This window comes from Aminobacter sp. J44 (genome assembly GCF_007829415.1).
In the GTDB taxonomy this organism is placed as follows: domain Bacteria; phylum Pseudomonadota; class Alphaproteobacteria; order Rhizobiales; family Rhizobiaceae; genus Aerobium.
This window is the reverse complement of record NZ_VLJG01000006.1, coordinates 1-57,671: the sequence shown is the minus strand read 5'-3', so window position 1 is coordinate 57,671 and position 57,671 is coordinate 1. Positions and strand designations below refer to the sequence as shown.

At 63.3% G+C, this 57,671-nt stretch carries 49 protein-coding genes (1 of these 49 running past the window's edge); 26 read left to right on the top strand and 23 right to left on the bottom strand.

Annotated elements, in window-relative coordinates:
• The 4 genes from L610_RS03410 to L610_RS03395 all read left to right on the top strand — a co-directional run.
• Window positions 1–300, top strand: the 3' end of a protein-coding gene (locus L610_RS03410; protein ID WP_024848086.1) for a Do family serine endopeptidase. It extends 1,233 nt beyond the left edge of the window; the window shows 300 of its 1,533 coding nt (coding positions 1,234–1,533); the start codon falls outside the window, past its left edge; its stop codon occupies window positions 298–300.
• A 68-nt stretch (window positions 301–368) separates the two neighbouring features.
• Window positions 369–1,043: a response regulator transcription factor gene (locus tag L610_RS03405; protein ID WP_024848085.1), complete on the top strand. Its 675-nt coding sequence runs from the start codon at window positions 369–371 to the stop codon at window positions 1,041–1,043.
• The gene (locus tag L610_RS03400; RefSeq protein ID WP_024848084.1) at window positions 1,040–2,479 is read left to right on the top strand and encodes a cell wall metabolism sensor histidine kinase WalK; all 1,440 of its coding nucleotides are present in this window, start codon (window positions 1,040–1,042) and stop codon (window positions 2,477–2,479) included. Before L610_RS03405 ends, L610_RS03400 begins: the two co-directional genes overlap by 4 nt.
• Complete coding sequence (locus tag L610_RS03395) at window positions 2,466–5,414, top strand: bifunctional [glutamine synthetase] adenylyltransferase/[glutamine synthetase]-adenylyl-L-tyrosine phosphorylase (RefSeq protein WP_144702479.1); 2,949 nt, start codon at window positions 2,466–2,468, stop codon at window positions 5,412–5,414. The genes L610_RS03400 and L610_RS03395 overlap by 14 nt, the downstream gene beginning before the upstream one ends.
• Before the next feature lie 16 nt (window positions 5,415–5,430).
• Here the strand turns inward: L610_RS03395 and L610_RS03390 are convergent, their stop codons facing one another.
• Together L610_RS03390 and pepN are read right to left on the bottom strand one after the other, a co-directional pair.
• A complete protein-coding gene (locus tag L610_RS03390) occupies window positions 5,431–7,770 on the bottom strand; it encodes a PAS domain-containing sensor histidine kinase (protein WP_144702476.1) in 2,340 nt (779 codons plus the stop codon).
• A 135-nt stretch (window positions 7,771–7,905) separates the two neighbouring features.
• A complete protein-coding gene (gene pepN / locus L610_RS03385; protein WP_024848081.1) occupies window positions 7,906–10,551 on the bottom strand; it encodes an aminopeptidase N in 2,646 nt (881 codons plus the stop codon).
• Window positions 10,552–10,699: 148 nt separating this feature from the next.
• Here pepN and L610_RS03380 point away from each other — a divergent pair, with 148 nt between their 5' ends.
• Both L610_RS03380 and L610_RS03375 read left to right on the top strand, forming a co-directional pair.
• Entirely contained in the window at window positions 10,700–12,973 is a 2,274-nt protein-coding gene (locus tag L610_RS03380; RefSeq protein ID WP_024848080.1) for a xanthine dehydrogenase family protein molybdopterin-binding subunit, read from the top strand.
• Between the two features lie 10 nt (window positions 12,974–12,983).
• Window positions 12,984–13,931 carry a DMT family transporter gene (locus tag L610_RS03375; protein WP_024848079.1) on the top strand — a complete coding sequence of 316 codons (948 nt, stop codon included), beginning with the start codon at window positions 12,984–12,986 and terminating at the stop codon, window positions 13,929–13,931.
• On the opposite strand, the gene L610_RS03370 is transcribed toward L610_RS03375, so the two are convergent.
• Window positions 13,932–14,720, bottom strand: a complete 789-nt coding sequence (locus L610_RS03370; protein WP_144702473.1) for a helix-turn-helix domain-containing protein — start codon at window positions 14,718–14,720, stop codon at window positions 13,932–13,934. It lies immediately after the preceding gene.
• A 133-nt stretch (window positions 14,721–14,853) separates the two neighbouring features.
• On the opposite strand from L610_RS03370, the gene L610_RS03365 reads away from it, so the two are divergent.
• The gene (locus L610_RS03365) at window positions 14,854–15,252 is read left to right on the top strand and encodes a hypothetical protein (protein ID WP_024848077.1); all 399 of its coding nucleotides are present in this window, start codon (window positions 14,854–14,856) and stop codon (window positions 15,250–15,252) included.
• Here the strand turns inward: L610_RS03365 and L610_RS03360 are convergent, their stop codons facing one another.
• A complete protein-coding gene (locus L610_RS03360) occupies window positions 15,253–16,098 on the bottom strand; it encodes a uracil-DNA glycosylase family protein (RefSeq protein WP_144702471.1) in 846 nt (281 codons plus the stop codon).
• A 210-nt stretch (window positions 16,099–16,308) separates the two neighbouring features.
• On the opposite strand from L610_RS03360, the gene L610_RS03355 reads away from it, so the two are divergent.
• Entirely contained in the window at window positions 16,309–17,988 is a 1,680-nt protein-coding gene (locus tag L610_RS03355) for an electron transfer flavoprotein-ubiquinone oxidoreductase (protein ID WP_144702468.1), read from the top strand.
• A gap of 98 nt (window positions 17,989–18,086) precedes the next feature.
• Here the strand turns inward: L610_RS03355 and L610_RS03350 are convergent, their stop codons facing one another.
• From L610_RS03350 to L610_RS20125, 6 genes are all read right to left on the bottom strand, one after another.
• Window positions 18,087–19,076 (bottom strand): endonuclease/exonuclease/phosphatase family protein, encoded by a 990-nt coding sequence (locus L610_RS03350; protein ID WP_144702465.1) that lies wholly within the window; start codon window positions 19,074–19,076, stop codon window positions 18,087–18,089.
• A gap of 14 nt (window positions 19,077–19,090) precedes the next feature.
• Window positions 19,091–20,593 carry an AMP nucleosidase gene (locus L610_RS03345; protein ID WP_144702462.1) on the bottom strand — a complete coding sequence of 501 codons (1,503 nt, stop codon included), beginning with the start codon at window positions 20,591–20,593 and terminating at the stop codon, window positions 19,091–19,093.
• Between the two features lie 107 nt (window positions 20,594–20,700).
• The gene (locus tag L610_RS03340) at window positions 20,701–21,183 is read right to left on the bottom strand and encodes a Kazal-type serine protease inhibitor domain-containing protein (RefSeq protein WP_144702459.1); all 483 of its coding nucleotides are present in this window, start codon (window positions 21,181–21,183) and stop codon (window positions 20,701–20,703) included.
• An 81-nt stretch (window positions 21,184–21,264) separates the two neighbouring features.
• Window positions 21,265–22,497 carry a lytic murein transglycosylase gene (locus L610_RS03335; RefSeq protein ID WP_144702456.1) on the bottom strand — a complete coding sequence of 411 codons (1,233 nt, stop codon included), beginning with the start codon at window positions 22,495–22,497 and terminating at the stop codon, window positions 21,265–21,267.
• Window positions 22,498–22,524: 27 nt separating this feature from the next.
• Entirely contained in the window at window positions 22,525–23,130 is a 606-nt protein-coding gene (recR, locus tag L610_RS03330) for a recombination mediator RecR (protein ID WP_144702453.1), read from the bottom strand.
• 88 nt (window positions 23,131–23,218) lie between these two features.
• Window positions 23,219–23,386 (bottom strand): hypothetical protein, encoded by a 168-nt coding sequence (locus L610_RS20125; protein ID WP_186441300.1) that lies wholly within the window; start codon window positions 23,384–23,386, stop codon window positions 23,219–23,221.
• A 169-nt stretch (window positions 23,387–23,555) separates the two neighbouring features.
• On the opposite strand from L610_RS20125, the gene L610_RS03325 reads away from it, so the two are divergent.
• Window positions 23,556–24,257: a glutathione S-transferase family protein gene (locus L610_RS03325; protein WP_024848069.1), complete on the top strand. Its 702-nt coding sequence runs from the start codon at window positions 23,556–23,558 to the stop codon at window positions 24,255–24,257.
• Between the two features lie 45 nt (window positions 24,258–24,302).
• On the opposite strand, the gene L610_RS03320 is transcribed toward L610_RS03325, so the two are convergent.
• Window positions 24,303–24,644 carry a DUF2147 domain-containing protein gene (locus L610_RS03320; protein ID WP_024848068.1) on the bottom strand — a complete coding sequence of 114 codons (342 nt, stop codon included), beginning with the start codon at window positions 24,642–24,644 and terminating at the stop codon, window positions 24,303–24,305.
• A 436-nt stretch (window positions 24,645–25,080) separates the two neighbouring features.
• On the opposite strand from L610_RS03320, the gene L610_RS03315 reads away from it, so the two are divergent.
• Complete coding sequence (locus L610_RS03315) at window positions 25,081–25,338, top strand: sel1 repeat family protein (RefSeq protein WP_024848067.1); 258 nt, start codon at window positions 25,081–25,083, stop codon at window positions 25,336–25,338.
• A 127-nt stretch (window positions 25,339–25,465) separates the two neighbouring features.
• Here L610_RS03315 and L610_RS03310 read toward each other — a convergent pair whose 3' ends face one another.
• Window positions 25,466–27,403, bottom strand: a complete 1,938-nt coding sequence (locus tag L610_RS03310; RefSeq protein ID WP_144702450.1) for an acetyl/propionyl/methylcrotonyl-CoA carboxylase subunit alpha — start codon at window positions 27,401–27,403, stop codon at window positions 25,466–25,468.
• A gap of 121 nt (window positions 27,404–27,524) precedes the next feature.
• Here L610_RS03310 and L610_RS03305 point away from each other — a divergent pair, with 121 nt between their 5' ends.
• Complete coding sequence (locus L610_RS03305; RefSeq protein WP_024848066.1) at window positions 27,525–28,127, top strand: DUF922 domain-containing Zn-dependent protease; 603 nt, start codon at window positions 27,525–27,527, stop codon at window positions 28,125–28,127.
• A 215-nt stretch (window positions 28,128–28,342) separates the two neighbouring features.
• Window positions 28,343–28,978 carry a type B chloramphenicol O-acetyltransferase gene (gene catB, locus L610_RS03300; RefSeq protein ID WP_024848065.1) on the top strand — a complete coding sequence of 212 codons (636 nt, stop codon included), beginning with the start codon at window positions 28,343–28,345 and terminating at the stop codon, window positions 28,976–28,978.
• Window positions 28,979–28,997: 19 nt separating this feature from the next.
• On the opposite strand, the gene L610_RS03295 is transcribed toward catB, so the two are convergent.
• Window positions 28,998–30,200 carry an NAD(P)/FAD-dependent oxidoreductase gene (locus tag L610_RS03295; RefSeq protein WP_144702606.1) on the bottom strand — a complete coding sequence of 401 codons (1,203 nt, stop codon included), beginning with the start codon at window positions 30,198–30,200 and terminating at the stop codon, window positions 28,998–29,000.
• Between the two features lie 349 nt (window positions 30,201–30,549).
• On the opposite strand from L610_RS03295, the gene minC reads away from it, so the two are divergent.
• From minC to L610_RS03275, 4 genes are read left to right on the top strand one after another with little or no spacing between them, the layout of a single operon-like run.
• The gene (gene minC, locus L610_RS03290; protein ID WP_024848063.1) at window positions 30,550–31,317 is read left to right on the top strand and encodes a septum site-determining protein MinC; all 768 of its coding nucleotides are present in this window, start codon (window positions 30,550–30,552) and stop codon (window positions 31,315–31,317) included.
• A 31-nt stretch (window positions 31,318–31,348) separates the two neighbouring features.
• Window positions 31,349–32,167, top strand: coding sequence for a septum site-determining protein MinD (gene minD / locus L610_RS03285; RefSeq protein WP_024848062.1), 819 nt, complete (start codon window positions 31,349–31,351; stop codon window positions 32,165–32,167).
• Window positions 32,164–32,433, top strand: a complete 270-nt coding sequence (minE, locus tag L610_RS03280; RefSeq protein WP_024848061.1) for a cell division topological specificity factor MinE — start codon at window positions 32,164–32,166, stop codon at window positions 32,431–32,433. The genes minD and minE overlap by 4 nt, the downstream gene beginning before the upstream one ends.
• A 47-nt stretch (window positions 32,434–32,480) precedes the next feature.
• Window positions 32,481–32,675, top strand: a complete 195-nt coding sequence (locus tag L610_RS03275) for a hypothetical protein (RefSeq protein WP_024848060.1) — start codon at window positions 32,481–32,483, stop codon at window positions 32,673–32,675.
• 60 nt (window positions 32,676–32,735) lie between these two features.
• Here L610_RS03275 and L610_RS03270 read toward each other — a convergent pair whose 3' ends face one another.
• From L610_RS03270 to L610_RS03245, 6 genes are all read right to left on the bottom strand, one after another.
• A complete protein-coding gene (locus tag L610_RS03270) occupies window positions 32,736–34,343 on the bottom strand; it encodes a carboxyl transferase domain-containing protein (RefSeq protein WP_144702447.1) in 1,608 nt (535 codons plus the stop codon).
• Window positions 34,344–34,400: 57 nt separating this feature from the next.
• On the bottom strand, window positions 34,401–35,564 hold the full coding sequence (locus L610_RS03265; RefSeq protein ID WP_144702444.1) for an isovaleryl-CoA dehydrogenase: 1,164 nt from the start codon (window positions 35,562–35,564) through the stop codon (window positions 34,401–34,403).
• Between the two features lie 4 nt (window positions 35,565–35,568).
• Window positions 35,569–36,174 carry a TetR/AcrR family transcriptional regulator gene (locus tag L610_RS03260; RefSeq protein WP_024848057.1) on the bottom strand — a complete coding sequence of 202 codons (606 nt, stop codon included), beginning with the start codon at window positions 36,172–36,174 and terminating at the stop codon, window positions 35,569–35,571.
• A gap of 81 nt (window positions 36,175–36,255) precedes the next feature.
• Window positions 36,256–37,368, bottom strand: coding sequence for a pyridoxal phosphate-dependent aminotransferase (locus L610_RS03255; RefSeq protein WP_024848056.1), 1,113 nt, complete (start codon window positions 37,366–37,368; stop codon window positions 36,256–36,258).
• Between the two features lie 11 nt (window positions 37,369–37,379).
• Entirely contained in the window at window positions 37,380–38,546 is a 1,167-nt protein-coding gene (locus tag L610_RS03250) for a serine hydrolase (protein WP_186441298.1), read from the bottom strand.
• Window positions 38,547–38,702: 156 nt separating this feature from the next.
• A complete protein-coding gene (locus L610_RS03245) occupies window positions 38,703–39,722 on the bottom strand; it encodes a porin (protein ID WP_144702438.1) in 1,020 nt (339 codons plus the stop codon).
• A 332-nt stretch (window positions 39,723–40,054) separates the two neighbouring features.
• Between L610_RS03245 and L610_RS03240 the strand changes: the two genes are divergently transcribed.
• Window positions 40,055–40,870 (top strand): Ku protein, encoded by an 816-nt coding sequence (locus tag L610_RS03240; protein WP_144702434.1) that lies wholly within the window; start codon window positions 40,055–40,057, stop codon window positions 40,868–40,870.
• A 2-nt stretch (window positions 40,871–40,872) separates the two neighbouring features.
• On the opposite strand, the gene ligD is transcribed toward L610_RS03240, so the two are convergent.
• Window positions 40,873–43,371, bottom strand: a complete 2,499-nt coding sequence (ligD, locus tag L610_RS03235) for a DNA ligase D (RefSeq protein WP_144702431.1) — start codon at window positions 43,369–43,371, stop codon at window positions 40,873–40,875.
• Between the two features lie 3 nt (window positions 43,372–43,374).
• Window positions 43,375–44,211 (bottom strand): Ku protein, encoded by an 837-nt coding sequence (locus tag L610_RS03230; RefSeq protein WP_144702428.1) that lies wholly within the window; start codon window positions 44,209–44,211, stop codon window positions 43,375–43,377.
• A gap of 184 nt (window positions 44,212–44,395) precedes the next feature.
• On the opposite strand from L610_RS03230, the gene glpD reads away from it, so the two are divergent.
• From glpD to L610_RS03195, 7 genes are all read left to right on the top strand, one after another.
• The gene (gene glpD, locus L610_RS03225; RefSeq protein ID WP_144702425.1) at window positions 44,396–45,919 is read left to right on the top strand and encodes a glycerol-3-phosphate dehydrogenase; all 1,524 of its coding nucleotides are present in this window, start codon (window positions 44,396–44,398) and stop codon (window positions 45,917–45,919) included.
• Between the two features lie 35 nt (window positions 45,920–45,954).
• Window positions 45,955–47,037, top strand: coding sequence for an ABC transporter ATP-binding protein (locus L610_RS03220; RefSeq protein WP_144702422.1), 1,083 nt, complete (start codon window positions 45,955–45,957; stop codon window positions 47,035–47,037).
• A 10-nt stretch (window positions 47,038–47,047) separates the two neighbouring features.
• Window positions 47,048–48,136 (top strand): ABC transporter ATP-binding protein, encoded by a 1,089-nt coding sequence (locus tag L610_RS03215; protein ID WP_144702420.1) that lies wholly within the window; start codon window positions 47,048–47,050, stop codon window positions 48,134–48,136.
• Window positions 48,133–48,999 carry a carbohydrate ABC transporter permease gene (locus L610_RS03210; protein ID WP_144702418.1) on the top strand — a complete coding sequence of 289 codons (867 nt, stop codon included), beginning with the start codon at window positions 48,133–48,135 and terminating at the stop codon, window positions 48,997–48,999. Before L610_RS03215 ends, L610_RS03210 begins: the two co-directional genes overlap by 4 nt.
• Window position 49,000: 1 nt before the next feature.
• The gene (locus tag L610_RS03205) at window positions 49,001–49,912 is read left to right on the top strand and encodes a carbohydrate ABC transporter permease (RefSeq protein ID WP_144702416.1); all 912 of its coding nucleotides are present in this window, start codon (window positions 49,001–49,003) and stop codon (window positions 49,910–49,912) included.
• 184 nt (window positions 49,913–50,096) lie between these two features.
• Window positions 50,097–50,378: a DUF2160 domain-containing protein gene (locus tag L610_RS03200; protein WP_144702414.1), complete on the top strand. Its 282-nt coding sequence runs from the start codon at window positions 50,097–50,099 to the stop codon at window positions 50,376–50,378.
• Between the two features lie 73 nt (window positions 50,379–50,451).
• On the top strand, window positions 50,452–52,179 hold the full coding sequence (locus tag L610_RS03195; protein WP_144702412.1) for an ABC transporter substrate-binding protein: 1,728 nt from the start codon (window positions 50,452–50,454) through the stop codon (window positions 52,177–52,179).
• 57 nt (window positions 52,180–52,236) lie between these two features.
• On the opposite strand, the gene L610_RS03190 is transcribed toward L610_RS03195, so the two are convergent.
• Together L610_RS03190 and L610_RS03185 are read right to left on the bottom strand one after the other, a co-directional pair.
• Window positions 52,237–53,265, bottom strand: coding sequence for a DNA topoisomerase IB (locus L610_RS03190; protein WP_348601903.1), 1,029 nt, complete (start codon window positions 53,263–53,265; stop codon window positions 52,237–52,239).
• Between the two features lie 43 nt (window positions 53,266–53,308).
• Window positions 53,309–54,292 carry an SDR family oxidoreductase gene (locus L610_RS03185; RefSeq protein ID WP_144702410.1) on the bottom strand — a complete coding sequence of 328 codons (984 nt, stop codon included), beginning with the start codon at window positions 54,290–54,292 and terminating at the stop codon, window positions 53,309–53,311.
• 397 nt (window positions 54,293–54,689) lie between these two features.
• Between L610_RS03185 and L610_RS03180 the strand changes: the two genes are divergently transcribed.
• Both L610_RS03180 and L610_RS03175 read left to right on the top strand, forming a co-directional pair.
• Complete coding sequence (locus tag L610_RS03180) at window positions 54,690–56,453, top strand: hypothetical protein (RefSeq protein WP_144702408.1); 1,764 nt, start codon at window positions 54,690–54,692, stop codon at window positions 56,451–56,453.
• Window positions 56,454–56,471: 18 nt separating this feature from the next.
• Window positions 56,472–57,368 carry a glycosyltransferase family 2 protein gene (locus L610_RS03175; protein ID WP_246658909.1) on the top strand — a complete coding sequence of 299 codons (897 nt, stop codon included), beginning with the start codon at window positions 56,472–56,474 and terminating at the stop codon, window positions 57,366–57,368.
• Window positions 57,369–57,671: the final 303 nt, after the last annotated feature.

Below are 57,671 nucleotides of genomic sequence, written 5' to 3'. Positions count from 1 at the left end.
GAGGCGCCGTCGAGCGGCAAGGCGACCGCCGACACCGCTCTCGCTGACCTCGGCATAACCGTGGCCCCGGCCGATGATGGCAAGGGCGTGGTCGTAACCGAAGTCGAGCCGGGCAGCCCTGCTGAGGAGCGCGACATCCAGGTCGGCGACGTGATCGTCGCGGTGAACTCGAACCTGGTGACGAGCGGCGAGGATATCGGCAAGGCTGTCGAGGAAGCCTCGAAGGCGGGCCGCAAGGCGGTCCTGCTGCAGGTCTCCCGCGACAACAACAACCACTTCGTGCCGCTGCCGATCGGCTGATCGCGGTATGAACAAGGCGACGGTCTCAGGGCCGTCGCCTCCTTCCTTTTTCGCGTATAGTCGCGCCCATGAAGATTCTTGTCATTGAAGATGACCGCGAAGCCGCGGAGTACCTGCAGAAGGCTCTCGGCGAAGCGGGCCACAACGCGCATGTCACCTTCGACGGCGACAGCGGCTACCAGCTGGCGCTGGACGGCGACTACGACGTTCTCGTCGTCGACCGCATGCTGCCGCGCCGCGACGGCCTTTCCGTGATTTCAGGGCTGCGTACCAGCGGCATTACAACGCCGGTGCTGATCCTCTCGGCGCTGGGCGAGGTCGACGACCGGGTCACCGGCCTCCGCGCCGGCGGCGACGATTACCTCACCAAGCCCTATGCCTTCAGTGAGCTGCTTGCCCGCGTCGAAGTGCTGGAGCGCCGCGGCAGTCCGCGCGAGGTCGAGACCGTCTACCGCGTCGGCGACCTTGAGCTCGACCGGCTCTCTCACACCGTCAAGCGTGCTGGCAAGGAGATCCCGCTGCAGCCGCGCGAGTTTCGTCTGCTCGAATATCTGATGCGCCATGCCGGGCAGGTGGTGACCCGTACCATGCTGCTCGAAAACGTCTGGGACTATCATTTCGACCCGCAGACCAACGTCATCGACGTACACGTCTCGCGGCTGCGCTCGAAGATCGAGAAGGGGTACGAAACGCCCGTCCTCCACACCATCCGCGGCGCCGGCTACATGCTGAAGGCCGGATGATGCTGCCCGCGGTCCTGCGCACGACGGCGGCACGCCTCACTGCGATGTTCATGGTGCTGTTCGCGCTCTGCGCGGCAGTGCTGGTCTTCTACATGTCGTCGCTGTCGGTGAGCATGCTGACCGCCCAGACGCAGGAGACTATCGCCGAGGAGATGGAGGTGTTGTCGCGAGCCTACCAGCGCGGCAGCCTGCCGGCGCTGGTGCGCTTCGTTGAGGTCCGCTCGCGTCAGCCCGGCGCCAATCTCTACCTGCTGGCAGATCCGAACGGGCGTATTCTGTCTGGAAACGTCGAGAGCATTGAGCCGGGCGTGCTCGAGGGCGACGGCTGGACCGGACGCCCCTTCGCATATCGGCGCTATGGCGACAGGAGTGCGGCGACGACCGAAGAGGGCGAAGAACAGGCGGAGTTCAGCGGCCACCAGGCCGTCGCGCTGGTGCTGCGCCTTCCCAACCAGATGATCCTGCTCGTCGGCCGCGACCTCGGCGAGCCGCAGATCGTTCGCGACATCGTCAACCGTTCGCTGATCCTCGCCTTCGGCATGATGGGGATTGGTGCCGCCGTGATCTGGTTCTTCGTCGGCCGCCGGGCGCTGCGCCGCATCGATACCGTCTCGGAGGCGAGCCGGCGGATCATGGCGGGCGACCTGTCTGAACGCCTGCCGGTGAGTGGCACCGGCGATGAGTTCGACCGCCTGTCGCAGAACCTCAACGTTATGCTGGCGCGCATCGCCCGGCTGAACGATGGCCTCAAGCAGGTCTCCGACAACATTGCCCACGACCTCAAGACGCCGCTCACGCGCCTGCGCAACCGCGCCGAGGCAGCACTTGCGGGCGATCCCCGGGACGCCGACTACCGCGAGGCGCTGGAGGCGACCATCCGCGAGTCGGACCAGCTTATCCGCACCTTCAACGCGATCCTGATGATCTCGCGTCTCGAGGCTGGCCAATCGTCAGAGCAGACTACAACCGTCGACCTCCAACAAACCGTTGCCGACGTCGTGGAGCTCTACGAGCCAGTTGCAGAAGAGATGGGTGTGACCATCGAGGCCTCGATCGCGGGCGAGGCGAGCATCACCGCCAACCGCGAGCTGGTCGCGCAGGCGCTGTCCAACATCGTCGACAATGCAATCAAGTACTCGGCGGGCTCTGGCGAGGCACCGAAGGTGCAGGTCTCGCTTGGCCGCGAGGATGACGGCTACGTCATCGAAGTCGCCGACAACGGCCCGGGCATTCCGGACGAGGATCGCGACCGCGCGACGGAGCGCTTCGTGCGTCTCGAGCGGAGCCGCTCGCAGCCGGGATCTGGCCTCGGCCTTAGCCTCGCCAAGGCCGTGATGGAATTTCATCACGGGAGGCTTGAATTGGCAGGGCGAAACCCCGGACTATCCGTGCGGATGATCTTCCGGGAGGATTCGCACAAAGATGAGCAAGGCTGAGAACGGCGAGACCTGGTTCGGAACTACGGTCATTCATCTGGAACCGCTGGATGCGAAGGCGGCAGCGGAAGGCCTGAGCGACTTGGCTGACGCCGCCAGGGAGGGCGGCTACGGGAAGACCGCGGCGCTGCTGCATGGCAAGTCGCCGCTGGCGGCCTTCCTCGGCGCGGCCTTCGATCTCTCTCCCTTTCTTAAAGGCTGCGCCCGTCGCTACCTCGCGGCGCTGGAGAACCTCTTCTCTACGCCTCTTTCCCAGCGGCTGAAGGAGATCAACGAGCAGATCCGCGCCCTCGGCACCCGCCAGGGGCAGAGCGAATCTCTGCTGATGAAGGAGCTGCGCGAAGCCAAGGGTGAGGCGCATTTCCTGATCGCGCTTGCCGACCTTGCCGGCGCGGCCGACGCCTCCGTTACCGTCCGCCGCCTCAGCGATCTCGCGGACGCCTGCGTCGCGACCGCCATAGACTTCCTGCTCCTCGAAGCCAATCGGACGGGCAAGCTGAAGCTCGTTGATCTGGCGAAGCCGGCGGAAAAATCCGGCTGGATCGTGCTGGGCATGGGTAAGCTCGGCGCGCGTGAGCTGAACTTTTCCTCCGACATCGACCTCATCATCTTCTTCGATCCGTTCGCCCCGGCGGTGCCGGAACCTTACGAGGCGGCCGATACTTTCGTGCGCCTGACGCGGCGGCTGGTGCGCATCCTCCAGGACCGCACCGAGCACGGCTATGTTTTCCGCACCGACCTGCGCCTCCGCCCCGACCCCGGCTCGACGCCGCTAGCAATCCCGGTCGAGGCTGCGCTGATCTACTATGAGGGCAGGGGCCAGAACTGGGAGCGCGCGGCGATGATCAAGGCGCGCCCGGTCGCCGGTGACATCGAGGCGGGTAATGCCTTCCTCAAGGAACTGACGCCCTATGTCTGGCGCAAGTACATGGACTTTGCGGCGATCGCGGACGTTCATTCGATCAAGCGCCAGATCCATGCCCACAAGGGCCACGGCGAGGTGGCCGTGAAAGGTCACAACGTCAAGCTTGGTCGTGGCGGCATCCGAGAGATCGAATTCTTCGTGCAGACACAGCAGCTAATCGCGGGCGGGCGTTTCCCGGAACTGCGCGGCCGGGAGACAATCGAGATGCTGAAGGTGCTGGCCGAGCGCGGCTGGATCACGCCCGACGCGCGCGATGCGCTGACGGCCCAGTACTGGTTCCTGCGCGACGTCGAGCACGCCATCCAGATGGTCGCCGACGAGCAGACCCACAATTTGCCCGAGGACGACGAGGGGCTGGAGCGCATTGCACGTATGGTTGGCTTTGCCAGTGCCGAGGAATTCTCGGCATCCTTCCGCAAGTCGCTGCTGCTGGTCGAGAGCCACTATGCAGCCCTGTTCGAGACGGCGCCGCAGCTGTCGCGCGGCGTCGGCAACCTCGTCTTCACCGGCGACGTAGATGACCCCTCGACCCTGCAGACGCTTTCGGAACTCGGCTTCTCCCGGCCGAGCGACATCTGCCGCGTGATCCGGACGTGGCACTTTGGGCGCTACCGCGCGACGCAATCGTCGGAGGCGCGCGAGCGTTTGACGGAGTTGACGCCAGCACTGCTCGAAACCTTCGGCCGCACCAGGCGCGCCGACGAGGCGCTACTGCGCTTCGATGAGTTTCTGGCGGGGCTTCCCGCGGGCATCCAGCTGTTCTCGCTGCTCCAGTCCAATCCCGCGCTGCTCGACCTGCTTGCCACCATCATGGGCGCGGCGCCGCGGCTTGCCGCGATCATCACCCGCCGCCCGCACGTCTTCGACGGGCTGCTCGACCCGGCGCTGCTGTCGGAGCTGCCGAACAAGGCCTACCTCTCCGCGCGGCTCGACGCGTTCCTACAGGGCGCGGAGCTGCACGAGGAAAAGCTCGACCGCCTGCGCATCTTTGCGGCCGAGCAGCAATTCCTGATCGGCGTGCGCCTGATGAAAGGCGCGATCGATGCCGTGCGCGCCGGCAAGGCGTTTTCTGACCTTGCCGATCTGACGATAGGCGCGGCGCTAGCCGCCGTGCAGGAAGAGTTTGCCATCCGCCATGGCCGCGTGCCAGGCGGACGCGTCGCGATTCTCGGAATGGGCAAGCTCGGCAGCCGGGAGCTGACAGCCGGCTCCGACGTCGACCTCATCCTGCTCTACGATCACGACCCGGACGCCGACGAATCCGACGGGGAGAAGGGCCTTGCCCCTTCACACTACTATGCGCGTCTCACCCAGCGCCTGATCGCAGCTGTTTCCGCGCCGACGGCCGAGGGCGTGCTTTATGAGCTCGATCTCCGTCTGCGCCCCTCCGGCAACAAGGGGCCCGTGGCCACCCATATCGATGCCTTCCGCAAATACCAGCGCACCGAGGCATGGACCTGGGAGCACATGGCGCTGACGCGCGGCCGCGCGATTGCAGGCGACGAAAGCCTCTGCAAGGAGGCCGATGAGGAGGTGGCGCAGATCATCGCGCTCGACCGCGAGCCGAAGAAAATCTTCAAGGACGCGCGCGAGATGCGCGCGACGATCGCGCAGGAAAAGCCGCCCCGCAACATCTGGGATTTGAAGCTGATTTCAGGTGGCCAGATCGATCTTGAGTTCACCGCCCAGTGCGCGCGGCTTACCGGCAACATCGAGCCGGGCGAGTGGCCGCCTACCTCGACCGGAGATGCGCTGGCGCGGCTGACGCCGGAGTTCTGCAGTCCCAAGACGCGCGACGATCTCGTGCGCGCCTACGAGCTTTACCTGTCACTGACGCAGATCGTGCGGCTATGCCTGACCGGTCCACTCGAACCGGACGACGTGCCGCCGGGCGTTGCCGACCTGCTTCTGCGCAGCACAGACCTGCCAAGCATTGACGTTCTCCAGGCGCACATCAAGGACACGGCAGCCACCGTGTCCGACGCGTTCAAGAAGCTGCTTTCAGCCTGATTTGGGAAGGGGCTGCTCAGGCGGCCTTCTTCGGCGCCACCTTCACGGGGCGGATCGGAATGCGCACCGAGACGATGGTGCCGACATTCTCGGTCGAACGGATCTTCAACGCGCCGCCATGCAGTTCGGCAAGCGAGCGCGAAATGGCAAGACCAAGGCCCGAGCCGGTGTGGTTCTTCGAGAACTGGTTCTGTACCTGCTCGAACGGACGGCCGAGCTTCTTGAGCGCGTCCTTCGGAATGCCGCAGCCATTGTCCTCGATGCTGAGGGTGATCGCGCCGCCGGCCTTGCGGGCGCGCATCGTCACCTTGCCGCCGTGGCCGGTGAACTTCACCGCGTTGGAGAGAAGGTTGATGACGATCTGCTTGATCGCGCGGCGGTCGGCATGCAGCACCAGCCCCTCGTCGATCTGGGTCGACAGCGTGATCGACTTCTCCGCCGCCTGCAGCGCCACGACGCGCACCGTCTCGAGGATCAGCGGGTGCAGGTCGATCCGCTCGCGGTCGATCGAGAACTGGCCAGCTTCGATCTTCGACATGTCGAGGATGTCGTTGATGACGCCAAGGAGGTAGAGGCCGGAAGAGTGGATGTCAGCGACATACTCCACGTATTTCTCCGAGCCGAGCGGGCCGAAATAGGCCTGCTGCATCATCTCCGAGAAGCCGATGATGGCGTTGAGCGGCGTACGCAGCTCATGGCTCATATTGGCGAGGAATTCAGATTTCGCTCGGTTCGCGGCTTCGGCGCGCTCGGTTTCCTTCATGTACTTGCGGTTCAGCTCGACGAGTTCGGCAGTGCGCTCGCCCTCGGCGCGGCGCGCCAGCGACAGGTCGTGGATCGTCGCCATCAGGCGCCGCTCGCTGTCGGTCAGCTTCTCCTGCTGCTGCTTGAGCTGGGTGATGTCCGCGCCGATCGACACCATGCCGCCGTCGCGCGTGCGCAGCTCGTTGACCTGCAGCCAGCGCCCGTCGGCGAGTTGACGCTCGTAGGTGGCGCCGCTGTGCGGGCCATTCGGGCTTGCCAGCCTGCGCTCATAGGCGAGCGCCATCATCTTCTTCTCGATCTCGACGCGTGGCGTGCCCGGAATGACGTCGTGGTCGGAAAGCCCGTAATCCTGCTTGTACTTGGAGTTGCACATCACCAGGCAGTCGAACGCATCCCACAGGACGAAGGATTCCGAAATGCTCTCGATTGCGGTGCGCAGCCGCAGGTCGGCCGTTTCCGAGCGCTGGGCAAGCCGCTGCTGCTCGGAAATGTCGACGGCGATGCCGACGAGGTGCATTTCCGGCGCCTCGGGGTCCTTCACCTGCGCCTTGGCGCGGATCCACATCCACTGGCCGTCGGCATGGCGCATGCGGAAGACCTGGTCGATCTGGTCGATTTCGCCAGCGACGATCTTGTTGGCGAGATCGAACAGGTCGACGTCGTCGGGATGAATGATCTCGGCGACGACGCCGAACGACAGCATCGCCTCGGTGGGCTCATAGCCCAGCATCTCGTACATCGAGCGCGACCAGTACATCTTGCCGCGCACCATGTCCCAGTCCCACAGACCGCATCGGCCGCGCACCAGCGCAAGGTCCACGCGCTCATGCGCCTCGAGATAGAGGCGGTCGGCGGCCTGCGCCCGCGCAGCCTGGCCGAAATAGGCATAGAGCACGACCAGCAGCACGACGGCGGTGATGACGTAGAGCGTAACGTTCAGCGTCGCGTTGCGGCGCCAGTCGGCGAACACCGCCGACTGCGAAATCATCGCGACGGTCGCAAACTTGCGGTCCTCGCTGATTCCCATTGCCGCAAACCATGGCTGTCCGTCGACCTGGACTTCCATTACGCCGGCGCGGGTGCCGAACAGGAACAGCGGCTGGCCCCCATGGATGAAGCCGTCGAGCGGCTTGCCAATCCACGCGCTTCCCGCCGGCGAGGCGGCGCGCACGGCAAAGCTTGCGTCGGTGACGAGCAGCACGTGGCTGGAAGTCAGCGCGCCCTGGGCGGCGATCTCTTCAAGAAGCGGCTGCGGATCAGGGAACGCACCTTCGCTGCGCAGCTGCTGCGCTTCCATCGACTCGGTCATCTGCGCGGTGGCGAGCGTCAGCATGCCGCGCGCGGTGCGCTCGACGTCGTCACGCTGCGCGAGCAGCGCAAGCGTGCGGGTGCCGGCGATGACGACCAGGAAGACAATGATCAGAATCGGGACGATACGGCGCAAATAGGGCTCCAGCGCCAGCAGCCGCTGATAGGCAGGGGCAGCAAGCATGCGCGCACGGCACGAGATCGACCGGCTGGCCGTCTGCGCCGCCGATTGACGCGCATGAAAATCCCCATCGGGCGCGCTCCACGCGTCCGCGTTTGCCATCGATGTGGCTCCCCAATTGCACCTGATGATCCGGCAACGCCGCACATCCGAATCGTCATTAAGGAATCAGAGGTGATTCGCCCTGTCCAGTGGGGACAGGGCAAAAAAGTTACGATTCGTTAACCGTAACTTCGGTCAGGCGAGCGTCCGCTCGACGATGTCGCGAAGGTCCGTGGAGAGGTCCTTCGGCGCTGCCATGGCGACCAGGGCCTCACGGGCAGCCTCGCGGCGCACCGGCTCGAGCGAGCGCCAGGATCGCATGGCCGTTGCAAGACGTGCCGCAAGCTGCGGATTGCCCTTCTCGATCTTCAGCACCGTCTCGGCGAAGAAGCGGTAGCCTGAGCCGTCTTCCTGATGGAAGCCGGTCTGGTTGAGCGTCGAAAAGGAGCCCACCAGCGCGCGCACGCGGTTGGGGTTGGAAAGGGCAAAGCCCTTGTGCTCCATCAGCGACTTGACGCGCTCCACGGCGCCGGAGCCGGGGATCGTCGCTTGGATCTGGTACCACTTGTCCATGACCAGCGGATCGGAGCCGAACTCGGCCTCGAACTTCGCCAGTGCCTCTGCCGTCCGCTCGTCGTTTGGGAAGCGGTGCGCGAGGATCGCGAGCGCTGCCGACTTGTCGGTCATATTGGTCGCAGCAGCGAACTGGCTTGCTGCCTGTTCTGCACTGTCGGCAGCGACGGACAGGTAGTCGAGCAACGTGTTGCGCAGCGCCCTGCGGCCGGCGCTCTCGGCGTCGGGGCGGAACGGGCCGCTCTCGGCAAACGAGTTGTAGATCTCCGCAAAGCCATCGACGTTAGCCGTGGCGATCGTCTGCATCAGCGCCTCGCGCGCCACGAAGATCGCATCGGGATCGATGTTGGAGCCGATCTCTCGGGCAATGTCGGCTTCGGCTGGCAGGGTCAGCGCCAGGGCGCGGAAGGCCGGCTCGAGCGTATCGTCCACAGCAATCTCGCCCGCAGCACGGACCAGGCCTTCGCCGAACTGCGGCTGCTTCTGGCCGCGCACCGCCTTGAAGCCCTGCACCAGCGCATCGGTGAACAGCGTGTTGAGCGCCTGCCAGCGCGAGAACAGGTCGCTGTCCTTGCGGGCGAGGAACAGGAGATCGTCGGGCCGCTGCTCGATCGAGATCGTCACCGGGGCCGAGAAGCTGCGGTTGAGCGACAGGGCAGGGCGCGTCGGAATGCCCTCGAAGCGGACGGTGTGCCGGCGCTTCTTGACGTGGATGACGCCGTTCGAAACCGTGGCGCCGTCGACAGCCGTCGGCTGCAGGTCTTCGCCCTCGGGGCCGACCAGCCCGAAGGCAAGCGGAATGTGCATCGGCCGCTTGCGGCTTTCCGAGGGCGTCGGCGGCACCGACTGCTCGATCTCCAGCGTGTAGGTCTTTGCCTGCTGGTCGTAGGCGGTGGAGATCGTCAGGTTCGGCGTGCCGGCCTGGTGGTACCAGAGCGCGAACTGCGAGAGGTCGACACCGGAGGCGTCCTCGAATGCCTTGAGGAAGTCCTCGATCGTGGCGGCATCGCCGTCATGCCGCTTGATGTAGAGGCTCATGCCCTCGCGGAATTTTTCCGCGCCGAGAATCGTGCGGATCATCCGCACCACCTCGGATCCCTTCTCGTAGACAGTCGAGGTGTAGAAGTTGTTGATCTCGCGGTAGCGGCGCGGGCGCACCGGGTGCGCGAGCGGCCCCTGGTCCTCCGGGAACTGGTGGGCGCGAAGCGTCCGTACTTCGGCAATTCGCTTGACGGCGCGCGAGCGTTGGTCAGCCGAGAATTCGTGATCGCGGAAGACGGTCAGGCCCTCCTTCAGGCACAGCTGGAACCAGTCGCGGCAGGTGATGCGGTTGCCTGTCCAGTTGTGGAAGTATTCGTGGGCGATGATTGCCTCGATATTGGCGAAGTCGGCGTCGGTCGCGGTGGCCTCGTCGGCAAGTACATACTTGTCGTTGAAGATGTTGAGGCCCTTGTTTTCCATCGCGCCCATGTTGAAGTCGCTGACGGCAACGATGTTGAAGACATCGAGGTCATATTCGAGCCCGAACACCTCCTCGTCCCACTTTATCGAGCGCTTGAGCGCGTCCATCGCATAGGCCGCGCGCGACTCCTTGCCATGCTCGACATAGATGCCGAGCGCGACCTTGCGCCCGGATGCGGTGATGAATTCGTCCTTCAGCCCGGCGAGGTCACCCGCAACGAGCGCGAAGAGGTAGGACGGCTTCGGGAACGGGTCGTGCCAGACGGCGAAGTGGCGACCGCCGTCGAGCTGGCCGCTCTCGACCATGTTGCCATTGGAAAGCAGCAGGGGAGCAGCCGTCTGATCCCCCTCGATGCGGACCGTGTAAACCGAGAGCATGTCCGGCCGGTCGATGAAGTAGGTGATGCGGCGGAAACCTTCCGGCTCGCACTGGGTGCAATAGACCCCCTTCGATACGTAGAGACCCATCAGTTCGCTGTTGCGCGACGGGTTGAGCTTCGTGACGACCTTCAGGCGGAAGCTCTTGTCCTGCGGCGGGTTGTGGAGGGTCAGCTTGTCGACCGTGGCTTCATAGGAGCCATCAGCGGCGGCGACGCCGTTGATCTCGACGCCGAGGCACTCAAGCTCGTCGCCGTCGAGCTCTAGCGGCGTGCCGGGGGCGGTGCCGTCCCGGCGTTCGATCTCCAGCTCGGCGGTGACGATCGTTTCTTGCGGCGACAGGACGAAGAGCAACCTGGTCTGCGGTATGAAGTACTCCGTCGGCCGATAGTCTTCGATCCGGAATACCTTGCCCGTGTCCTGACGCATAACCCTGAACTTTCCTTCGTATCGCGGCCACGCAAAGCCGCGTCAAAATCTGCATTCGGTCTTTACATGATACTGGCGCTCGGCAAAACTGGAACGAGTGTATACAATTGCACCGGGCGCCAGATGCGGCCCCGAGGGAGGAAAATCAATGACCGTCATGACGCCCAAGTTCGGGATAGGTGCGTCTGTCCTGCGTCTCGAGGACAGCTCTTTCATCACGGGGAAGGGACGCTACACCGACGACATTCGCCAGGAAGGCATGCTGCACGGCTACGTGCTGCGCTCGCCCATCGCCAAGGGCACGTTCACCATCACCTCGACCGAGGCCGCGCGGGAGGCGGACGGTGTTCATCTCGTCCTGACGGGCGCTGATCTCGCGCACCTCGGCGACCTCAGGTCCACGCTGATGATGCCGCAGCCGGACGGCACGAAGGCCCCGACGCGCGACATTCCGATTCTCTGCCGCGACCGGGTCGAGCATGTCGGCGATGCGGTTGCCTTCGTCGTCGCCGAGACCCGCGCGCAGGCGCAGGACGCCGCCGAACTGATCGAGATCGAGTACGAGGCGGAGGAGGCGATAGCCGACACCGCGACCTCACCCGACAAGGCGTTCGAATACAAGCTCGGCGACGAGGCGCGGACCAACGAGGCGTTCGCGAAAGCGGCGCACGTGACGAAGATAAGCGTCCTCAACAACCGCCTCGTCAGCAACTACATGGAGCCGCGCGCGGCGATCGGCGAATGGCTCGCCGACGAGGAGCGCTTCGTCCTCACGACCGGTTCGCAGGGCGTGCACTCGATGCGCAGGATCCTCGCCGACCAGGTCTTCAACGTGCCGCAGGAGACGATCCGCGTGGTGACGCCGGACGTCGGCGGCGGCTTTGGCCCGAAGGCCTGCACCTATCGCGAGCATCCGCTGGTGCTGGAAGCTGCAAAGCGGCTGGGCCGTCCGGTGAAGTGGACCGGCGACCGCACCGAACATTTCCTTGTCGATGCCCACGGGCGCGACAACGTCACTGAAGCCGAGATGGCGCTCGACGAGAACGGCCGCTTCCTCGGCATGCGCGTGCGCATGATCGCCAATCTCGGCGCCTATGCCCATCAGGTCGGCCCGCTGATCCCCTTCATCGGCGCGACCATGTCGACCGGCGTTTATGACATTCAGGCGCTCGATGTCTCGATCCTCGGGGTCTACACCAACACCGCCCCGATCGACGCCTATCGTGGCGCGGGCCGTCCGGAAGCGGCCTTCCTGGTCGAGACGCTGGTTGATGCCTGTGCGCGCGACCTTGGACTCACGCCGGACGAGATCCGCCGCCGCAACTTCATCAAGCCGGAGCAGCTTCCCTACCGCACGCAGACCGGCCGTCTCTACGACACCGGCGAGTTCCAGGGGCACATGGAAAAGGCGATGGAGGTTGCCGGCTGGGCGGGCTTCGAAGCCCGGCTCGCGGAAGCGACGTCACGCGGAAAGATCAGAGGCATCGGCATGGCGTCCTATGTCGAGGCCTGCGCCTTCCCGGGCTCGGAAGCGGTGCATGTGAAGCTCGAGGAAGACGGCTCCGTCACGCTCGACATCGGCACCCAGTCGAACGGCCAGGGCCACGCCACCGCATACACGCAGTTCGTTGCCGACACGCTCGGCCTCGACCCCAGCCGCATCAAGGTGATCCAGGGAGACAGCGACCGTCTGCCCAAGGGAGGCGGCACCGGCGGCTCGCGTTCGATTCCGCTCGGCGGCGTTTCGGCCGCCCGCGCCGGCGAGAACCTCGCCGAAAAGATCCGCAAGATTGCCGCGGACGAGCTCGAAGCCTCGCCCGCCGACATCGAACTCGTCGACGGTGAGGCGCGCATCGTCGGCACCGACCGCCGCATGGATTATTCGGCAATCGCAAAGGCGGCGAAGTCGCCCGATGACCTGAAGGGCTTCGGCGAGTTCGTCCAGAACGAAGCGACCTATCCGAACGGCACCCACGTCTGCGAAGTTGAGATCGATCCGGAGACCGGCGAGGTCGATGTCGTCAACTACGTCAGCGTCGACGACTTCGGCATCACCGTGAACCCGGTGCTGCTCGCCGGACAGGTGCATGGCGGCATCGCCCAGGGCGTCGCGCAGGCGCTCTACGAAAACACGGTGTATGGCGAGGATGGGCAGCTCCAGACGGCGACCTTCATGGACTATTGCATGCCGCGCGCCGACAACTTCCCGAACTTCAACTTCTCGACCCGCAACGTGCCCTCGACGACCAATGCGCTTGGCATCAAGGGAGCAGGCGAGGCTGGTACGATCGGTGCGGCTCCCGCGGTGATGAACGCGGTCAAGGACGCCCTTCACAGAGCGTACGGAATAGACCATATCGACATGCCAGCGACGCCGAATCGTGTCTGGTCAGCGATCAGGGAGGCGACGTCACGTAACTGAGGGGGCCTGATTGCCGGTCGAATCTTCCAGCCAAGCTGAGAACGCGGTTCACGGCATCCTCCTCAAGGTCGCTTCGGTGGCCATCTTCGTGATGATGAATGGCCTGATCAAGGTGGCCGGCGACGTACCCGCCGGCCAGATCGTCTTCTTCCGGTCCTTATTTGCCATTCCGCCAATCATGCTGGTCTTGTGGTTGCAGGGCCAGATGAAGGGCGCCTGGCGCACTAAAAATCCGGTCGGGCACATCATGCGCGGCCTCGTCGGTGTCAGCTCGATGGGCCTCGGCTTTTTCGCACTGACCCGGCTGCCGCTGCCCGACGCGATCACCCTGAACTACGCCCAGCCCCTGCTGGTCGTCGTCTTCAGCGCGCTGTTTATGGGCGAGCTGATCCGCGTCTACCGCTGGTCGGCAGTCATCGTCGGCCTGTTCGGCGTCGTGGTCGTCTCGTGGCCGAAGCTGACGTTATTCTCGTCCGGCGCACCGGCTGAAACAGGACAGGCAATTGGCGTCCTTGCCGCCTTCGGCGGTGCGACCATGTCGGCGATCGCGATGCTGCTGGTCCGCAAGCTGGTCCATACCGAGCGTACGTCGACCATCGTCATCTGGTTCTCGGCCAGCGCGACGGTGATCTCGCTCTTCACCATCCCGTTCGGGTGGAACGCTCTTGAGCCATACCAGGTCGCGTCGCTGATCGGCGCGGGCATCTGCGGCGGCCTCGCGCAGATCCTGATGACAGAGGCGTACCGCTATGCCGAGGCGTCGGTCGTCGCACCGTTCGAGTATACGTCGCTGCTGCTTGGGATCGTCTTCGCATATCTCGTCTTCGGTGAGCTGCCGACGATCTACACGCTGGTGGGCGGCGCCATCGTCATCAGCGCCGGCATCTTCATCGTCGTGCGCGAGCGTCAGCTCGGTCTCGAACGGGCAAAGGCGAAGAAGGTATCGCCGCCCCAATAGTCACGTCGCGGTGGCGAGCTGGCGCAGATAGTCCCCGGTTTCGGTATCTGCGGGGAAGAACGACTCGATCGCTAGCTCTGACAGCGTGACATCGAGAGGCGTGCCGAACACGGTGATCGTGCTGATGAAGCTGAGAACCTGATCCCCCATCCGCACTCGCAACGGCACGGCGATGTTGTGCGCCGCATCTGGTTCATGCGCCGCAGCTGGACCGGGATAGGACAACAGTTCCTTTTCGAGCGCCTGCAACCCCGGGCCGCCCGAGTTCTCGATCTGCAATCTCAGGCGCTCCAGAAGGTGCGTGCGCCACTGGCCGAGATTGACGATACGCGGCGCAAGCCCTTTGGGATGCAGAGACAGGCGCAGCACGTTGACGGGCGGCTCAAGCAGGGCGAGGTCTTCGATGCTTTCCAGGAGCGGCCCGACGGAAGCATTCGCCTTGAGCATGTTCCAGCCCTTGTCCACTGCGATCGCCGGGAATGGTTCGTGACCTATAAGGACCTGCTCCACGGCAGCCAGCGCGGGCTTGAGCGCCGGATCATCCAGCTCTCGCTCGCCAAAGCTCGGCGCATAACCTGCAGCCATCAGAAGTCGGTTTCGCTGGCGCAGCGGCACGTCCATCTGCTCGGCAAGACGCAGCACCATCCCGCGCGAAGGTCTTGCGCGGCCGCTTTCGATGAAGCTGAGGTGCCGCTGTGAAATCTCGGCGTCGAGCGCAAGATCCAGCTGGCTCAGACGGCGCCGCTGGCGCCATTCTCGGATCAACGCACCCGCATTCAGTTGTTCCATCGTGTCGGCCTCCCTGAGGACGCCTCAGCCTAGGCGCGGATCCGCCGTATTTCTATTACCTCCCACGTAATCGCTTTGCGCCGCGTTGTGGCTCAACCTGAGGGCATCCTGGTTCAACCGAAGGAGATGCCCGATGACCGTTACGAACTCACCATTCCTGCGCGCCACTCTTATCGCCGATGCCGTGATGGGCTTCGCCGCCGCAGCCATCACCATCTTCGGAGCGGGGCTGCTCTCGGCCTGGCTCGCCTTGCCGGAAGGCCTCCTGTTCTGGGCGGGCGTCGCGCTCGTGCCGATCGCGGCCTTCCTGTTGATGATGGCGTTCCGGCCTGAAATTCCCAGGTCGTGGCTGCGGGAGATCGTCTTCATCAACGCGAGCTGGACAGTCGCGAGCCTTGCCATCATGATGCTCGGGCTGGTGCAGCCGAACATGCTGGGCGCGGCATTTGTGATCGTCCAGGCGGTTGCGGTGGGGGGCTTCGCGTGGCTCGAGGCCATCCCGCTGCGGCGGCCGGATACGGTCGCCGCCTGATCAGGCGCGCATCTGGTCGAGCCTGGCCGCGATCTCGAGCAGGTCGCGCCAGGCGAGCTTTTTGTGCGCTGGGTTGCGCAGCAGATAGGCCGGATGCAGCGTCGGCATGGTCGGGATTTCTACGCCCGAGGCCGTGCGATGGACCTTCCAGTTGCCGCGAAGGCGCAGAATGCCTTCGTTCGCATGCAACAGCACCTTCGCCGACGGGCCGCCAAGCGCGACGAGAATTTTCGGGCGCGCAAGCTCGATCTGCCGCTCGATGAACGGGCGGCAGATTTCGGTTTCGAGTGGCGTGGGCGTGCGGTTGCCCGGCGGGCGCCATGGCACGACATTGGCAATGTAGGCGTTGGTCTTGCGCGACACGCCGATCGCGGCAAGCATCGCATCGAGCAGGCGGCCAGATCGGCCGACGAACGGCAGTCCTTCGATGTCCTCGTCCCGCCCGGGAGCCTCGCCCACCAGCATCACGTCCGGCTGCGGGTTGCCGTCGGCGAAGACAAGGTTCTTGGCGGTCAGCTTCAGGTTGCAGCCATCGAAATTGCGCAACAGTTCGCACAACTCATCGAGCGACTGGGCGCTGGCGGCAAGCTCGCGCGCCCGCACCGCCTGCTCCTCGTCGGGGAGAACCGGGGCCGCCGTCGCAGCCGGCCGTGCAGGCGCGGCCGGAGCCGGCATTTTCGGCGGCGTCTTGGTGACGGCCGCCATCGCGGCCTGACGCGCAGCAGCCTGCTCCTCGAAGCGGTTGACCGGCTCCTCCAGCAATGGCTCGTCGACGCCCGCTTCGGCGTAGAAGCGCAGCAGGTCGGCAAGGTCAGGGAAGGATGCGTTCGGGTCCGCGGTCAGCATCCCCTATTGTCGCCCGCGGGGCGGCGTCCTGCAAGCGCTGCGGCGACATTCCGCCACCTATCCGCCGAGGAATTGAACTGCTGCAGTATACATAGGCGGAAACTGGTACTTACCTTGGCTTGAACAATATCGACTGTTTCCCGTTGCAGCGCGATAGGATATGAGCGCAAGCACGGAAATGCCGACGGGTCTACGCACAGGGAGCTGCTGATGAGCGATATCGAGCGGGAGAGCATGGAGTTCGACGTGGTGATCGTCGGCGCAGGGCCAGCAGGCCTGTCCGCCGCGATCCGCCTGAAGCAACTCAATCCTGATCTCTCCGTCGTCGTGCTCGAGAAGGGCGGCGAAGTCGGCGCACACATCCTCTCCGGCGCGGTTGTCGATCCGATTGGCATTGACCGTCTTCTGCCGAACTGGCGCGAGGATAGCGACCATCCGTTCAAGACGCCGGTCACCGACGACCAGTTCCTGATCCTCGGGCCTGCGGGAYCGCTGCGGCTGCCGAACGTGCTGATGCCGCCGCTGATGAACAATCACGGCAACTACATCGTCTCACTCGGCAATGTCTGCCGCTGGCTCGCTGGCCACGCCGAAGCGCTGGGCGTCGAGATCTATCCGGGCTTTGCTGCAGCCGACCTCATGTATGACGAGAATGGCGCAGTCACCGGCGTCATTACCGGAGATATGGGCGTGGAGCGCGACGGCACGCCGGGCCCGAACTACGCTCCCGGCATGGCGCTGCTCGGCAAGTACGTGCTGATCGGTGAGGGCGTGCGCGGCTCGCTCGCCAAGAAGCTGATCGCCAAGTACAACCTAGCGGATGGCCGCGAGCCGCAGAAGTTCGGCATCGGCCTCAAGGAGCTGTGGCAGGTCAAGCCGGAGAACCACAAGCCGGGTCTGGTGCAGCACTCGTTCGGCTGGCCTCTCGGTGGCGCGACCGGCGGCGGCTCGTTCCTCTACCACCTCGAGGACAATCTGGTCGCGGTCGGCTTCGTCGTTCACCTGAACTACAAGAACCCGTACCTGTCGCCGTTCGAGGAATTCCAGCGCTTCAAGACGCATCCGGCGATCGCTCCGACCTTTGAGGGTGGCAAGCGCATCTCCTACGGCGCTCGCGCCATCACCGAAGGCGGCTACCAGTCGGTGCCGAAGCTGAGCTTCCCGGGCGGCGCGCTGATCGGCTGCTCCGCAGGCTTCGTCAACGTTCCGCGCATCAAGGGTTCGCATAATGCAGTGCTCTCCGGCATGCTCGCAGCCGAGCATGTTGCCGAGGCGATCGCCGCCGGCCGCGAGCACGACGAGCTGACCGGCTACGAGGCTGCATGGCGCGACAGCGACATTGGCAAGGACTTGAAGAAGGTCCGCAACGTGAAGCCGCTGTGGTCGAAGTTCGGCCTTTGGCTCGGCGTTGGCCTTGGCGGCCTCGACATGTGGCTCAACTCGATCTTCGGCTTCTCGCCGTTCGGCACGATGAAGCACGGCAGGACCGACGCGGAGTCGCTGGAGCCGGCTTCCAAGCACAAGAAGATCGAGTATCCGAAGCCTGATGGGGTGCTGACCTTCGACCGCCTGTCGTCGGTGTTCCTGTCGAACACCAATCACGAGGAAGACCAGCCGATCCACCTGCAGGTAAAGGACATGGACCTGCAGAAGCGCTCGGAGCACGATGTCTTCGCCGGTCCGTCGAGCCGTTACTGCCCCGCTGGCGTCTACGAATGGGTGGATGCTGACGGCAACGCCGCGGCCGACACGATGGGCGTCGATGTCCGCTACGTCATCAACGCGCAGAACTGCGTCCACTGCAAGACGTGCGACATCAAGGACCCGAACCAGAACATCAACTGGGTCCCGCCGCAGGGCGGCGAAGGTCCTGTCTATCCGAACATGTAAGGGTTTAGGGGAGTAGGGGACTAAGGGATTAAGTGACGCTTGCGGCAATGCCGCGCCGGGCCACCCTTACTCCCTTACTCCCTTACTCCCTTACTCCCTTACTCCCCTACCGCCGCCTGTCTCACCTCGGCCGGCTTCTCTTCCGGCAGCAGGGTGAACTCGAACAGCACCGGCAAATGGTCGGAGTTGCCACCTTCAATGGTCTGGAGCTTCACCGGCACGACCGCACCCTTCACCATGACATGGTCGATGGGCAAGCCGATTGTCCGGCGCAGCCAGTCGGGAGCGATCCGGTGCAGATAGGTGGAGCCGAGCCCGCGCAGGATGCGTGCGCCGGCGGCATCGGCCAGCGAGCGGGCAGAGTAGCTCCACGGCGCTGAATTGAGGTCGCCGGCGAGAATCGCTGTTGGTCCGACCTCGCGCATCAGTGGCAGGACGCGCGGCATCTGCTTCTGCTGGTGGAACGGCCACGGCCATCCGAGATGCACCGCGATCATGTCGACTGCCTGTCCGCCAAAGTCGTAACGGAGGTGGGCGACGTCGCCCCTTGCTCCACATTGGGGATGGAAGCCCGTCACGAAGGGCCGGCGCGAAAGGATCGCGGTGCCGCCGAGGTCGTCTGGCTTCGGGCAGATCAGCGTGTAGGGGTACATGCCCTCCAGCAGCCTGGCCTTTTCGTGCCAGCGCGCGGAGACCTCGTTCAGCATCACGACGTCAGGCCGCACCTCGCCAATCAGCGACAGCACGGCATCCTGCCGCTCGTTGCGGTAATAGACGTTGAGATGCAGCACCTTGTAGACGGGCCCGGCAACCGCGCTGCTCGCATGCGCGGGTGTCGCGCCCGCGCCCTCCCACAGCGTCGTTCCGAGCGTCAGACCGCCCAGCAGCACCGCGAACAGCGCCTCGATCCGCAGCCTGACCAGCAGGAGGACGGGAACAAGGATCAACAGCAATACCGCCAAGTGCACGCGGAAATGCGAGAAGGAGTCGAGGGCAGGATGCAGCCGCCCGAGATAGCCGAAGCTGAGGGCAGCCGCGATGCCCGTTAGGGCGGCGAGCACGATGAGCCGGAAAACGGTCGATTTCATAAGGTGAGCGCGCTCTACAGGAAGGCGGTTTCAGCAAAACTGCGCAGCTTGCGGGAGTGAAGCCGCTCGGACGGCATTTGCCCCAGCTTCTCCAGTGCACGCAAGCCGATTGTCAGGTGCTGCGCCACCTGCCGCTTGTAGAACTCCGTCGCCATGCCCGGCAGCTTCAATTCGCCATGCAGCGGCTTGTCGGAGACGCACAGCAGCGTTCCGTAGGGCACGCGGAAGCGGAAGCCGTTGGCGGCGATGGTGGCCGACTCCATGTCGAGCGCGATGGCCCGCGACTGCGAAAGCCGCTGCACCGGTCCGCGCTGGTCGCGCAGCTCCCAGTTGCGGTTGTCGATGGTGGCGACGGTGCCGGTGCGCATGATGCGCTTGAGGTCGTAGCCCGACAGGCCGGTCACCTCCGCGACGGCCTCCTCGAGTGCGACCTGGACTTCCGCAAGCGCTGGGATAGGCACCCAGACCGGCAGGTCATCGTCGAGCACGTGGTCTTCGCGGACATAGGCATGTGCCAGCACATAGTCGCCCAGCGCCTGGCTGGTGCGCAGGCCCGCGCAGTGGCCGAGCATCAGCCAGACATGCGGCCGCAGCACCGCGATGTGGTCGGTGATCGTCTTGGCGTTGGACGGGCCGACGCCGATGTTGACCATGGTGATGCCGTTGTTGCCCGGCTTCTTGAGGTGATAGGCCGGCATCTGCGGCATGCGGATCGGCGTCGTGCCTTCGTCCGGATGCCCGGAGCCTGCGAGCGTGACGATGTTGCCCGGCTCGACAAAGGCTTCATAGCCACCGCCGCCCTCAGCCATCAGCTTGCGCGCAACAGCGCAGAACTCGTCAATGTAGAACTGATAGTTCGTGAATAGCACGAAATTCTGGAAATGCTCGGGGCTCGTCGCCGTATAATGAGTGAGTCGGTGCAGCGAATAGTCGATGCGTTGGGCAGTGAAGGCCGCGAGCGGCATCGGCTCCCCGGGGGCGGGCTCATAGGTGCCGTTTGAAATGTGGTCATCAGTGGTGTTGAGGTCCGGCACGTCGAACAGGKCGCGCAGCGGCCGCCGCAGCACTTCGGCGACGCTGCTGTCGACATAGGTGCCTTCGAGAAAGGCGAAGTGCAGCGGGATCGGCGTGTCGGAGTCGCCGACGGTGATCGGCACTCCGTGGTTGCGGATCAGCAGCCCAAGCTGTTCGGTGAGATAGTTTTCGAAGAGGTCGGGCCGGGTAATGGTGGTGGCGTACTCGCCGGGACCAGTCACATGGCCGTAGGCGAGGCGCGAGTCGATCTGGGCGTAGGAAGAAGTCGTCAGCCGGACTTCCGGATAAAACGCGCGGAACCGCTGGTGCTGGTCGCCGCCGGTCGCCAGCGACTGGAAGGAGTCGCGCAGGAAGGCAGTGCTGCGCTGATAGAGCTGCTTGAGCGCGCGCACCGCCTCGGCCGCGTCAGTAAAGCTCTGACGCGGAAACGGCTCCGGCGTCGAGATGACAGGGATCGGATCGTTATAGGTTCGCTTTTCCATGGCCCATTATAGGGCGATCAGGCGCGATTTCGAGTAGGGCAGCAAGGGCAACCCTTCTGCCCTCCAGGGTACCGTGGCGCGGCATGTTTCCCGCGCCACGTGAGCCGTTACATGCGCGTTGGGCGCCCGCACTCGCCATTGTGGACGATCTGGAAGCCCTCGCTCTCGGCCGAGCATGCGTTTCCGAAGGTACGTGTCTGGCTGCCGCGTCGTGCGCAGACCGGGCGGTACTCCATCGTGCAGGCGCGCTGCTCCGGCGGACGGTTCCAGTTGCCGCCGGGGCCGGAAGGCGGACGGTTCCAGTCGCTGCCAGGACCGGATGCCGGCGGCCCTGAGCGGCACTCGCCGTCGCCAAGAATGCTGAAGCCCTCCGCGCGCGCCATGCACGCATTGCCGAATGTGCGGCGCTGGCCGCCGCGCTGTGCGCAGACCGGCATGTACTCGCGAGTGCAGGCGATCGGTGGCGGCGTCGGTCGGGGCGGTGGCGGGCGATAGCCCGGACCCTCGTCGACCACGACGGTACACGCAGCGAGGATGGTGCCGCTCACGGCCACTCCTGCCGCAATCTTCGCAATTGAAAACAGGTTCATCCGTTCCTCCTCGTGAACCGTCTGCGATCCTTCCTCATCAATCGATCATCGAAGCGAGGCGAAAATGCAACCGGGGGTGTGCTATTTCGTCAGTGCGGAGACGATCGCCTTGTCCGGGAAACAGGTGGCAGGCATGCCGGCTTTGGCCTGCCATTCGCCGATCGAGCGGCGGGTGCGGAAACCCGGCAGGCCGTCCGCGGAGCCCACATCGTAGCCGAGCTTTTCCAATGTCCGCTGCATTGCCGCGATGTCGGAGCGGTAGAGCCCGCCGACCTTGCCCCATTCGGCTGCAAACCGCTTGTCGCCATAGGCAATCCGGTCAGCGGCGTGGGCAACGAACAGCGCGTAGTTGTCGGAGAAGTTGTATTCCTTCAGCACGTAGAAATTCGGCGTGACGATGAAGGCCGGGCCAGAGCGGCCCGCCGGCATAAGCAGAAAACCTTCCTGCCGCGCCTCGTGCTCGGGGAAGGGGCGGCCGTTGACGCGGGTAATTCCCATCGCCGCCCAGTCGGCGATCTTTCTGCCGCGGTCGGGGCCTTCGAGAGAGCAGGAGACATTTGCCGGCACGGTGACCTCAAAGCCCCAGTCGCGACCCTTCACCCAGCCCTTCTTCGTGAGGTAGTTGGCGATCGATGCCAGCGTGTCTGCCGCCGAGCCCCAAATGTCGGCGCGCCCGTCACCGTCGCCATCGACGGCATATTGCAGGTACGAGCTCGGCATGAACTGCGGCTGCCCTAGCGCGCCGGCCCAGGACGATTTCATGGCCGAGATCGGCGCCTGCCGCTTTTCGATCATTTCAAGGGCCGCCAGCAGCTCGTTTCGGAACATCTCCTTGCGCGTGGCCAGGAATGCCTTGGTGCCCAAAACTTCGAAGGCGTTGTAGGGGATCTTGGCACTGCCGAAGCCGGACTCGCGGCCCCAGATTGCCAGCAGCACGCCGCGTGGAATGCCGTATCGCTGTTCGATCCTGTCGAGCGCGGATTTCAGCTGCCCGGCGCGTGCACGGCCACCGGATGTGACGGCCGAGATCGTCTTCTCGGCAAAGTAGGCGCCCGGCGAGCCGAACTCGGCCTGGTGCTGCTGCTTCGGCGTCTCCGGCTTCTGGCCCGGCAGCACGAGGTCGGGCAGCTTCAAGTTAGGCTTCACGCCGCTGAAGGCGGCGTTGAAAGTTTCGGGTGAGATGCCGCGCGCCTTTGCCTGCGGCCACAGCTCGTTCTTCAGCCAGCCCTGGAACTGCGCATTGATATCCTTCGCAGTGGCGGGAGCTGAGAGGCCGATCAGGCAGGAAAGGATGAGGGCGAAACGTGTCTTCATGGTTCGTCCTCCGCAGAGGGTGGGTGTTTAGAACACCGTACGTGATTTGAGCGCGGCTGTAAGTGTGCCTTCGTCGAGGTAGTCGAGTTCGCCGCCGACCGGCACGCCATGCGCGAGCCGCGTGACCTTCACGTCCAGCCCCGCTAGCTGGTCGGTGATGTAGTGCGCGGTTGTCTGTCCCTCGACCGTCGCGTTGACGGCGAGGATCACCTCGGAGATGCCACCTTCGGCGACACGCGAGACCAGCGAGGCGATGTTCAGGTCCTCCGGCCGCACGCCGTCGAGCGGCGAGAGCGTGCCACCGAGAACGTGGTAGCGCACGTTGAGCGCTGATGCGCGCTCCAACGCCCACAGGTCCGACACGTCATCGACGACGATCAGCGTTGCCGGGTCGCGCCGTGGATCGGTGCAGATCGTGCAGGGATCGCTGGTATCGACATTGCCACAGCAGGAGCAGACCCGCACCTTGGCAACGGCCTCGCCCATCGCCTGCGCCAGCGGCGACATCAGCTGGTCCTTCTTCTTGATGAGATGGAGTGCTGCGCGGCGCGCGGAACGCGGCCCGAGCCCCGGCACCTTGGCCAGGAGCTGGATCAGGCGTTCGATTTCAGGACCGGCGATTCTTTTCGACATGCGATGCGTTTAGCGGGGAATACGGCTGATGGATAGCGCCAGCATGCGATGGTGAGCCCCGATCCTGACAGGATTATGGGCTCTGCGCCTAGCGCGCGAAGGGAATGGCGCAACTGATCGGGTTGGTGATGTCGCAGGCGGTCATCGTGCCACGCTGAACCGTTCCGAGGCGGCTCTTTTCGGCGACCAGCACCGACAGACCCATGCCGAACAGCATGATCATCAGGCACACGATGGTGAAGCGGCGAGCGAGCATTGGGGCGTCTCCTTCTTTATGGCGAGAAGGTGCCCGATCGTGGCTGAACCGACCCTGATTTCTCCGTTCATCTGCGGTTCAATGATCTTAACAGAACCCTAAATCCTATTCGTTGGCAGTTGCTGCCGGCATGTGCTTTGTTCCGGGCCACCACATTTGGAGGAATTTGATGACGACCCAGACCGTGCCAATTCAGGTTCACTACTGGCCGACTCCCAACGGCTGGAAGATCACCATCATGCTCGAGGAGCTCGGCGTTCCCTACGAGGTGCAGTACGTCAACATCGGCAAGGGTGAGCAGTTCGAACCGGAGTTCCTGAAGATCTCGCCGAACAACCGCATGCCCGCAATCGTTGATCCGGAGGGGCCCGGCGGCGAGCCGATCTCGATCTTCGAGTCGGGCGCGATCCTGCAGTATCTCGGCCGCAAGTTCGGCCGCTTCTATCCGTCGGACGAGCGCCAGCGTGTCGATGTGGACCAGTGGCTGTTCTGGCAGGTCGGCGGCCTCGGACCAATGGCCGGACAGGCGCACCACTTCCGCCAGTATGCGCCCGAGCAGGTGCCGTATGCGATCAAGCGCTACACCGACGAGTGCAACCGCCTCTATGGCGTCATGAACCGGCGCCTTGCCGACCGCGAATTCCTCGCCGGCGAGTACTCGATTGCGGACATGGCCTGCGTCGGCTGGATACGGCCATACAAGAACCAGGGGCAGGATATCGAGGAGTTCCCGAACCTGAAGCGCTGGTTCGAGACGATGTCGGCGCGCCCCGCCGTCGAGCGCGGGTGGTCGGTCGGGCAGGAGCACCGCCGCAACATCGCCGACGACAAGGAAGCCCAGAAGGTCCTGTTCGGCCAGCGCGCGCGCTGAAGATGAAGAGGGCAGGCGGCAGCAAGAGCCGCCTGCCGCCATTGCCTACTGGCGCTTCCAGTTCTGCGTCTTGCAGAAGATCGCCGCCACGCAGCCCTGCATGGCGAGCGAATTCCCCTTGAGAGTGGCGTTGCCCGAATAGGTCTTGTCGGTTGCGGGATCGGTGATCTCGCCCTTGTACTTGCCGTTGCCTGCTGGGTTCATCTGGCCGATGCGCTTGCCATTGTGAGCACCGCTCCTGACGGTGATGACGAAGCCGCCGCCGGACGGGGCGATCTCTGCGATCGCGCCGCTGTCCGTCTTCCACTTGCCGACAATTCCGTCGGCGTAAGCAGACCCCGTCAGCATCAGGGCAGTCATTGCAGCAAGGGCAGTCGTGCGCAGCATGTATCCTCCTCCTGGCCCCGACAGGTAAACAGATTCGGCGGCCTTTTAACTTACGCGAACGTAAGCGTAATTGAACTCGCGCGGGAGCGGAAGAGGGCAAGAGCGGGGATGTGCGGCATTCTCGGGAGGCTTCCGGCGCTGCGATTTCCTGAGAAGAACCCCGACTTTCCTCGCAGACACCGTTTCGCGTGGTTAGCAAAGGCTTTCCGGCGACAAGTAAGATTTTCCGCGCAGTTTAATCTAAATCCGCGGAATACCGGCACTTCTATCCTTAACGAATTCCAGGGTTTACCTCTTGTTTTGATTTCATTTTCCCGCCGTTAAGCAACCCGTTTAACGGCGGATTCAAGGCTCCACGGCATCCTCGAAGCATCAAAGACAACGGCGGGACACGCCGGAAAATCTGGCTCTCAGAGTTACACAGGGGACTTGAAAAATGGCTCGTTTCGAAGTGCTTGAAGCAGGTATCGGCTCCTCCGCGCAGGCGGACGTTCTGTTCGAACTCGGCATGATGTACGCCACCGGCCGCGACTGCGACGTCGATCTCGTCGCCGCCCACAAGTGGCTCAACATCGCCGCGATCAAGGGATCGGACCGCGCGGCTACCATGCGTGCCGAACTCGCCCTGACCATGTCGAAGATGGACATCGCCCGTGCGCTGCGCGAGGCCCGCGAGTGGATGACCGTCCACTGATTGCGCCGCGCATGGACGCTCCCTTTGTACTGGCAAAGTCGGACGCGCGCGCCGCATCCGGAGGATCGACGAGAACAGCAAGGCCGTAACCGGCAGGAAGCGCCGGTGCGGCCTTTCCGTTACCTGCCTACTGCTCGCGGAAGCGCACCAGCACCGTACCTTCGGTGACCTGCGTGCCCTGAGCCGCGATCGTCTCGATGACGCCGTCATGCGGCGCCGAGATCGTGTGCTCCATTTTCATCGCTTCCAGCATCAGCAGGGCTTGGCCCTTGCTCACTGCGTCACCCTCTGACGCGCGAACAATCTTCACAAGCCCCGGCATCGGCGCGCGCAGGGCATCGCCTCCGGCTGCCTGTGCCTCGGCAAGCTCGAATGGGTCCGGCACGGCGAAGGTGTGGCTGGCGGTTCCCGAAAACACGGTGACGTGCCCCGGCCAGCGGATCGCCTCGCCGTTCTTCTCCTGCAGTGCGAGCGTCGTCGCCAGCGAGCCGACGCGGATGCGCGCGGTGCCGTTGCGGTTGACTGCAAGGTGCGCCGATACTTCCTCCTCGCCGAAGGCGAGCTTCACCTGCTTCTCCAGCGGATGAAAATGCGTGTAGCCGGCCAGCGCCCGCCACGGGTCCTGAGCCGACGGATCGACCGAGACCTCGCCTGCCGCAAGCGCCGCGGCGGCAACGTCGCGGAAGGTCGGCATCTCGGTCTGCGTCAGTTCCGACTGCTTGCGCTCGATCATGCCGGTGTCGACCTCGCCGGCGGCAAAATCGGGGTCACTCGCAAGCGCAGCGAGGAAAGCCGTGTTGACGACCGAACCTGCAATCCGCGTTTTCGTCAGCCCGTCGTAGAGGCAGTTGAGCGCGGTTGCGCGGTCGGCGCCATGGCAGACGAGCTTGGCGATCATCGGATCGTAGTAGGGCGAGATCGCATCACCCTGCCGCACGCCTGTTTCGACACGCACGCCACCGCCCTGCGGGAATTCCAGATGATGCAGCGTACCGATCGCCGGCAGGAAGCTTTTTGCCGCGTCCTCCGCATAGAGCCGCGCCTCGAAAGCATGGCCGTTGAGGGGGATCTGCTCCTGGCGCAGCGGCAGCGGCTGGCCGGCGGCGACCCGGAACTGCCATTCGACCAGGTCGATGCCGGTGATCATCTCTGTCACCGGATGCTCGACCTGCAATCGGGTGTTCATTTCCATGAACCAGAACCGGTCAGGCCGCAGCCCCTCCGAGGCATCGACGATGAACTCGATCGTGCCGGCGCCGGTGTAGTGGATCGTCTTCGCGGCCGTGACCGCCGCTTCGGTCATCGCCGCCCGCATTTCTGCGGTCATGCCGGGGGCAGGGGCTTCCTCGATCACCTTCTGGTGGCGGCGCTGCGCCGAGCAGTCACGCTCGTAGAGGTGGACGACATTGCCGTGCATGTCGCCGAACACCTGCACCTCGATGTGGCGCGGCTTCGAGATGTATTTTTCGACCAGCACCCGCTCGTCGCCGAAGGCAGCCTTCGCCTCGCGCTTGGCTGCCGCCAGCGCCTCGTGAAAATCGTCCGGGTCGTCGACGCGTCGCATGCCCTTGCCGCCGCCGCCCGCGCGCGCCTTGATGAGGACCGGGTAGCCGATTTCCCGCGCTTTGGTTGCGAGCACGACAAGTTCCTGCGCCTCGCCATGATAGCCGGGCACCACCGGCACGCCCGCGCGCTCCATTAGCCGCTTTGCCGCGTCCTTGAGGCCCATGGCGCGGATCGCCTTGGCGGAAGGGCCAATGAAGACGAGCCCGGCGGTCTCCACCATTTCGACGAAGTCTGGGTTTTCCGAAAGGAAGCCGTAGCCCGGATGAATCGCTTGAGCGCCGGTCGAAAGTGCCGCCTCGATGATCCTTTCGGCAACGAGATAGCTTTCGCCGACCGAGGAGGGGCCGATATGCACCGCCTCGTCGGCCATTTCGAGATGCAGAGCTCGCGTATCGGCGTCGGAGTAAACGGCGACGGTAGCGATGCCCATCCTTCGCGCGGTGCGGATGATCCGGCAGGCGATTTCACCGCGGTTGGCGATCAGGACCTTGTCGAACATCGGCTTCTCCCTTTTCTCCAGGTCGCAGAGTAGGGAAGGCTTATCGCCTCGTCCAGCATCGCCGGTTCTTGTGTTTGCGGAAACATCCGGGGCATCTTGGCGGCGATTTTCCGGAGGCCAGATGCTTCGTTTCTTCCGTCCCTTTATCTTCGCCGCCTGCGCGCTCGCGCCGACTTTGGCCATCGCTGCCGACTGGAAGCCGCAGGAACGCGTCGAGCACTACCGCGTCAGCGGCGGCTCGGGCATCGAGCTCTATCGGTCGATCGGCGCGAACGGCCCGCGGGTCGGGCCAGGGAACGTCATCGCCTACACGGATTTCAAGCTGCTCTGGTCGCGCGACTACCGCCCCCAGCCGGACGGCTCCTGCAAGCTGGTCTCGGCGCGGCCCAGCCTCACCATCACCTACCGACTGCCGAAGGCGTCAGGAAACATGCCGGCGGCGACGAAGCGGCTGTGGGAGCGCTTCATTTCGGGAGTCACCGCGCACGAGAAGGTGCACGGCGACATCATTGTCGACATGGTGAAGGAGATTGAAAAGGTCTCGGTCGGTCTCAGCGCGCCGAACGACCCCGACTGCAAGAAGGTGCGCGCCGCGCTGCAGAGCCAGCTGGGCCCGATCTCCGAGCGCCAGCGCGCCCGCAGTCGCGACTTCGACCGCGTCGAGATGAGCGATGGCGGGAATGTGCACCGGCTGGTTCTCGAACTCGTCAATGGCGACCGGTAACCCGAGCAAATCCCGGCTTGCGACGCAGCGCTCCTCGCTCTACAATTTTTCGCATGAAGGCGACGCACTGTACCACCTGCAGCTAGTTCCGGCACCGCGTGCCAGGAACTCACGACCGGCAAGGCTCCGGCCGTTGCCGCTCACCTTCAATTACCCCAAAATCTTAGGACCGACCGCAGGCAGCTGCCTGCCGCAGGTCCGTGCAGGTGGACAACATGACCAACTTTTTCGAGAGCCCGTTCAAGGGCATTCCGCTTGACCGTCAGGTCTCTAACCCGCGCATCAGTGTGGGACGCTACAGCTACTATTCCGGCTACTATCACCGCCACAGCTTCGAGGATTGCGCCCGCTATCTTCTGCCCGACGAGGATGGCGACCGGCTGGTGATTGGCTCGTTCTGCTCAATTGGATCGGGCGCAGCCTTCATCATGGCCGGCAACCAGGGGCACCGCAGCGAGTGGATCAGCACGTTCCCGTTCGCATTTGTGCCGGATGCGCTGGAGTTCGAAGGCGCCGCCAACGGCTATCTCCCCGCCGGGGATACGGTCGTCGGCAACGACGTCTGGATCGGCTCGGAGGCGATCATCATGCCGGGCGTGCAGGTTGGGCACGGTGCGATCATCGGTACGCGGGCGCTGGTGACCCGCGACGTCGAGCCTTACGCGATTGTCGGAGGTAATCCGGCGCGGGTGATCCGCAAGCGCTTCAGCGATGAGGAGATCGAAAAGCTGCTGGAAATCTGCTGGTGGGACTGGCCGGAGGAGGTGCTGAGCCGGGCGATGTCGCTGATGACCTCCAGTGACATCGACGGCCTCTACCGCTTCTGGAAGGCGGAAATAGCCGGCGTCTGACGCGCGAAGGTAGGTGCGGTCACGCCGCGCGTTCGGCGATCGCCGTGCCTGCCGCCCAGCCTGACGACCAGGCCCACTGGAAGTTATAGCCACCCAGCCAGCCGGTCACGTCGACCACCTCGCCGATGAAGTACAGGCCGGGTACGTCCCTGGCCTCCATGGTGCGCGAGTTGAGGCCGGACGTATCGACGCCACCTAGCGTCACTTCCGCGGTCCGGTAGCCTTCGGAGCCGATCGGGAAAATCTCCCAGCCCTGGATCAGCTGGCCAATCTCGGTCAGTTTCTTGTCGCTGGTTTCGCCCAATGGTCCTGACCAGCCATTCGTCTGCGCGAAGTAAGCGGCAAGCCGTTTCGGGAGAAGGTCGCCGAGCGCCGTCGCGATCTGCTGGCGCGGGTTCTGCCGCTTCGCCGCGACAAGCTCAGCCGCAACGTTTATCTCGGGGAGAAGACAGACGCGGATCGGCTGCTTTTCCCGCCMGTAGGATGAGATCTGCAGGATCGCGGGTCCTGAAAGACCGCGATGGGTGAAAAGGAGCGCTTCCTCGAACGAGGTTTTGCCGCATGAGATTCGCGCGCTGGTGGCGACGCCTGCCATCTCGCGAAAGTGCACCAGCATATCTTCGCCGAAGGTGAGGGGAACGAGAGCCGCCCGCGTCTCCGTGACCTCAAGGCCGAACTGGCTGGCGATCTGGTAGCCGAGGCCAGTCGCGCCCATCTTGGGGATCGATTTGCCGCCGCTGGCGACGACGAAATTCCTGCAGCTGATCCGCGCCGCGCCGTCGCCGCCGAGGCTGACGGAAAATCCGCTTTCGGTTTTCGTCACGCTCTCGAGCGTCGTGCGCAGCCGTAGTTCGACGCCGTTCTGCGCCATTTCCGCGGTCAGCATGTCGATGATGTCCCTGGCGGAGTTGTCGCAGAAGAGCTGACCGAGTGTCTTTTCGTGCCAGGCGATGCGGTGCTTCTCGACCATGGCGATGAAGTCATGCTGCGTGAAGCGGCCGAGCGCCGACTTGGCGAAATGCGGGTTGCCGGAGAGAAAATTCTTCGCGCTGGCCCCGAGATTGGTGAAATTGCAGCGGCCACCCCCGGAGATGCGAATCTTTTCGCCCGGAGCCTTGGCGTGATCGATGATGAGGACGCGCCCGCCCTTAGCTGCCGCGTGAATCGCACACATCATACCGGCCGCGCCGGCGCCCAGGATGACAGTGTCGAAGCTCTGGATGTGCATCATTTCCTGCCGGTTGCTGGGCTTTCGGGGGCAACTTCAACGCGCGGGCGATGCCGCAGCAAGGTAGGGGGCAATAGCAGCAAGCTGCCAAAGCCGGAAGACCTGTTGCCGAACGGGCTTCTACGACGCAAGCCTCGGGCAATGGCGGTGCGGTAACATTTCGTTTCAATCGGCCGGTGTTAGCCAAGTGGCTGAAAAGAAAGCGAAAAGATGCGTTGTTCTCGTTTGATTGCAGCTCTGGAAACGGGCGGTTTGGGGCTCCGAGCGGTACCTTCCTAAAGCCTTAATTAACCTTTTGTTAACCATTCCCTCGATACACCGAAGAAACCGAAAATTTACCAAGATGAACGACGTGTTAACTCAACCCAGGCCCATACGCCTCAAGGGGCGGTCCTTCCTTGCCCTTGCGCTGACCCCGGATCTTCCCATCGAAGACTGGTTGGTCAGGCTGGATGATCTGGCGGCTCGCTCGGCAGGCTTCTTCCTGCGCCGCCCCGTCGTTCTCGATCTGACGAACCTTGCCATCGACCGCGAGCAGCTGCGCGAACTGGTGAACCAGCTCAATGCGCGCAATGTGCGCGTGATGGGCATTGAGGGTGCGCGTCCGTCGATTTTAGGTCCCGACCTTCCGCCGGCGATGACCGACGGGCGTCCGGCCGGCGACATCGAGACGCCGGTAGCGTCCGAAGCGGCGCCGAAGGCGAAGGAAGAGAAGGCCGCGGTTGAGGCCGTCGAGGAAGAGCACGAGGTCGTTCCCGTCGAGCTTCCGTCGGTCAAGGTCTCGCCTTCGCTGATGGTTTCGGAGCCGGTCCGTTCCGGCCAGTCGATTTTCTACCCCGATGGGGATGTCACCATCGTCGGCTCCGTCGCCTCGGGCGCGGAGATCATCGCGGGTGGCTCCATCCACGTCTATGGCACGCTGCGCGGGCGCGCGCTCGCCGGCACCATGGGTAACTCCACCGCGCGCATCTTCTGCCGCAAACTGGAGGCAGAGCTCATCGCCATCGACGGTTACTACAAGACAGCCGAGGACCTGGAACAGGATCTGCATGGGCAGGCCGTGCAGATCTGGCTCGAAGGCGAAACCATCAGGACGGGCACACTTGGCTGAGCAGCAGGCAGCCCAACAACAGGAGAGTTCAATGGGCAAGGTAATCGTAGTCACATCGGGCAAAGGCGGCGTCGGCAAGACGACGTCGTCGGCTGCGCTCGGAGCTGCTCTTGCGCAGGGCGGCGAAAAGGTCGTCGTGGTGGACTTTGACGTCGGCCTTCGCAACCTCGACCTCGTCATGGGTGCCGAGCGTCGCGTCGTCTACGATATCGTCAACGTCATCCAGGGCGATGCAAAGCTCACCCAGGCGCTAATCCGCGACAAGCGCCTCGAAACCCTCTACCTGCTGCCTGCCTCCCAGACCCGCGACAAGGATCACCTCACGCCCGAAGGTGTCGAGAAGGTCATCGCCGCCCTCAAGAAGAGCTTCGACTGGGTCATCTGCGACAGCCCGGCAGGCATAGAGCGCGGCGCGACCCTGGCCATGCGCCATGCGGACGTTGCGATCGTCGTCACCAACCCGGAAGTCTCCTCGGTTCGCGACTCCGATCGCATCATCGGCCTGCTGGACTCCAAGACCCTTAAGGCCGAGGCCGGCGAGCGGATGGAAAAGCACCTGCTGCTGACCCGCTACGATCCGGCCCGCGCCGCGCGCGGCGACATGCTCAAGGTCGACGACGTCCTCGAGATCCTGTCGATCCCGCTCCTCGGCATCATCCCGGAGAGCATGGACGTTCTGCGCGCCTCGAACGTCGGCGCGCCGGTCACGATCGCAGACGGCTCCAGCGCGCCGTCGCGTGCGTATTTCGACGCTGCCCGCCGACTGAAGGGCGAGGAGCTCGAGGTCACCGTTCCGGGCAATGAAAAGCGGGGCTTCTTCGGCAAGATCTTCGGAAGGAAAGCGGCATGAACCTGTTCCGCATATTCTCCCGTCCACCCTCATCCGCACCGGCCGCCCGCGAAAGGTTGCAGGTCCTCCTCGCACATGAACGGGCAGTCGTCGGCGGCGATTCCGATCTGGTCGCGAAGCTGCGCGACGAGATCCTCCGCGTGATCCAGAAGCACATGAAGATCGACCAGGAAAAGGTCAGTGTGACGATGGAGCGCGGCGACCAGATGTCGACCCTCGCGGTCGATATCGAAATTCCGTTCAAGCCAGGCAAGAAGGCCGCCTGAGCCGACGGAAGTCCCCGTAACGCCTGCAGTCAAGGAAAGGGATTGCCATGACCCGACTCGCACTTCTCGAGAGGCTGAAGGAAGTCCAGCAGCTACCCCGTTACCAGGGCCGCGACATCACCACGATCAGCGCGGTTCTCTCGAACCAGGCGCTCCTGCGTCATGTGGAACAGTGCGAGGAAGCGGCTGGCATCTCACCGCGCACGGACGCTTTATCCGAGCAGGCGCACGGTAACGCCTGATATCCGATCCCTGGACGGGCGCTCTTCGCAAGAGGGGCGCCCGTTTTGATTCGGACTCAATTACATCCGGAATACGCCGAATTTCGTCTCGCCGATCGGCGCGTTGAGTGCTGCCGACAGGCTGAGCGCCAGCACGTCGCGGGTGCGCGCCGGGTCGATGATGCCGTCGTCCCACAGCCGTGCGGACGAATAGAGCGGATGTCCCTCGCGCTCGTATTTTTCCAGGATCGGCGCGCGGAACGCCGCTTCCTCTTCGGCTGACCATGAGTCGCCGCGCCGCTCAATCCCTTCGCGCTTGACCAGTGCCAGCACGGTCGCCGCCTGTTCGCCGCCCATCACCGAAATGCGCGCGTTGGGCCACATCCACAGGAAGCGGGGCGAATAGGCCCTGCCGCACATGCCGTAATTGCCTGCGCCGAACGAGCCACCAATGATGACGGTGAGCTTCGGCACCTGTGCGGTCGCCACCGTCGTCACCAGCTTGGCGCCGTCCTTGGCGATGCCTCCGGCCTCGTATTTGCGCCCGACCATGAAGCCGGTGATGTTCTGCAGGAAGATCAGCGGGATCTTGCGCTGGCAGCACAGCTCGATGAAATGCGCGCCCTTAAGCGCGCTTTCCGAGAAAAGCACGCCATTGTTGCCGATGATGCCGACGGGCATGCCGTAGAGGTGCGCAAAGCCGGTGACGAGCGTCGTGCCGTAGTACTGCTTGAACTCGTCGAACTCCGAGCCATCGACCAGCCGCGCGATCACTTCGCGGACATCGTATGGCTTGCGCAGGTCCGACGGGACGACGCCGTAGATTTCTTCCGGGTCGTATAGCGGCGGTCGCGGCGTGGTCAGTTTCAGGCTTATGTTCTTGCCGCGGTTGAGGTTCTTCACGATCTGCCGGACGATCGCCAGCGCATGGCGGTCATCAACCGCGTAGTGGTCGGCAACGCCGGATTCGCGGGTATGCAGGTCCGCGCCGCCCAGTTCCTCCGCCGTAACTTCCTCGCCAGTCGCCGCCTTCACCAGCGGCGGGCCGCCAAGGAAGATCGTCGCCTGGTTCTTCACCATGATGGTTTCGTCGGACATGGCCGGGACATAGGCCCCTCCCGCCGTGCATGAGCCCATTACGCAGGCGATCTGCGGGATGCCTGCCGCCGACATGTTGGCCTGGTTATAGAAGATGCGCCCAAAATGCTCGCGGTCAGGGAACACCTCGTCCTGATTGGGCAGGTTCGCGCCGCCCGAGTCGACCAGGTAGATGCAGGGCAAGTTGTTCTGCATCGCGATTTCCTGCGCGCGCAGGTGCTTCTTCACTGTGACCGGGTAGTAGGTGCCGCCCTTTACCGTCGCGTCGTTGATGACGATCATGCATTCGGCGCCCTCGACGCGGCCTATGCCCGCGATCATGCCGGCCGAGGAAATATGCTCGCCATACATGCCCCACGCTGCGAACTGGCCGATCTCGAGGAAGGGCGACCCGGTGTCGATGAGCTGCGCCAGCCGCTCGCGGGGCAAGAGCTTGCCGCGCGACATGTGTCGTTCGCGCGCCTCATCCGGCCCGCCTCGCTCAACGACGGCGGCCTTGTCGGCGATGTCGGCAACCAGCGCCTTCATCGCTTCCGCATTGGCCTTGAACGCATTGGAGGAGGTGGACAGCTGCGAGTGTAGTGTCGGCATCGTATCCTCTTGGAGTCGCCGCTGAGTGTGGCCGCTAAAGGCGGGAAGGGGAAGGGGTCAAACCGCTTCCGACATGATCTCCCGCCCGATCAGCCAACGCCGGATCTCGCTCGTGCCCGCGCCGATCTCGTAGAGCTTGGCATCGCGCAGCAGGCGGCCGGTCGGATACTCGTTGATGTAGCCGTTGCCACCCAGCAGCTGGATCGCGTCGAGCGCGATCTGCGTCGCCTTTTCAGCCGCATAGAGGATGCAGCCGGCGGCATCCTTGCGCGTCGTCTCCCTGCGGTCGCAGGCGGCCGCCACCGCGTAGACATATGCACGGCACGCATTCATCGTCGTGTACATGTCGGCGAGCTTGCCCTGCACCAGCTGGAAGGCGCCGATTGGCTGGCCGAACTGCTGCCGTTCCTGGACGTACGGGACGGCCACGTCCATTGCCGCCGCCATGATGCCGAGCGGCCCACCGGACAGCACGACGCGCTCATAGTCGAGGCCTGACATCAGCACCTTCACGCCGCGGCCTTCCTCGTGCAGCACGTTTTCGAACGGCACCTCGACGTCCTCGAAAACGAGCTCGCCGGTGTTCGAGCCGCGCATGCCAAGCTTGTCGAGTTTCTGCGCAACCGAAAAGCCCGGCATCGTCTTCTCGATGATGAAGGCGGTGATGCCTCGCGAATTCTTCTCCGGGTCGGTCTTGGCATAGACGACCAGTGTGCTCGCCTCCGGGCCGTTGGTGATCCACATCTTGGTGCCGTTCAGCACGTAGCGGTCGTTCTTCTTCTCCGCGCGCAGCCGCATCGACACGACGTCCGAGCCCGAGCCGGGTTCGGACATGGCAAGGGCGCCGACCGCTTCGCCGGTGCAGAGCGGCGGCAGATATTTTTCCTTCTGCGCCACCGTGCCCCAGCGGTTGATCTGGTTGACGCAGAGGTTCGAGTGCGCGCCGTAGGAGAGGCCAACCGAAGCTGACGCCCGCGAGATCTCCTCCATCGCCACGACATGGGCGAGATAGCCCATGCCAGTGCCGCCATAGTGCGGATCGGCGGTAATGCCGAGCAGGCCGAGCTCCCCCATCTCCCTCCAGAGCGGCGCCGGAAAGTCGTTGCCGGCATCAATTGCGTCAGCCTGCGGCGCGATCCGGTCCTGCGCGAAGCGGCGTACCGTCTCGCGAAGCGCATCGATTTCTTCGCCCAGGCCGAAATTCATGACGTGGTCATACATCGGCTTACTCCCTAGCTTCCCGTGCTCCGACGAGGCGCATGGTCATTCGGTGGTAGGTAGTCGTGACTTCATTCACGGAAAGGCGCTCGTCCGGCCTGAACCAGACGATCACACCGGTGATCATCTGGATGATCGCCATGGCGGTCAGAGTGACGTCGTCGACGGTGAACGATCCGTCGGCCGCGCCCTCGCGCAGGATCTGCCGCAACTCCTTTTCGTAGGTGTTGCGCATCTTGAGGATCGCGCTGAGGCGCTGCGGCGACAGAGAGCGCAGCTCCATGTTGTTGACGTGGGTGGAGTGGCGGCGCTCGACATGGAAGTGGATGTGGTTGCGCACGAACGCGGTCAGGCGTTCCGGCGCGGATGCGCCCGTTGGCGCCGCCTCTGCCCAGCTGGCGAGCAGCTGCTCCATGTGCTCGCGCATCAGCGCAAACAGCAGGTCTTCCTTGGTCGGGAAATAGCGGTAGAGCGAGGCAGCCTGCACGCCGACTTCGGCCGCGAGCTGGCGCATCGACATGGCCTCGTAGCCGTGCCGCGCGATCAGGCGAGCCGCCGCCTCCCGGATCAAGGCTTCCGTGCGCTCACCGTCCGAGCCAGCTGTTCGTGCCATTCTGTCCTCCTAAGGACAGAATGAAACGAACGTTCAATTAATTGCAAGCCCATAGCCAAACGCTACACCAAATGGTGGTGTTCAGCTCTTTGATGCGGCTTCGAGCGCGGCGGGAAGTTCGGCCTCAAACACGTCGAGTTCAGCCGCCGGACCGACGGAAATGCGGATGCAGCGGTCCTGGATCGGAGACATTGGCTTGCGCACGAACACGTCCCGGGCGACCAGCTCCTGCAGGACGCGCATGGCAAAGGCACCGTCGTGACCACAGTCGATTGCGACGAAGTTGGTGGCTGAGGGTAGGGCGACGAGGCCGTTGGCAGCGGCGATCCTGCCGATCCGCTCGCGCGCATCGGCGACCTGCAAGATGACGGTTTGCAGATACGCCTGGTCCTCCAACGCCGCATGCGCGGCAGTCATCGCCAGCCGGTTCATGCCAAAGTGATTGCGGATCTTGTCGAACGCGCTGATCAGGTTCTCCTCGCCGATCGCGTAACCCACACGCATGCCGGCAAGGCCGTACGCCTTCGAGAACGTGCGCATGCGGATGACGTTCGGCCGGGAGACGTCGATCGCCGGGATCGAGGAGGCCGGCGCAAACTCGCAATACGCCTCGTCGAGCACCAGCAGCGTCGTCTCCGGGAGTTGCTCGATCATCCGGTTGATCTCGTCCGCTTCCCACCAGGAACCCATCGGGTTGTCGGGGTTGGCGAGGTAGACGAGCGGCGCGTTTTCCTTGCGCACAGCGTCGAGCAGGCTCTCGGGGTCTTCCTTGTCATTGACATAGGGGACAGTGACCAACCGGCCGCCGAAGCCGGCAACGTGATAGTTGAAAGTGGGATACGCGCCGAGCGAGGTCACGACCGGCAGGCCTTCCGAGATCATCAAGCGAACAAGCAGGCCGAGCAGGCCGTCGATGCCGCCGTCAATGACGATGTTTCTGGTGCCGACGCCGAGGTGCTTTGCCAGCGCGCCCTTCAGCTCATGATGCTCCGGATCGGCATACATCCAGACGCCGTCAGCGGTTTCGCGGATCGCCGCCTTCACCTTCGGCGAGGGACCGAACCCATTCTCGTTGGCGCCGATACGCGCGCGGAAGGCGCGACCGCGGGCGCGCTCCTGCGTCTCCGGTCCGACGAAGGGAACCGATGCTGGCAGGGACCGGACGAGGGGGGTGAAGGAAGGGCGAGCCGTCATGACGAACCTACTTAGAATGCCTTGGCGATCTGCGAGAGGATGTGGATTTCGAGTGCCGTTTCATCATCGTCGCTGGGCGCGGGACGGGATGAGGTCTTGGCTATGATGACACGATTGGTTGGGTCGACCCATAGCCACTGGCCGTGAATGCCGACGGCGGCGAAGCTCCCGCGTTCATCACCGACATCGTACCAGCACGAGCGGTAGCGGCCGTTCGCGAACATGTCGGCGAAATTGCCGTCGACCCAAGCCTGGCGGTCGCCGTTGTTGCGCAGGTCCTCGATCCAGTCGGCGGGCACCACCTGCTCGCCCTGCTGGTTGCGTCCGCAGTTGAGGACGAGCAGGCCCATGCGAGCAAGGTCGCGTGTCGTCATGCAGATGCCACCTGCCGCGCGCGCGGTGCCGACCCGGTCGACGGTCACATAGGTCATGCCCTTGGCACCCATCGGCAGCCAAAGCTTCTCGGCGAGGTATTTATGGAGGCGCACGCCCGTCGCGCGCTCGATGACGAGACCGAGGAGGTCGGTATTGGGTGAGGCGTAGTAGAAGCGCTTGCCGTGCGCGTTGTTCGGCGTGCCGATGCTCGCCAGGAACTGTTCCATCGTTTCCGGCGTCGTTTCAGGGCGCTCGGGGTTCCAAAGCATCGCCCGGCGGTAGCGGTCGAACGCGCCGCCGTCATCGAGATACTCCTCGTCGAAGTCGATGTCGGCGGTCATGTCGAGGAGGTCGCGCACGCGCGCGGTGGCATAGCCAGAGCCCTGCATCGACGGCACGTATTGCGGCACCAGCGCGTCAGGATCGAGTTTGCATTCGCCGGCGGCAATGCCGGCCAGCAGACCGGTCACAGACTTCGAGATCGAGAAGACGAGATGCGGCCGCGAAGCATCCGCGGTTTCCTTCAGCCACTCGGCTATCACCTTGCCGTCGCGCATGACGACGAGATGGTCGGTGTGCGAACGATGCATGTGGTCGAGAGCCAGGATCGCCGAACCGTCGCGGTCTGCTAGTTGCAACTCCGGCAGAATGCCTTCGCCGGGGGAGGGCTCTTCGCCGCCGGTGCCCGTGGAAACCATCGCTACAGGGACGAACTCCGCCACATGCTGGAAACTGTACCGGCTGGCGGGATTGGTCCGCCAGTTTGCGAGAGTGATCTGCGAGCGCGCCGGAATCTCAATCATCGTTCTCACGTTCCCCATTCTGCGCGGGTGATAGGAGGGAGCCGGCTGCGTAAGTCAAGCGGCAAGTGACCTTAGCCTGGCTGCCCGCTGTCAGCCGCACAAACAAAAAACCCGGCAGTTGCCTGCCGGGTTTTCCGAACGATCCTGAAGGATCGATTAGAAGTTGCGCTGGAAGCGCAGGAAGCCGATCGTCGACTCGGTCGAGGACTCGTAAGCAACTTCCGGGGTGATGGTCAGGCCGTTGACCGGGGTCCAAGCCAGGTTCACAGCGGCGTTCCACTCCTCGGTGTCGAGGTACTGGAAGTGACCGTTGAGGGTGACCTTGTCGGTCAGACCAGCGCTGACGCCAGCGAGGACAGCCCACTCAGCCTGGTTGCCGCCAGTCCACGGAGCGTCGTTGAGGCTGTACATGCCAGCAACGTCGTCATCAGCATACATGCCGTGCAGGCTGAACGAGATCGCCGGGGTGAAGTTGAAGCCGATACCAGCGCGGGCAGCGAACTGCTCAACGAAGGTGTCATAGGCAACTGCGCCAGCAACCCAGCCCCAATCCTGGGTGTAGCTCACGCCGCCTTCAACGCTCGGGTGGAAGTCGTTGTCGTTCGGGTTCTCGACGACAGCTGCGACGAAGGAGAAGCCGTTGCCAGCGTTGTAGGTGTAGCGCAGCTGGCCGGTGTTGGCGCCGCCGTAAGCACCTTCGTGGATGGTCGGGCCAGCCCAGAAGCCGAGGAACTCGTAGAACGGCGTGTCGGTCTTACCAACGAGGAAGCTCGAGGTGCCGTTGTCGAGCGAGATGTAAGCGTGCTCGAGAGCGGTGCCGGTGCCGTAGAAGGTCGAACCGCTAGCCCAGTCGAAGAGAACCTGAGCGTGCGAGGTCAGCGTGCCCCACTCGGTCTGGTTCTTCGCGGTGAAGGTCGGAGCGAAGCGAGCCAGCTTGTCGAAGGCGTAGTCCGAACCGTCCGGCTTGACGTAGTTCATCTGGTAGCGGAGGTAGCCGCCGATCTTCAGGCAGGTCTCGGTGCCCGGGATGTAGAAGWAGCCGGTGCCGTAGGTATCGCAGATGCGAACATATTCCATCGGCTCTGGCTCGGCGACGACGATCGCGTCAGCTGCCTGCGCGCCGGAAACTGCCACGATGGCGGCAGCAGAGCTGATGAGAAGCCCCTTGATGTTCATGTGTGTCTCCACTCGTTCAAAAATGACGACCGCTATCTGGTCGAATACCGCGGACCGAGCTGTCCCCCTGTCCTAGGCAAATCTGTCGATGATTTGCGGATTCGTTTCAACTGAATTGCGCGCCGGGCGCAACCTGCGGATGTTCGTACCGGGTGGGGTGTGGCGAAAATGATACGACTCTGTGTCGCGAACGTGCGCATTGCGACACAATTGCCGCTTTGCTGGGCGAAATGCCCAATAATTAACGCGCGTTAACGGTCAGGTTTCAAGCATCACTGTGGAACAAATTGTGGCACCACGCGTTCCGCAGTGAGTTTGAGGTAGTCGAATCGATGGCGCCAAGAAGCTTCTGGAAGGGGTATTTACGCCTCTCGCTTGTGACCTGCCGGGTTGCAATGGCGCCGGCCACGACGGCGAGCGAGAAGGTCACCTTCCGCACGATCAACCGCAAGACCGGCCACCCGATCGAAAGCCGCTATGTTGATGAAGCGACCCGCAAGCCAGTGCGCGATCAGGATCTGCGCAAAGGGTATCCGCTTGCCGAGGACAACTTCGTCCTGCTTGAAGACGAGGAATTCGATGCGGTGGCACTTGAAAGCACCCGCACGATCGACATCGACATGTTCGTCCCTCGTGACGACATTTCCTGGATCTGGCTGGACACCGCTCACTATCTGACGCCCGACGACAAGATCGCCGAAGAGGCTTTCTCCGTCATCCGTGATGCGATGGCGGCCAGTGAGATGGTGGGAATTGCGCGACTCGTGCTCTACCGGCGCGAGCGTGCAGTGATGCTGGAGCCGCGCGGCAAGGGGATCGTCGTGTGGACCCTCCGCTACGGCGACGAGGTGCGCGATGCCGAGGAATATTTTTCCGACATCGACAACTCGAAACCGGATCCGAAGGCGCTCAAGCTGATCGAGACCCTGATCGAAGAGCGGAAGACGGAATGGGAGCCGGCACTGGTGCAGGATCCGGTGCAGAAGCGCCTGAAGGCACTGATCGCGTCGAAGAGGCGCAAGCAAGGTAAGGCCGTCCCGAAGAAGACAAAGGATGCGCCAGCACCCACTGCCACCAACGTCGTGTCGATCATGGACGCACTGCGCAAAAGCGTCGAGGCGGAGAAGAAGAGCGGCAAGCCGAGGTAAGGCTATCCGCGGCGCGTGCCTTTGCGTTTCGTTTCCAGTGGAACCTGTGCGCTGCGAAAATCCACCCACGGATCGCCCGTAAGATTTGCCACGCGGGCAACCGCGTTTGTCACCGAAAAATGCGACGACTTGATCGATGGGTCGAGCTCATCCCATGAAAGCGGCATCGACACGGTCGCGCCATTTCGCGCGCGGCTGGAATAGGGCGCGATCGCCGTCGCACCCCGCGAATTGCGCAGATAGTCGACGAAGATCTTGCCCTTCCGTTGCGCCTTCGATGCCTTGGCAATGAAAAGATCGGGATTGTCGCTCTCCATACTGTCGGCAATCGCCCGCGCAAACTCCTTCATCTCCTCCCATCCCGCTTTGGGTTTTAGTGGTGAGACGATATGCAGCCCCTTACCGCCGGTCGTCTTCACGAAGGCGTTGAGGCCGGCATCCTCCAGTCGCTGCTTCACCTCGCGCGCGGCATCCAGCATTACCGTCCACGGCACTGCGTCGTCCGGATCAAGATCCATGACGATCTGGTCAGGCTTTTCGAGTTCCGTCAGCGTCGCCTGCCAGGTGTGGATTTCGAGCGCGCCACCCTGAACGAGACCGGTCAGGCCGTCGAGACTGTCGATGGCGATGATGGTGTTGTCGTCGCTGTCATCCTTTGGATCGACCGCCTTCAGGATCTCGCCGCTCATTCCCTTCCAGCCGTGCTTCTGGAAGAAACATTGCTGTGCGGTGCCGCCGGGGCAGCGGAGCAGGGCGAGCGGCCGGTTGATGATATGCGGCGCCATGAAGCGCCAGACTTCGGCGTAGTAGCTCGCGAGCCCTTCCTTCGTGACGCCGACATCCTTCCAGTAGACGCGGTCGGGGTGCGTGAGGGAGACCTTGGACTTTGGCCTGGCAGGCGTCTTTTCAACAGGCGCTATTCCACCCTCGCGAACGACTTCTTTCGCCGGCTTGTCCTCGCGAATGCCGCGGAACGCGGCGTGGCGGAGATTCCCGTCGGCCGTCCAGGCGCGAAACTCGACCTCGGCTACGAGTTGCGGCTTCACAAAGATTGCGCCACGGCGCGCTGCCGCGTCCAGCTTTCCGGCAAATGGCGAGGTCTTCTGCTCCAGCTTCGCGAGGCGCTTGTAGAGGTCCTCGGCGATGTTACGGCTGAAGCCCGTGCCGACGCGGCCGACATGCTGCAACTCGCCATCGTCGTAGACGCCCAGCACCAGGGAGCCGATCGCTTTTTGTGAGGTGGTTGATGACACGTACCCGGCAATCACGAACTCCTGCCGCTTCGCGCATTTCGACTTGATCCAGTCCTTGTTCCGCCCCGACTGGTATTTGGCGTTCCCCTTCTTCGAGACCACCCCTTCGAGGCTCAGTCGGCAGGCGTGCCGAAGCACCATCTCGCCGTCTTCCTCAAAGTGCTCGCTGTACCGAACGCGCTCAGCGCCGTCTTTCACCAGTGCTTCCAGTGCTGCCTTGCGCTCGAGCAGCGGAACGTCTTGCAGGTCGCGGCCGTCCAGGTAAAGCAGGTCGAAGACAAAGAAGATGAAGCGGTCGCTGCGGCCTTCGCTGAGATCCGCCTGGAGCGAGGAAAAATCGGATGCGCCGCCTGCGCCCTCGACGACGAGCTCGCCGTCGATGATGGCCTGCTCGCAGGGCAGGGCGCTGAGCGCATTCGGCACTTCCTTGCCAAACTTTTCCGTCCAGTCGAGCCCGCTGCGGGTCAGCAGCTTTACCTTGCCCTTGTCGATCCGCGCCTGCAGCCGATAGCCGTCGAACTTGATCTCGTGGATCCAGCCCTTGCCTGACGGCGCCTGCGGCTTCAGAGTCGCAAGCTGCGGCGCGATGAAGTCCGGCATCGCGGACTTGCGGCCCTTCTGCTTAGGCTGCAGTACCTTCTTCTTCTCAATCTTGCCTGTCTTCGACGACCAGCCCGGCTCTTCGCCCGCCACGTCGGCAATCTCGCGGCCGGTCAGCACCGATTTCGGCCGCTCCTCGAGAATGTCGGCGTCGCCTTCCTCGCGGGCAAACTCATCGTCTGCCTTGATCAGCAGCCAGTTGTCGCGCTTCTCGCGTGGGCGCTGCGGCATCCTGACGAGGTGCCAGCGTCCTTGCAGCTTCTCGCCGTGCAGTTCGAGTTCGAGATGGCCCTTGGCCATTCCCTTCTTCGCATCATGAACCGGCGTCCACGTGCCGCGATCCCAGACGATCACAGTGCCGCCGCCATATTCGCCCTGCGGGATCGTGCCTTCGAAGGAGCCGTATTCCAGCGGATGATCCTCAACGTGGACAGCAAGACGTTTCTCGGAGGTCACAAGGCTCGGGCCGCGCGTGACCGCCCAACTGACCAACACGCCATCCATCTCCAGACGGAAATCGTAGTGCAGCCGCCGCGCATCGTGCTTCTGGATCACGAAGCTGTTGCCCTTTGCAGCCTTGGTTGCCTTGCCCTTTGGCTCCGGCGTCTTCTTGAAGTCGCGCTTCTGCTGGTAGGTTTCGAGCGCCATGGATTAGCTCGCCTTGCGCTTCTTTTCAGGTGCCGATTTCGTTTTCGTTTTGCCCGCGGGCTTGTTTGCGAGCTTCGCGCTTTCGCGTAGCGCTGCCATCAGGTCGATAACCTTTCCTTCGGGCTCCTTCTTCGGCAGCTTGATCTCGCGGCCCTCGGCTTTGGCCTTCACCAGCTCCGCCAGCGCCGCGTCATAGCGATCATCGAAGGTGGCGGGATCGAATTTCCCACTCTTGGTTTCGATAATGTGCTTGGCGAGATCCAGCATCTCACCCTTGATCTTCAGGTCCGGCAGGTCGTCGAACGCCTTTTCGGCCGGCCTGACTTCGTAGTCAAAGTTGAGCGTGTTCGCGAGCATGCCGCGCCCGCGTGGCTGGATCAGCACCGAACGCACACGCCGGAAAAGCACGGCGCGCGCAAGCGCGGCCACCTTCTTCTTGCGCATGCCCTCGCGGATCAGCGCGAAGGCGTCTTCTGACTCCTGGTCGGCCGGTGTCAGGAAATAGGGCTTGTCGAAATAGGTGGTGTCGACCTCGTTGCAGGGAATGAAACTTTCGATCGACAGCGTCTTGTCGCCCTGCGGTGTCGCCTCAGCGATCTCCTCGGGCTCAAGGATGATGTAGTTGTTCTTGGCGGTTTCGTAGCCTTTCACCTGATCTTCGCGCGGGACCGGCTTGCCGGACTGTTCGTCGACATATTCGCGGCGAACGCGGTTGCCCGTCTTCTTGTTGACCATGTGAAAGGAAACGCGCTCGGAAGTCGTCGCCGCCGAATAGAGCGCGACGGCGCAGGTGAGCTCATCGATGCTCAGGAAACCCTTCCAGATCGCGCGTATCGCCATGGAGACCTCCCTCGGTTCCTCCGCATGAACACGCAGCTCCCGGCAAGGTTCCGCATCTTCGAAACCCACACTGCCGTGTGGGATTCAGGTATTTTCGTTTGACATTCGCTCGCATTCGTTTTCATTGTTGGCGCAGAAAAAATGACAGCAACTTTGCTGCGTTGCGAAACCCTGGAGGGAACGCGTGGACGGCCAAGGCATCCACGACATTTTCATTATCGGCGGCGGCATTAACGGCTGCGGCATCGCGCGCGATGCGGCCGGCCGTGGCTATTCCGTGTTCCTCGCCGAGATGAATGACCTTGCCAGTGGCACGTCTTCGGGTTCGACCAAGCTCATTCACGGCGGCCTGCGCTACCTCGAATATTACGAGTTCCGCCTCGTCCGCGAGGCGCTGAAGGAGCGCGAGGTTCTCTGGAAGAACGCGCCGCACATCATCTGGCCGATGCGCTTCGTGCTGCCGATTGCCGAGGGCATCCGTCCGCCGTGGCTCGTGCGGCTAGGCCTGTTCCTTTATGACCACATCGGTGGCCGCAAGTTGCTGCCAGCGACGCGCACGCTCGACATGCGCCGCGACCCGTCGGGCAAGCCGCTGAAGCCGCTCTTCACCAAGGCATTCGAGTACTCGGACTGCTGGGTGAACGATGCGCGCCTCGTCGTTCTGAACGCGCGTGACGCGGTAAAGCGCGGCGCGACCATTCGCACCCGCACCAAAGTTGTCTCGGCGCAGCGCGCCGACAAGCTCTGGCACGTGACGATCGAGGACACCCGTTCCGGCGCCCGCTCGCTCGTGAAGGCGCGGCTGCTGGTCAATGCATCCGGCCCTTGGATCGACAACGTGCTTTCCGAGGCTATGGGACAGAAGGACGCGCACAACGTCCGTCTCGTCCAGGGCAGCCACATCGTCGTGCGCAAGAAGTTCGATGATCCGCGCGCCTACTTCTTCCAGAACCGCGACGGCCGCATCATCTTCGCGATCCCGTACGAGAACGAATTCACGCTGATCGGCACCACCGATCGCGACTATCCGGGCGATCCGGCAAAGGTCCACATCAGCGACGAAGAGGTCACCTACCTCTGCAACGCCGCGAGCGAATATTTCGCCGAGCCGGTGCGTCCCGAGGATATCATCTGGACCTATTCGGCGGTGCGTCCGCTCTACGACGACGGCGCATCGAAGGCGCAGGAAGCCACGCGCGACTACGTGCTGCGCCCGGATGCACCGGAAGGCCAGCCGCCGCGCATCGACGCCTTCGGCGGCAAGATCACGACCTACCGCCGCCTGTCCGAGCACATGCTTGAGAAGATCGAGGACTTCCTCGGCAAGCGAGGCAAGCCCTGGACGGCGAATGCGCCGCTTCCCGGTGGGGAGTTTGCCCATGATGGTTTCGAGGGCGAGGTCAAAAGGCTGCGCGACAGCTACGCCTTCCTCGCTCCGGCACATGCCGCACGCCTCGTGCGCCTCTACGGCACCGACGCGCGCACGATAGTTGGAAATGCGTCCTCGCTCGCGGATCTCGGGCAGCATTTCGGCGCTGATCTTTATCAGGCCGAAATTGACTTCCTAATTGCACACGAGTGGGCGACAACAGCGGAAGACGTGCTCTGGCGGCGGACCAAGGTGGGTCTGCGCCTGACGGCAGAGGAAGCGTCCATGCTGGATGAATACATGCAAGGGGTGGAGAAGAAACGTAGCGCGGCAGAGTAGCGCCGTGCAGGCCGGCAGCCTTTGGGAGGAGGAGCATGCTGGAACTGCGAAATGTGACGAAGAAGGTCGGAGCCGCGGAACACATCCGCGACGTATCCCTGTCGCTTCGTCATGGCTCTCTCAACGTGCTGCTTGGCCCGACCCTTTCGGGCAAGACGTCTCTGATGCGGCTGATGGCTGGTCTCGACCAGCCCACCTCCGGCAAGGTCTTTTTTGACGGACAGGATGTCACTGGCGTTGCGGTTCAAAAGCGCAACGTCGCGATGGTCTACCAGCAGTTCATCAACTACCCGACACTGACGGTCTACGAGAACATCGCCTCGCCGCTGCGCGTGGCGGGCGTTGACGGCGAGACCATCAAGCGCGAGGTCGGCCGCGCGGCGGAGCTTCTTCGTCTCACGCCTTATCTCGACCGCCTGCCGCTCAACCTTTCGGGCGGCCAGCAGCAGCGCACGGCGTTGGCGCGCGCGATCGTCAAGAAGGCGGGGCTCGTCCTTCTCGACGAGCCYCTCSCGAACCTCGACTACAAGCTGCGCGAGGAGTTGCGCGCGGAGCTGCCGAAGATCTTCGCCGAGTCCGGGGCGATCTTCGTCTACGCGACCACCGAGCCGTCCGAGGCGCTGCTTCTCGGTGGCAACACCGCAACGCTCTCCGAAGGGCGCGTCACGCAATTCGGGCCGACCGTCGACGTCTTCCGGCGGCCTGATGATATCATTACCGCAAAGACCTTTGCCGACCCGCCGCTCAACACGATCGAATTGATCAAGCGCGGAAGCGGCTTCGAGCTGGATGGTGGGGTGAACCTCCCGGCGCCGGACGGCCTCACCGGCGTGGAAGACGGCCCGTATACGGTCGCCTTCCAGCCCCACCATCTTTCCCTTCATCCGACGTCGCCGACGGCCGTGCCGATCACGGCCACGGTGTCGATCACGGAGATCACCGGTTCGGAGAGTTTTATCCACCTGCACTATGCCAATGCATCGTGGGTGATGCTCGCGCCCGGCATCCACCGGTTCGAGCCGGACGAGCGCGTGACGGTCTATATCGATCCCCGTCACCTGATGGTGTTCGACCAGTCGGGCCGCGCGGTGCGGCCCACCAGCGCCCTGGCGGCATGAGGAGACGGCCATGGCACGCATCGAACTCGACCATATCCGGCACGCCTACGGCGAGAGGCCGAAGAGCGAGGCCGACTATGCGCTGAAGGAGGTGCATCACACCTTCGAGGATGGCGGCGCCTATGCGCTGCTCGGCCCTTCCGGTTGCGGCAAGACAACGCTCCTCAACATCATCTCCGGCCTGCTGCGCGCCTCGGAAGGGCGCCTGCGCTTCAACGGCGTCGATGTCACCGACCTGTCAACGCAGGAGCGCAATATCGCGCAGGTGTTCCAGTTCCCGGTCGTCTACGACACGATGACGGTCTACGACAATTTGGCTTTCCCGCTACGCAATCGCGGCGTACCGGAGGCCGAGGTCGACCGCAAGGTGAGAGAGACGCTGGAGATCATCGATCTCGCCTCGCTCGCCAAACGCCGTGCTGCCGGCCTCGGGGCCGACCAGAAGCAGAAGATCTCCCTCGGCCGCGGTCTGGTACGCTCGGACGTCAACGCGATTCTGTTCGACGAGCCGCTGACGGTGATCGACCCGCAGATGAAGTGGGTGCTGCGCTCGCAGCTGAAGCAGCTGCACCGACGCTACGGCTTCACGATGGTCTACGTGACCCACGACCAGACCGAGGCGCTGACTTTCGCCGAAAAGGTCGTGGTCATGTATGACGGCCAGATCGTGCAGATCGGTACGCCCGACGAACTGTTCGAGCGGCCCAGTCACACCTTCGTCGGCTATTTCATCGGCTCGCCGGGGATGAACGTGCTGCCGGTGGACGTCGAGGGTATGAGCGCGCGGCTTGGCAGCCACGCCATCAGCCTGCCCGGAGCGCCTGCGGACGGCCAGCAGCAGTACGAACTCGGCATCCGGCCGGAATTCGTTCGGCTCGGGAGGGAAGGCATTCCCGTCCGCATCGCCAAGATCGAGGACACCGGCCGGCGCAAGATCGTCCGCGCGGAGCTCGAGGGCAGGGAGATCGCGGTGATCGCCGGCGAGGAAGAGGAAATACCCGCCGACCCGCATGTCACCTTCGTTTCGGAGCGGATCAACCTCTACGCCAATTCGTGGCGCGTCGATCTTTCGGGCGCAGCAGGGGGAAGCGCGCGATGAACAAGACTTGGAACAACAAAGCCTGGTTCCTTGTCCTGCCGGTGATGCTGCTGGTCATGTTCTCGGCGGTCATCCCGCTGATGACAGTTGTCAACTATTCGGTGCAGGACACCTTCGGCAACAACGTCTTCTTCTGGGCAGGCTCGGAATGGTTCGAGCAGATGCTGCATTCGCGCCGCTTTTGGGACGCGATGGGCAGAAACCTGGCCTTTTCCTTCATCGTGCTGGCGATCCAGATTCCGCTCGGCGTCTTCATCGCCCTCAACATGCCGCGCAAAGGCTGGGGCGTGCCGGTTTGCCTCGTGCTGATGGCGCTGCCGCTGCTGATCCCCTGGAACGTCGTCGGCACGATCTGGCAGGTGTTCGGGCGCATCGACATCGGCCTGCTCGGCCATACGCTTGCCGCGCTGGGCGTCGACTACAACTACGTGCGCGACCCGCTCGACGCTTGGATTACCGTAATCCTGATGGACGTCTGGCACTGGACAAGCCTTGTCGTGCTGCTGTGCTACGCCGGCCTCGTCTCCATCCCCGACGCCTATTATCAGGCCGCGCGCATCGATGGAGCTTCGCGTTGGGCCACCTTCCGCTACATCCAGCTGCCGAAGATGAAGCGGGTCCTGACCATCGCCATCCTGCTGCGGTTCATGGACTCGTTCATGATCTACACCGAGCCGTTCGTGGTGACGGGCGGCGGCCCCGGCAACTCGACCACGTTCCTGTCGATCGACCTCGTCAAGATGGCGGTGGGACAGTTCGACCTCGGTCCGGCGGCGGCGATGTCGATCATCTACTTCCTCATCATCCTGCTCATGTCGTGGGTCTTCTACACGGTCATGACCAACTATGACGTGGAGCGCTGATATGGCCGGAACCAAGGAGACGACCATGATGCTGCGCGAGGATGCGACGGCAGCGGGGGTTTCCCGCAGCACGTCCGGCGTCGTCGACCGCACCATGCGTCGGCGGGGCACCGCGTCCCGGTTCTGGTGGCTGGTGCCGACGCTCTACATCATCTTCCTGATGCTGCCCATCTACTGGCTCATCAACATGAGCTTCAAGACGAACGCCGAGATCACCGGCGCGTTCTCGCTCTGGCCGCAGAACCCGACCCTGCGCAACTACACGGTCATCTTCACCGACGCGTCCTGGTACTCCGGCTACATCAACTCGATCATCTACGTCGTGATGAACACGGTGGTGTCGGTGGCGGTGGCACTGCCTGCCGCCTACGCCTTTTCGCGCTATCGCTTCCTCGGCGACAAGCACCTGTTCTTCTGGCTGCTCACCAACCGCATGGCGCCGCCGGCGGTGTTCGCGCTGCCCTTCTTCCAGCTCTATTCGGCGTTCGGGCTGATCGACACCCACATCGCGGTGGCGCTCGCGCACTGCCTGTTCAACGTGCCGCTGGCGGTCTGGATTCTCGAAGGCTTCATGTCTGGCGTGCCGAAGGAGATCGATGAAACGGCCTACATCGACGGCTATTCCTTCCCGCGCTTCTTCGTGAAAATCTTCATGCCGCTGATTGCGTCAGGCATCGGTGTCGCAGCTTTCTTTTGCTTCATGTTCTCGTGGGTGGAGCTGCTGCTTGCACGCACGCTAACGACGACCGCCGCGAAGCCGATCGCGGCGACGATGACGCGCACCGTGTCCGCCTCCGGCCTCGACTGGGGCGTGCTTGCCGCTGCCGGCGTGCTGACTCTGATCCCCGGCGCGCTCGTGATCTACTTCGTGCGCAATTACATTGCGAAGGGCTTTGCCCTGGGGCGGGTGTGATGACCAGGTCGTTGTCCTGCTCTCCCGCAGCCCCGCATCCGCCCTTCGGGCACCGTTTCCCCGCCAGCGGGGAGAAGGGAAGACGGCAACGTTTTGGCCAGCCGTCATCGCCCTGTTCACGGGGAGATGATGCCGGCAGGCAGGTGAGGGGCTTTGCTCCCCAGTCATCGAGAGGAGCACGCCAATGACCTTTTCATGGATGGCCTGGACGTGGCCGACCGCCGCCTTCTTTGTCACGATCTTCCTGATGCTCGTCGGCATGGCTGTGTGGGAATACTTTTCGCCCGGCGGCGATCCGCGCTTCGGCGTTCTGCGCTTCGAGACCACGCGGGGCGACCGCCTGTTTGTCTCGCTGCTCGGCGCTGCATTCATTCATCTTGCCTGGCTGGGTCTCGTGGGACCCAACCTCTGGTGGGCCCTGGCCCTGTCGGTCGTCTACGCCATCGGCGTGTTTCGATACGTTTAGGGAGGAGAAACGGCTGGCGCATCCGCGCCGGCTCTACGGTGCAACTTGGTTGCGTTCAATGGGAGGAAATGAAATGCGAAGGCACTTGCTTGTATCTACGACTGCAGTGGCGCTCCTCTTCGGAATGACCAGTGCGCATGCAGACATGGAGGCGGCGAAGAAATTCCTCGACGAGGAAATCGGCAACTTTTCTGCGCTCGACCGGGCGGCCCAGGAAGCCGAGATGGAATGGTTCATCAACGCCGCCCAGCCGTTCCAGGGCATGGACATCAAGGTGGTGTCCGAAACCATCACGACCCACGAATATGAATCGCGCGTCCTCGCGCCGGCCTTCACGGCCATTACCGGCATCAAGGTCACCCATGACCTGATCGGCGAAGGCGATGTCGTTGAGAAGCTGCAGACCCAGATGCAGTCGGGCGAGAACATCTACGACGCCTACATCAACGACTCCGACCTCATCGGCACGCACTGGCGTTATCTGCAGGCGCGCAGCCTGACGAAGTGGATGGAGAACGAGGGCAAGGACGTCACCAACCCGAACCTCGACATCGACGACTTCATCGGCAAGTCGTTCACGACCGCTCCGGATGGGGAGCTCTACCAGCTGCCGGACCAGCAGTTCGCGAACCTCTACTGGTTCCGCTACGACTGGTTCAACGACGAGAAGAACAAGGCGGACTTCAAGGCCAAGTACGGCTACGACCTTGGCGTGCCGGTCAACTGGTCAGCCTATGAGGACATTGCCGAGTTCTTCACCGGCCGCGAGATCGACGGCAAGAAGGTCTACGGCCACATGGACTACGGCAAGAAGGACCCGTCGCTTGGCTGGCGCTTCACCGACGCCTGGCTCTCCATGGCCGGCAATGGCGACAAGGGCATCCCTAACGGCAAGCCGGTCGACGAATGGGGCCTCAAGGTCGACGAGAACTCGCGTCCGGTGGGCTCCTGCGTCGCACGCGGCGGTGACACCAACGGCCCGGCCGCCGTCTACGCAATCGAAAAGTACCTTGAATGGATGGAGAAGTACGCGCCGCCCGCAGCCCAGGGCATGAACTTCTCCGAATCCGGCCCTGTGCCGGCGCAGGGGGAGGTTGCACAGCAGATCTTCACCTACACCGCGTTCACCGCGGACTTCGTCAAGGAAGGCCTGCCGATCGTCAACGAGGACGGCACGCCGAAGTGGCGCTTCGCCCCGTCGCCGCATGGCGTGTACTGGAAGGAAGGCATGAAGCTGGGCTACCAGGATGCGGGCTCGTGGACGATCCTGAAGTCGACCCCGGATGACCGCGCCAAGGCAGCCTGGCTCTATGCCCAGTTCGTGACCTCCAAGACGGTGGACGTGAAGAAGAGCCATGTCGGCCTCACCTTCATCCGCCAGTCGACCCTTGATCACCAGAGCTTCACCGAGCGTGCGCCGAAGCTCGGCGGCCTGATCGAGTTCTACCGCTCACCGGCCCGCCTGCAGTGGTCGCCCACCGGCACCAACGTGCCGGACTATCCAAAGCTCGCACAGCTGTGGTGGCAGGCGATCGGCGATGCCTCGTCCGGCGCAAAGACCGCCCAGGAAGCAATGGACTCGCTCTGCGCCGAGCAGGAGCAGGTGCTGGCACGCCTCGAGCGCGCCGGAGTGCAGGGTGACATCGGTCCGAAGCTCGCCGAGGAACACGACCTCGAATACTGGAACAAGGATGCCGTCGCGAAGGGCAACCTTGCTCCGCAGCTGAAGATCGAGAACGAGAAGGAACAGCCGGTGACCGTCAACTACGACGAGCTGGTCAAGAGCTGGCAGTCTCAGTAGGCCGCATCCGGCCGCCAGTCGGGAGCGGGAGAGCAATCTCCCGCCCTTTCTTTTTGCTCAGGCCTCGGCGAGTTCTCGTGGCGCTTCCGCTGTTCTCATGTCGAGCCAGCGCAGCATCAGTGACTCGTCCTCGTCGAGCCCTTTCAGCGGCTTCCGGGTCCGCCGGGTGATGTCGCGAAGTTCGTCGCCGAGCGTCCCTTCAAGCCAGCTGTCGATGATGAGCGGGTGGACGTAGCAGCGCCTGCAAACGGCGCGGGTGTTGCGCATGGTCGCCGCGACCTCGTCGATCACCTGGTTGAGTGCTACCGCCTGAGCACGCTTCGTTTCAGGCAGCGGGATCGCACCGAACTCTCGGATCGCGAGCACCGAGGCACCCCAGGTGCGAAAATGCTTTGCCGAGAACTCTTCTCCGATCGCGTCACGGATATAGGCGTTGACGTGGTGCGAGCGGACTTCGCGTCGCTCGCCGTCATCGTCAAGATATTGGAAGAGGTGCTGGCCTGGAATGTCCTGCACGGCCCGAACGATTTTCGCAATGCGCCGGTCCTGCAGCTTCAGGCGCCATTCCTGACCCGACTTGCCGCGAAAGGCAAAGCGCAGGCTCGAGCCATTTACCTCGACATGCCTGTCGCGCAGCGTCGTCAGCCCAAAGCTCTTGTTCTCGCGCCGGTAGGCATCGTTGCCGATGCGGATCATCGTCTTGTCGAGCAGCCAGATGATCGAGGCGATCACCTTCTCGCGCGGCAGGCCGCGAAGCGCCAGATCCTCCTCCACCTTGTCGCGCAGGCCGGGCAGCGCATGGGCGAACGCCGCAAGGCTCGAAAACTTCGCCTCGTCACGGCACGCAGTCCATGCAGGATGATAGCGGTATTGCTTGCGGCCGCGCTGGTCGCGGCCGGTAGCCTGGATGTGTCCGGTCGGGTCAGGGCAAATCCAGACGTCGGTCCATGCCGGCGGGATTGCGAGCGTCCTGATGCGCGACAGCACGTCCGCATCAGACAGCCGCGCCCCGCCAGCGGCTACGTAGAAGAAGCCGCGGCCCGCGCGACGGCGGCGGATGCCCGGCTCGCCGTCATTGACGTAGATGAGTTCCGCGCGCTGGGCGACGACGAAAGCTGGCTCGGGCAGTTTAGTACCCTCCGACGATCGGCAACACTTCGCCGGTGATGTAGCTCGAGCACTGCGGCGAGGCGAAGAACACGTAAGCGGGCGCGATCTCCTCAGGCTGCGCCGGGCGACCCATAGGGGTATTTGCGCCAAACTTCGCCACCTGTTCAGGCGGACGCTCTGAGGGGTTTAGCGGCGTCCAGACGGGGCCGGGCGCCACGGCATTGACGCGGATGCCCTTGGGCACGAGGTTCGACGAGAGCGCCTTGGTAAAGGCGTGGATGCCGCCCTTCGTCATCGAATAGTCGATTAGCCCGCCGCTGCCTTCAAGTCCGGTGACGGAGCCGGTGTTGATGATCGCTGAGCCCGGCTTCATGTGCTTTACGGCCGCGCGCGCCATGAAGAAGTAGCCGTAGAGGTTGGTCTTCAGCGTTGTGTCGAAGTGCTCGGTGGTGATGCTCTCGATGTCGCTGGCGTGATACTGGAAAGCGGCATTGTTGACGAGAATGTCGAGCTTGCCGAACTCGGCGACGACCTTCTCGACGGCGTCGTTGCAGAACGCTTCGCTTGTCACGTCGCCGGGGAGCAGCAGGCAGCGGCGGCCTTCATCAGCCACCGCCAGGCGGGTAGCTTCCGCATCCTCGCTTTCGCTCAGGTAGGCAATCGCGACATCCGCACCCTCACGGGCAAATAGTACGGCGACCGCGCGGCCGATGCCGGAATCGCCTCCGGTGATCAGCGCGACCTTGCCTTCCAGCTTTCCGGAGCCCTGCCAGAACGGTGCATCATACATCGGGGCGGGCTCCAACGCGGCCTCGTCGCCGGGCTTGGGCTGATGCTGTTCGGGGAAGGGCGGAACGGGATACTCCCGCGCGCCGGCCTGCATCGCCTTCGGCTTCTCTTCGCCGCTATCGCCCTCCCGATCCTGCCTGTCGATCTGCTCCTGAATGCGATGCTGCTTGCCTACCTCTTCCGCCACATCTGCGGCGTGCTTGTTCTCGTCCATCTTGGGCTCCGGGATTCCTGTTCGCGTCAGGAGCCAAACAACGATGGACGCGGCAACGTTCCATTGGGGAAGTTATCCGTCCTTCAAAGGTTGGAATTATATTTTTGAAAGTAATTCAGTTCAGCAAGAAGTCGGATGGAGATTAGCGAGATGTTACTAAAAAACATATCTTTGTCATGGAAGATGGGGCGCGAAATATATGTTATCATGTTTATCATATCAAAAATTAAAACACGAATACATTCGTACAGTGGTCGCTGTTTCGAAAATCATGCAAAATGTGGTTGATAAATTTTTATTGTCTAGCGAAGTAGAAATGTGGGAAAGAAGCGGGCCGTGTGCTGGACGTGCGGCGACCGCAGATCTAGTATCCGGCATCATTTTGACGAGAGTCAGCATGGTCAAGATCCTCGCCTTTCCGTCGCTGAGGGGCAAAAAATCGAAGAGTGTAGCCCCCGAACCGGGGGAAGATCTGCCGCTTGTGAGTGCGACGGCGGATGGCCGAATTGTCGTTACGCCCCTGCAACGTGACCGGCGGGGGCGTGGGGACTGGACCAATCAGGAACTGGCGGATCTTTACCGCGTCGAAGGCCTTCTCATCCAGGCGAACCTCCGTGTCTCTTCAGCGCGCGGCGTTACTGACGAAGGTGATCCGTGGTTTGTCTTCCTCCGCGAGGATCGCGACGTTTTCGTCCATCTCGCGCGCATCGACGGCGGTTACGTGCTCGATAGCCCTGGCCTCTCTGAGGTGCTCTATGGCGCGGACTTCCCGGAACTGATCAAGCGCTTCGTCAGCGACGTGGCCGCAAAAGCCGCCGCGCCGACGTCGGACAACGTGATTTCGTTGCGGCCGCGTATGCTGCACGACCAAACGATCCGGCTGCACCCGGCGGTGATGCTCGGGGCGCTGATCTGGTCGCTTTATGTGGCCTCCGACGACTTTGTCAGTATGGCTCATGCGATGGAGGAAATGGACGGCGATGCCGGAGCTCTGCCCGGACCGCTTGATGTTGCCGCCTCTGCGCTGGCACTTTCGCCGGAACTCGCGGTCAGCCAGCTCAACGCCGCCCTCGACCAGCAGGTCCATTCCTATGGCGCTCCTGATGCCGGCGCTGCCGCGGGTGTGCTCGACGCTGGCAAAGGCAGCTTGTCGGTTGACAGCCGCAACGTGGCTTCCGGTTCGTCCGGTTCGATTGCTTGGGGCCACGGCATCGCGGCGAGCCTTGCTGCGATCGCGATCGGCTACGGCTTCCTGCAGGTGACGGAGGTTTCCGAGACCGCGGATGGTGAAAGCGTTAGTCTTGTATCGACAAGCAGCAACGATGCAATCGCGCTGAGTTCCCTTTCATCTGAGCAGGGACAGGCAGAGGTTTCCGGTGATCGTGGTTCCGCCACGACAACAGAGGACCTGCTGTCCCACCATGCTCCTGATCAGTTGGAATTGGCGGCACTTGATGTTGAAGTTGCCGTGCTGATGCATGACCTAGTCGAGCAGGACAATCTTCTCGCGCTGCAGGCGCGCTTCGTGGAAGGGAATTCCGAAGTGCCGGTCGAGGCAGCTGCACCGAAGATGGTGAAGGTGGCTCCGGCGAGAAAGGTCGAGGCGACGGCTGCCACGTCGGCCCCCGCTGCTGCGACCGCGCCTGACGCGGCTTCGAGCAAGCACAGCTCGGCTGCGGCGGTCGAGGTCGCCAGCCTCAGCGACTCGCAGATCCTGCTCTCGCTGGTCAATGGCCACGTGGGGTTTGTTGCAAATCATAAGCTCGGCGACGTCACTGTTTCCACGTCCCTTGATCAGGACGATCTCGCAACCCTTCTGCCGCATCTTCGGCCAAAGGGTGAGGAAAGGGATGGCGATGCAGACATCGCGGTAGAGCCCGTGATTGCGCCGATCCCATCGGTTCCAGCAGAACGCGCGCCGACTTATCCGCCGGCGTACCTGCAGTATGACGACCGCGCTAAGGACTTTGTCGCCCGATTTATTGAACGGGCCGGGCAGATCGAATTGGTTCAGTTCGATTCCCACATCGTCCTCGTCGACATGACCGCGATAGACGAGGCCACCGATGTCGCGTATACCGTGCGCTGGGTGACCGAGGACGGCAGCGTGATCTCCACCATCGGGCACCTGCAGCATTTCCTCGAGTACGGCATCGCCTGACGCATGAATTTACCCGAAATGCCGCAGGACGTGGCCAGCGTCTGCGGCGTGATCGTGACGTACCATCCTTCGTCGGCGAAGCTGATGGAGCTGGTGGGCGCAATTCGTCCGCAACTGTCATCCCTCATCATCGTCGATAACGGCTCCAGCTTCGACTTCTCTGGGCTTACCCGGCAGTATGACTGCGAGATCGTTGAGCTCGGCGAAAATTTTGGCATTGCGCACGCGCAGAATGTCGGGATCGAGCATGCGCGGGAAAGGGGAGCGGAGTTCGTCCTCCTTCTTGATCAGGACAGTATCCCCGCGCCCGATATGGTCGCGCAGTTGGTGGAAGCCTATCGCCGCCTGACAGCGACCGGCGCGAAGGTCGCGGCGGTTGGTCCTTCCTATGTCGACCCTCGTCAGGGAGAGGCGGCGGCCTTTGTCTATCTTGACGGGCTGAAGCTGCGACGCCGCGAGCGCCGCAGTGCGGAACCGGTGGTCGAAGCAGATTTTCTTATAGCCTCCGGTTGCCTTGTTCCTGTCGCCGTCCTTGATGAAGTCGGCGTGATGATTGACGACCTCTTCATCGACTACGTCGATATCGAGTGGGGATTGCGCGCCCGCCGTGATGGACATCTCTCGTATGGTGTCTTCGCGGCGCGGATGGAGCATGCGCTTGGCGACGAGTGGATCCGTTTCCCCGACAGGCGCGTGCCGGTCCACAGCCCACTTCGCCACTACTATCATGTCCGCAACGCGATCTGGCTGTGCAAGCAGGCCTGGATTTCCTGGCAGTGGCGGTATGTGCTGCTGCTGCGCTCGGTCAAGATGGCGCTGTTCTTCAGTGTCTTCGCCCCGCGCGGGCTGACGCACCTGAAGATGATGGGGCTTGGCTTCTGGCACGGCCTCTGCGGCCGGATGGGAAGGAAATAGATGGCGGAAACCGCGGGGCCCAATTCGCCGCGTAGGAAGCTGACGGTATCGATCGTCACGTTTCGATCGCGCGCTGGGCGGCTTCGACCCCGCCTACTTCCTCTATTTCGAGGATTTCGATCTGTCGCTGCGTGCCGGAAAGCAAACGCAACTAGAGCATCTTTTATGAACACAGAGTCGGTTTGAGGATTCACGGGATCAGTTTAGTCTGATTCACTGCTCTTGGTGATTTGCCAGGAGGGTGGTGATGACGAGGAGCTTGAGCGGGGACCTTCGCGGTCGAGTTATTGCGGCGATTGAAGA

Excerpts from the sequence above, each read along its gene's own strand:
- L610_RS03340 (WP_144702459.1), bottom strand. The coding sequence starts at position 21,183 with ATGAACCTGTTTTCAATTGCGAAGATTGCGGCAGGAGTGGCCGTGAGC.
- L610_RS03200 (WP_144702414.1), top strand. The coding sequence starts at position 50,097 with ATGACCTTTTCATGGATGGCCTGGACGTGGCCGACCGCCGCCTTCTTT.
- minD (WP_024848062.1), top strand. The coding sequence starts at position 31,349 with ATGGGCAAGGTAATCGTAGTCACATCGGGCAAAGGCGGCGTCGGCAAG.
- pepN (WP_024848081.1), bottom strand. The coding sequence starts at position 10,551 with ATGCGTCAGGACACGGGCAAGGTATTCCGGATCGAAGACTATCGGCCG.
- L610_RS03175 (WP_246658909.1), top strand. The coding sequence starts at position 56,472 with ATGCCGCAGGACGTGGCCAGCGTCTGCGGCGTGATCGTGACGTACCAT.
- L610_RS03395 (WP_144702479.1), top strand. The coding sequence starts at position 2,466 with ATGAGCAAGGCTGAGAACGGCGAGACCTGGTTCGGAACTACGGTCATT.
- minC (WP_024848063.1), top strand. The coding sequence starts at position 30,550 with ATGAACGACGTGTTAACTCAACCCAGGCCCATACGCCTCAAGGGGCGG.
- L610_RS03390 (WP_144702476.1), bottom strand. The coding sequence starts at position 7,770 with ATGGCAAACGCGGACGCGTGGAGCGCGCCCGATGGGGATTTTCATGCG.
- L610_RS03325 (WP_024848069.1), top strand. The coding sequence starts at position 23,556 with ATGACGACCCAGACCGTGCCAATTCAGGTTCACTACTGGCCGACTCCC.
- L610_RS03315 (WP_024848067.1), top strand. The coding sequence starts at position 25,081 with ATGGCTCGTTTCGAAGTGCTTGAAGCAGGTATCGGCTCCTCCGCGCAG.
- L610_RS03310 (WP_144702450.1), bottom strand. The coding sequence starts at position 27,403 with ATGTTCGACAAGGTCCTGATCGCCAACCGCGGTGAAATCGCCTGCCGG.
- recR (WP_144702453.1), bottom strand. The coding sequence starts at position 23,130 with ATGTCGAAAAGAATCGCCGGTCCTGAAATCGAACGCCTGATCCAGCTC.
- L610_RS03215 (WP_144702420.1), top strand. The coding sequence starts at position 47,048 with ATGGCACGCATCGAACTCGACCATATCCGGCACGCCTACGGCGAGAGG.
- L610_RS03365 (WP_024848077.1), top strand. The coding sequence starts at position 14,854 with ATGACCGTTACGAACTCACCATTCCTGCGCGCCACTCTTATCGCCGAT.
- L610_RS03210 (WP_144702418.1), top strand. The coding sequence starts at position 48,133 with ATGAACAAGACTTGGAACAACAAAGCCTGGTTCCTTGTCCTGCCGGTG.
- L610_RS20125 (WP_186441300.1), bottom strand. The coding sequence starts at position 23,386 with ATGCTCGCTCGCCGCTTCACCATCGTGTGCCTGATGATCATGCTGTTC.
- L610_RS03400 (WP_024848084.1), top strand. The coding sequence starts at position 1,040 with ATGATGCTGCCCGCGGTCCTGCGCACGACGGCGGCACGCCTCACTGCG.
- L610_RS03180 (WP_144702408.1), top strand. The coding sequence starts at position 54,690 with ATGGTCAAGATCCTCGCCTTTCCGTCGCTGAGGGGCAAAAAATCGAAG.
- L610_RS03275 (WP_024848060.1), top strand. The coding sequence starts at position 32,481 with ATGACCCGACTCGCACTTCTCGAGAGGCTGAAGGAAGTCCAGCAGCTA.
- L610_RS03195 (WP_144702412.1), top strand. The coding sequence starts at position 50,452 with ATGCGAAGGCACTTGCTTGTATCTACGACTGCAGTGGCGCTCCTCTTC.
- L610_RS03250 (WP_186441298.1), bottom strand. The coding sequence starts at position 38,546 with ATGATTGAGATTCCGGCGCGCTCGCAGATCACTCTCGCAAACTGGCGG.
- L610_RS03335 (WP_144702456.1), bottom strand. The coding sequence starts at position 22,497 with ATGAAGACACGTTTCGCCCTCATCCTTTCCTGCCTGATCGGCCTCTCA.
- L610_RS03305 (WP_024848066.1), top strand. The coding sequence starts at position 27,525 with ATGCTTCGTTTCTTCCGTCCCTTTATCTTCGCCGCCTGCGCGCTCGCG.
- L610_RS03270 (WP_144702447.1), bottom strand. The coding sequence starts at position 34,343 with ATGCCGACACTACACTCGCAGCTGTCCACCTCCTCCAATGCGTTCAAG.
- L610_RS03230 (WP_144702428.1), bottom strand. The coding sequence starts at position 44,211 with ATGGCGATACGCGCGATCTGGAAGGGTTTCCTGAGCATCGATGAGCTC.
- ligD (WP_144702431.1), bottom strand. The coding sequence starts at position 43,371 with ATGGCGCTCGAAACCTACCAGCAGAAGCGCGACTTCAAGAAGACGCCG.
- L610_RS03260 (WP_024848057.1), bottom strand. The coding sequence starts at position 36,174 with ATGGCACGAACAGCTGGCTCGGACGGTGAGCGCACGGAAGCCTTGATC.
- minE (WP_024848061.1), top strand. The coding sequence starts at position 32,164 with ATGAACCTGTTCCGCATATTCTCCCGTCCACCCTCATCCGCACCGGCC.
- L610_RS03240 (WP_144702434.1), top strand. The coding sequence starts at position 40,055 with ATGGCGCCAAGAAGCTTCTGGAAGGGGTATTTACGCCTCTCGCTTGTG.
- L610_RS03360 (WP_144702471.1), bottom strand. The coding sequence starts at position 16,098 with ATGCTGACCGCGGACCCGAACGCATCCTTCCCTGACCTTGCCGACCTG.
- L610_RS03320 (WP_024848068.1), bottom strand. The coding sequence starts at position 24,644 with ATGCTGCGCACGACTGCCCTTGCTGCAATGACTGCCCTGATGCTGACG.
- catB (WP_024848065.1), top strand. The coding sequence starts at position 28,343 with ATGACCAACTTTTTCGAGAGCCCGTTCAAGGGCATTCCGCTTGACCGT.
- L610_RS03205 (WP_144702416.1), top strand. The coding sequence starts at position 49,001 with ATGGCCGGAACCAAGGAGACGACCATGATGCTGCGCGAGGATGCGACG.
- L610_RS03350 (WP_144702465.1), bottom strand. The coding sequence starts at position 19,076 with ATGAAATCGACCGTTTTCCGGCTCATCGTGCTCGCCGCCCTAACGGGC.
- L610_RS03380 (WP_024848080.1), top strand. The coding sequence starts at position 10,700 with ATGACCGTCATGACGCCCAAGTTCGGGATAGGTGCGTCTGTCCTGCGT.
- L610_RS03185 (WP_144702410.1), bottom strand. The coding sequence starts at position 54,292 with ATGGACGAGAACAAGCACGCCGCAGATGTGGCGGAAGAGGTAGGCAAG.
- L610_RS03405 (WP_024848085.1), top strand. The coding sequence starts at position 369 with ATGAAGATTCTTGTCATTGAAGATGACCGCGAAGCCGCGGAGTACCTG.
- L610_RS03370 (WP_144702473.1), bottom strand. The coding sequence starts at position 14,720 with ATGGAACAACTGAATGCGGGTGCGTTGATCCGAGAATGGCGCCAGCGG.
- L610_RS03255 (WP_024848056.1), bottom strand. The coding sequence starts at position 37,368 with ATGACGGCTCGCCCTTCCTTCACCCCCCTCGTCCGGTCCCTGCCAGCA.
- L610_RS03265 (WP_144702444.1), bottom strand. The coding sequence starts at position 35,564 with ATGTATGACCACGTCATGAATTTCGGCCTGGGCGAAGAAATCGATGCG.